At 72.5% G+C, this 53,521-nt stretch carries 50 protein-coding genes, 2 tRNA genes and 1 pseudogene; 31 read left to right on the forward strand and 22 right to left on the reverse strand.

Going from position 1 to position 53,521, the window contains the following annotated elements; all coding sequences use genetic code 11:
• Nucleotides 1-152: 152 nt before the first annotated feature.
• The 3 genes and pseudogenes from CR938_RS03680 to motA all read right to left on the reverse strand — a co-directional run bounded on the left by CR938_RS03680 (nucleotide 153) and on the right by motA (nucleotide 2,507).
• A complete protein-coding gene (locus CR938_RS03680; RefSeq protein ID WP_162123719.1) occupies nucleotides 153-644 on the reverse strand; it encodes an LEA/WHy family protein in 492 nt (163 codons plus the stop codon).
• 199 nt (nucleotides 645-843) lie between these two features.
• Nucleotides 844-1,644, reverse strand: a pseudogene (gene motB, locus CR938_RS14935) (flagellar motor protein MotB); the annotation flags it as partial.
• A gap of 8 nt (nucleotides 1,645-1,652) precedes the next feature.
• Nucleotides 1,653-2,507, reverse strand: coding sequence for a flagellar motor stator protein MotA (gene motA / locus CR938_RS03690; RefSeq protein WP_162123720.1), 855 nt, complete (start codon nucleotides 2,505-2,507; stop codon nucleotides 1,653-1,655).
• Nucleotides 2,508-2,642: 135 nt separating this feature from the next.
• Between motA and CR938_RS03695 the strand changes: the two genes are divergently transcribed.
• On the forward strand, nucleotides 2,643-2,987 hold the full coding sequence (locus CR938_RS03695; protein WP_162123721.1) for a RidA family protein: 345 nt from the start codon (nucleotides 2,643-2,645) through the stop codon (nucleotides 2,985-2,987).
• 7 nt (nucleotides 2,988-2,994) lie between these two features.
• Nucleotides 2,995-3,579: a 2'-5' RNA ligase family protein gene (locus tag CR938_RS03700; protein WP_162123722.1), complete on the forward strand. Its 585-nt coding sequence runs from the start codon at nucleotides 2,995-2,997 to the stop codon at nucleotides 3,577-3,579.
• A gap of 3 nt (nucleotides 3,580-3,582) precedes the next feature.
• Here the strand turns inward: CR938_RS03700 and CR938_RS03705 are convergent, their stop codons facing one another.
• Together CR938_RS03705 and CR938_RS03710 are read right to left on the reverse strand one after the other, a co-directional pair.
• Nucleotides 3,583-4,833: a TIGR03862 family flavoprotein gene (locus tag CR938_RS03705; protein ID WP_162123723.1), complete on the reverse strand. Its 1,251-nt coding sequence runs from the start codon at nucleotides 4,831-4,833 to the stop codon at nucleotides 3,583-3,585.
• A gap of 5 nt (nucleotides 4,834-4,838) precedes the next feature.
• Entirely contained in the window at nucleotides 4,839-5,282 is a 444-nt protein-coding gene (locus CR938_RS03710; protein WP_162123724.1) for an FKBP-type peptidyl-prolyl cis-trans isomerase, read from the reverse strand.
• Nucleotides 5,283-5,357: 75 nt separating this feature from the next.
• Here CR938_RS03710 and CR938_RS03715 point away from each other — a divergent pair, with 75 nt between their 5' ends.
• The 3 genes from CR938_RS03715 to CR938_RS03725 all read left to right on the forward strand — a co-directional run bounded on the left by CR938_RS03715 (nucleotide 5,358) and on the right by CR938_RS03725 (nucleotide 6,088).
• Nucleotides 5,358-5,723 carry a DUF6164 family protein gene (locus CR938_RS03715; RefSeq protein ID WP_162123725.1) on the forward strand — a complete coding sequence of 122 codons (366 nt, stop codon included), beginning with the start codon at nucleotides 5,358-5,360 and terminating at the stop codon, nucleotides 5,721-5,723.
• 174 nt (nucleotides 5,724-5,897) lie between these two features.
• A tRNA-Ala gene (locus tag CR938_RS03720) sits at nucleotides 5,898-5,973 on the forward strand.
• 39 nt (nucleotides 5,974-6,012) lie between these two features.
• Nucleotides 6,013-6,088, forward strand: a tRNA-Glu gene (locus CR938_RS03725).
• A gap of 135 nt (nucleotides 6,089-6,223) precedes the next feature.
• On the opposite strand, the gene CR938_RS03730 is transcribed toward CR938_RS03725, so the two are convergent.
• The 5 genes from CR938_RS03730 to CR938_RS03750 form a co-directional block, all read right to left on the reverse strand.
• Entirely contained in the window at nucleotides 6,224-8,788 is a 2,565-nt protein-coding gene (locus CR938_RS03730) for a heavy metal translocating P-type ATPase (protein ID WP_170296516.1), read from the reverse strand.
• Between the two features lie 120 nt (nucleotides 8,789-8,908).
• Nucleotides 8,909-9,307, reverse strand: a complete 399-nt coding sequence (locus CR938_RS03735) for a heavy metal-responsive transcriptional regulator (RefSeq protein ID WP_162123726.1) — start codon at nucleotides 9,305-9,307, stop codon at nucleotides 8,909-8,911.
• Between the two features lie 276 nt (nucleotides 9,308-9,583).
• Nucleotides 9,584-10,312, reverse strand: coding sequence for an ABC transporter ATP-binding protein (locus CR938_RS03740; protein ID WP_162123727.1), 729 nt, complete (start codon nucleotides 10,310-10,312; stop codon nucleotides 9,584-9,586).
• On the reverse strand, nucleotides 10,305-11,504 hold the full coding sequence (locus CR938_RS03745; RefSeq protein WP_162123728.1) for an ABC transporter permease: 1,200 nt from the start codon (nucleotides 11,502-11,504) through the stop codon (nucleotides 10,305-10,307). Before CR938_RS03745 ends, CR938_RS03740 begins: the two co-directional genes overlap by 8 nt.
• Before the next feature lie 3 nt (nucleotides 11,505-11,507).
• On the reverse strand, nucleotides 11,508-12,752 hold the full coding sequence (locus tag CR938_RS03750; protein WP_162123729.1) for an efflux RND transporter periplasmic adaptor subunit: 1,245 nt from the start codon (nucleotides 12,750-12,752) through the stop codon (nucleotides 11,508-11,510).
• 638 nt (nucleotides 12,753-13,390) lie between these two features.
• On the opposite strand from CR938_RS03750, the gene CR938_RS03755 reads away from it, so the two are divergent.
• Both CR938_RS03755 and CR938_RS03760 read left to right on the forward strand, forming a co-directional pair.
• Nucleotides 13,391-13,663, forward strand: coding sequence for a hybrid sensor histidine kinase/response regulator (locus tag CR938_RS03755; RefSeq protein ID WP_162123730.1), 273 nt, complete (start codon nucleotides 13,391-13,393; stop codon nucleotides 13,661-13,663).
• Between the two features lie 168 nt (nucleotides 13,664-13,831).
• Nucleotides 13,832-14,509: a murein L,D-transpeptidase gene (locus CR938_RS03760; RefSeq protein ID WP_162123764.1), complete on the forward strand. Its 678-nt coding sequence runs from the start codon at nucleotides 13,832-13,834 to the stop codon at nucleotides 14,507-14,509.
• A 495-nt stretch (nucleotides 14,510-15,004) separates the two neighbouring features.
• On the opposite strand, the gene CR938_RS03765 is transcribed toward CR938_RS03760, so the two are convergent.
• From CR938_RS03765 to CR938_RS03785, 5 genes are all read right to left on the reverse strand, one after another.
• The gene (locus tag CR938_RS03765; protein ID WP_162123731.1) at nucleotides 15,005-15,238 is read right to left on the reverse strand and encodes a hypothetical protein; all 234 of its coding nucleotides are present in this window, start codon (nucleotides 15,236-15,238) and stop codon (nucleotides 15,005-15,007) included.
• A gap of 418 nt (nucleotides 15,239-15,656) precedes the next feature.
• Nucleotides 15,657-16,046 carry a fluoride efflux transporter CrcB gene (gene crcB, locus CR938_RS03770; RefSeq protein WP_211365167.1) on the reverse strand — a complete coding sequence of 130 codons (390 nt, stop codon included), beginning with the start codon at nucleotides 16,044-16,046 and terminating at the stop codon, nucleotides 15,657-15,659.
• Nucleotides 16,043-17,431 carry a replication-associated recombination protein A gene (locus tag CR938_RS03775; protein ID WP_162123732.1) on the reverse strand — a complete coding sequence of 463 codons (1,389 nt, stop codon included), beginning with the start codon at nucleotides 17,429-17,431 and terminating at the stop codon, nucleotides 16,043-16,045. The genes crcB and CR938_RS03775 overlap by 4 nt, the downstream gene beginning before the upstream one ends.
• Before the next feature lie 45 nt (nucleotides 17,432-17,476).
• A complete protein-coding gene (gene lolA, locus CR938_RS03780; protein ID WP_162123733.1) occupies nucleotides 17,477-18,109 on the reverse strand; it encodes an outer membrane lipoprotein periplasmic chaperone LolA in 633 nt (210 codons plus the stop codon).
• Between the two features lie 99 nt (nucleotides 18,110-18,208).
• Nucleotides 18,209-20,545, reverse strand: coding sequence for a DNA translocase FtsK (locus CR938_RS03785; protein ID WP_162123734.1), 2,337 nt, complete (start codon nucleotides 20,543-20,545; stop codon nucleotides 18,209-18,211).
• A gap of 204 nt (nucleotides 20,546-20,749) precedes the next feature.
• On the opposite strand from CR938_RS03785, the gene trxB reads away from it, so the two are divergent.
• The 4 genes from trxB to infA all read left to right on the forward strand — a co-directional run bounded on the left by trxB (nucleotide 20,750) and on the right by infA (nucleotide 23,939).
• Nucleotides 20,750-21,706 (forward strand): thioredoxin-disulfide reductase, encoded by a 957-nt coding sequence (trxB, locus tag CR938_RS03790; RefSeq protein WP_162123735.1) that lies wholly within the window; start codon nucleotides 20,750-20,752, stop codon nucleotides 21,704-21,706.
• 43 nt (nucleotides 21,707-21,749) lie between these two features.
• Nucleotides 21,750-22,883 (forward strand): GNAT family N-acetyltransferase, encoded by a 1,134-nt coding sequence (locus CR938_RS03795; protein ID WP_162123736.1) that lies wholly within the window; start codon nucleotides 21,750-21,752, stop codon nucleotides 22,881-22,883.
• Between the two features lie 9 nt (nucleotides 22,884-22,892).
• A complete protein-coding gene (aat, locus tag CR938_RS03800; RefSeq protein ID WP_162123737.1) occupies nucleotides 22,893-23,636 on the forward strand; it encodes a leucyl/phenylalanyl-tRNA--protein transferase in 744 nt (247 codons plus the stop codon).
• A gap of 84 nt (nucleotides 23,637-23,720) precedes the next feature.
• Nucleotides 23,721-23,939 (forward strand): translation initiation factor IF-1, encoded by a 219-nt coding sequence (infA, locus tag CR938_RS03805; protein WP_162123738.1) that lies wholly within the window; start codon nucleotides 23,721-23,723, stop codon nucleotides 23,937-23,939.
• A 733-nt stretch (nucleotides 23,940-24,672) separates the two neighbouring features.
• On the opposite strand, the gene clpA is transcribed toward infA, so the two are convergent.
• Complete coding sequence (gene clpA / locus CR938_RS03815) at nucleotides 24,673-26,958, reverse strand: ATP-dependent Clp protease ATP-binding subunit ClpA (protein WP_162123740.1); 2,286 nt, start codon at nucleotides 26,956-26,958, stop codon at nucleotides 24,673-24,675.
• 109 nt (nucleotides 26,959-27,067) lie between these two features.
• Entirely contained in the window at nucleotides 27,068-27,388 is a 321-nt protein-coding gene (gene clpS / locus CR938_RS03820) for an ATP-dependent Clp protease adapter ClpS (protein WP_162123741.1), read from the reverse strand.
• 75 nt (nucleotides 27,389-27,463) lie between these two features.
• Here clpS and CR938_RS03825 point away from each other — a divergent pair, with 75 nt between their 5' ends.
• From CR938_RS03825 to CR938_RS03850, 6 genes are all read left to right on the forward strand, one after another.
• Nucleotides 27,464-27,958: a hypothetical protein gene (locus CR938_RS03825; protein ID WP_162123742.1), complete on the forward strand. Its 495-nt coding sequence runs from the start codon at nucleotides 27,464-27,466 to the stop codon at nucleotides 27,956-27,958.
• Nucleotides 27,959-27,960: 2 nt separating this feature from the next.
• On the forward strand, nucleotides 27,961-28,416 hold the full coding sequence (locus CR938_RS03830) for an NUDIX hydrolase (protein ID WP_211365168.1): 456 nt from the start codon (nucleotides 27,961-27,963) through the stop codon (nucleotides 28,414-28,416).
• Nucleotides 28,413-29,540, forward strand: coding sequence for a tRNA 2-thiouridine(34) synthase MnmA (gene mnmA, locus CR938_RS03835; RefSeq protein ID WP_162123743.1), 1,128 nt, complete (start codon nucleotides 28,413-28,415; stop codon nucleotides 29,538-29,540). Before CR938_RS03830 ends, mnmA begins: the two co-directional genes overlap by 4 nt.
• Nucleotides 29,541-29,549: 9 nt before the next feature.
• Complete coding sequence (gene hflD, locus CR938_RS03840) at nucleotides 29,550-30,164, forward strand: high frequency lysogenization protein HflD (protein ID WP_162123744.1); 615 nt, start codon at nucleotides 29,550-29,552, stop codon at nucleotides 30,162-30,164.
• Nucleotides 30,165-30,259: 95 nt separating this feature from the next.
• On the forward strand, nucleotides 30,260-31,447 hold the full coding sequence (locus CR938_RS03845; protein ID WP_162123745.1) for a methyl-accepting chemotaxis protein: 1,188 nt from the start codon (nucleotides 30,260-30,262) through the stop codon (nucleotides 31,445-31,447).
• Nucleotides 31,448-31,616: 169 nt separating this feature from the next.
• Nucleotides 31,617-31,850 carry a hypothetical protein gene (locus tag CR938_RS03850; RefSeq protein WP_162123746.1) on the forward strand — a complete coding sequence of 78 codons (234 nt, stop codon included), beginning with the start codon at nucleotides 31,617-31,619 and terminating at the stop codon, nucleotides 31,848-31,850.
• 285 nt (nucleotides 31,851-32,135) lie between these two features.
• Here CR938_RS03850 and CR938_RS03855 read toward each other — a convergent pair whose 3' ends face one another.
• Nucleotides 32,136-34,934 carry an EAL domain-containing protein gene (locus CR938_RS03855; RefSeq protein WP_162123747.1) on the reverse strand — a complete coding sequence of 933 codons (2,799 nt, stop codon included), beginning with the start codon at nucleotides 34,932-34,934 and terminating at the stop codon, nucleotides 32,136-32,138.
• Nucleotides 34,935-35,157: 223 nt separating this feature from the next.
• Between CR938_RS03855 and CR938_RS03860 the strand changes: the two genes are divergently transcribed.
• Nucleotides 35,158-37,155, forward strand: a complete 1,998-nt coding sequence (locus tag CR938_RS03860) for a sensor histidine kinase (protein WP_162123748.1) — start codon at nucleotides 35,158-35,160, stop codon at nucleotides 37,153-37,155.
• The gene (locus CR938_RS03865; protein WP_343038566.1) at nucleotides 37,152-38,870 is read left to right on the forward strand and encodes an EAL domain-containing protein; all 1,719 of its coding nucleotides are present in this window, start codon (nucleotides 37,152-37,154) and stop codon (nucleotides 38,868-38,870) included. The genes CR938_RS03860 and CR938_RS03865 overlap by 4 nt, the downstream gene beginning before the upstream one ends.
• A 16-nt stretch (nucleotides 38,871-38,886) precedes the next feature.
• Here the strand turns inward: CR938_RS03865 and CR938_RS03870 are convergent, their stop codons facing one another.
• The 4 genes from CR938_RS03870 to flgA form a co-directional block, all read right to left on the reverse strand.
• Complete coding sequence (locus CR938_RS03870; RefSeq protein ID WP_162123767.1) at nucleotides 38,887-40,041, reverse strand: ATP-binding protein; 1,155 nt, start codon at nucleotides 40,039-40,041, stop codon at nucleotides 38,887-38,889.
• Between the two features lie 123 nt (nucleotides 40,042-40,164).
• On the reverse strand, nucleotides 40,165-40,509 hold the full coding sequence (locus CR938_RS03875; protein WP_425502418.1) for a flagellar protein FlgN: 345 nt from the start codon (nucleotides 40,507-40,509) through the stop codon (nucleotides 40,165-40,167).
• Nucleotides 40,510-40,513: 4 nt separating this feature from the next.
• Nucleotides 40,514-40,816 carry a flagellar biosynthesis anti-sigma factor FlgM gene (flgM, locus tag CR938_RS03880; protein ID WP_162123750.1) on the reverse strand — a complete coding sequence of 101 codons (303 nt, stop codon included), beginning with the start codon at nucleotides 40,814-40,816 and terminating at the stop codon, nucleotides 40,514-40,516.
• 88 nt (nucleotides 40,817-40,904) lie between these two features.
• Nucleotides 40,905-41,555: a flagellar basal body P-ring formation chaperone FlgA gene (gene flgA / locus CR938_RS03885; protein WP_246190959.1), complete on the reverse strand. Its 651-nt coding sequence runs from the start codon at nucleotides 41,553-41,555 to the stop codon at nucleotides 40,905-40,907.
• 96 nt (nucleotides 41,556-41,651) lie between these two features.
• Here flgA and CR938_RS03890 point away from each other — a divergent pair, with 96 nt between their 5' ends.
• The 12 genes from CR938_RS03890 (at nucleotide 41,652) to flgL (ending at nucleotide 53,333) form a co-directional block, all read left to right on the forward strand.
• Nucleotides 41,652-42,608, forward strand: coding sequence for a chemotaxis protein (locus CR938_RS03890; RefSeq protein WP_162123751.1), 957 nt, complete (start codon nucleotides 41,652-41,654; stop codon nucleotides 42,606-42,608).
• Nucleotides 42,609-42,729: 121 nt separating this feature from the next.
• Entirely contained in the window at nucleotides 42,730-43,137 is a 408-nt protein-coding gene (flgB, locus tag CR938_RS03895; RefSeq protein ID WP_162123752.1) for a flagellar basal body rod protein FlgB, read from the forward strand.
• Between the two features lie 3 nt (nucleotides 43,138-43,140).
• On the forward strand, nucleotides 43,141-43,548 hold the full coding sequence (gene flgC, locus CR938_RS03900; RefSeq protein ID WP_162123753.1) for a flagellar basal body rod protein FlgC: 408 nt from the start codon (nucleotides 43,141-43,143) through the stop codon (nucleotides 43,546-43,548).
• Between the two features lie 11 nt (nucleotides 43,549-43,559).
• Nucleotides 43,560-44,234: a flagellar hook capping FlgD N-terminal domain-containing protein gene (locus CR938_RS03905; protein ID WP_162123754.1), complete on the forward strand. Its 675-nt coding sequence runs from the start codon at nucleotides 43,560-43,562 to the stop codon at nucleotides 44,232-44,234.
• Between the two features lie 35 nt (nucleotides 44,235-44,269).
• Nucleotides 44,270-45,493: a flagellar hook protein FlgE gene (gene flgE / locus CR938_RS03910; RefSeq protein WP_162123755.1), complete on the forward strand. Its 1,224-nt coding sequence runs from the start codon at nucleotides 44,270-44,272 to the stop codon at nucleotides 45,491-45,493.
• A gap of 49 nt (nucleotides 45,494-45,542) precedes the next feature.
• Nucleotides 45,543-46,292, forward strand: coding sequence for a flagellar basal body rod protein FlgF (locus CR938_RS03915; RefSeq protein WP_162123756.1), 750 nt, complete (start codon nucleotides 45,543-45,545; stop codon nucleotides 46,290-46,292).
• A 222-nt stretch (nucleotides 46,293-46,514) separates the two neighbouring features.
• Nucleotides 46,515-47,300 carry a flagellar basal-body rod protein FlgG gene (gene flgG, locus CR938_RS03920; RefSeq protein WP_162123757.1) on the forward strand — a complete coding sequence of 262 codons (786 nt, stop codon included), beginning with the start codon at nucleotides 46,515-46,517 and terminating at the stop codon, nucleotides 47,298-47,300.
• A 19-nt stretch (nucleotides 47,301-47,319) separates the two neighbouring features.
• Nucleotides 47,320-47,994 carry a flagellar basal body L-ring protein FlgH gene (gene flgH, locus CR938_RS03925; protein ID WP_162123758.1) on the forward strand — a complete coding sequence of 225 codons (675 nt, stop codon included), beginning with the start codon at nucleotides 47,320-47,322 and terminating at the stop codon, nucleotides 47,992-47,994.
• 10 nt (nucleotides 47,995-48,004) lie between these two features.
• The gene (locus CR938_RS03930) at nucleotides 48,005-49,117 is read left to right on the forward strand and encodes a flagellar basal body P-ring protein FlgI (RefSeq protein ID WP_162123759.1); all 1,113 of its coding nucleotides are present in this window, start codon (nucleotides 48,005-48,007) and stop codon (nucleotides 49,115-49,117) included.
• Nucleotides 49,117-50,244, forward strand: a complete 1,128-nt coding sequence (flgJ, locus tag CR938_RS03935; protein WP_162123760.1) for a flagellar assembly peptidoglycan hydrolase FlgJ — start codon at nucleotides 49,117-49,119, stop codon at nucleotides 50,242-50,244. Before CR938_RS03930 ends, flgJ begins: the two co-directional genes overlap by 1 nt.
• Before the next feature lie 3 nt (nucleotides 50,245-50,247).
• The gene (flgK, locus tag CR938_RS03940) at nucleotides 50,248-52,134 is read left to right on the forward strand and encodes a flagellar hook-associated protein FlgK (RefSeq protein ID WP_162123761.1); all 1,887 of its coding nucleotides are present in this window, start codon (nucleotides 50,248-50,250) and stop codon (nucleotides 52,132-52,134) included.
• On the forward strand, nucleotides 52,131-53,333 hold the full coding sequence (gene flgL, locus CR938_RS03945) for a flagellar hook-associated protein FlgL (protein WP_162123762.1): 1,203 nt from the start codon (nucleotides 52,131-52,133) through the stop codon (nucleotides 53,331-53,333). The genes flgK and flgL overlap by 4 nt, the downstream gene beginning before the upstream one ends.
• Nucleotides 53,334-53,521 lie beyond the last annotated feature (188 nt).

Raw genomic sequence — 53,521 nt, forward strand, 5'->3', positions numbered from 1 at the left:
GGCGGGGGGGGGGGCGCGGGGAGCGGCGGCATGGCCTGCTGCGCCAGGGCCGCAGGCGCCGCCAGCGCCAGCATCGCAACCAGGATCCGGTTCAACATGGTGGCCTCCCGTGGATGTGCGCCTGGGGACGCCCGGTGCGAAGGTCCGGAAATTCAGGGGCGCGCGGGTCCGGTGGGCAGGGTCACCTGGCCGCTGCCGGTGAAGCGCCGGGTGCCGAACAGGCCACCCTCGAGCTTCCCGCGCACGGTGTAATCCAGCCGTGAGCGATCCGATTGCGGAAGCCGCGCGACCAGGCGGGCCACGTCCAGCATCGAGACGCTGACCGGGATGGTGAGCACCGCCTCGCCGTAGCGCGGCACCTGCCCGGCGGCGTCGCTGACGCCGCTGGCCACCGGCAAACCGTTCAGTTCCAGCGCCAGCGCCGCGCCGTCGTACACGAGCGGCCGGTCGTCGGGGTTCCGGATGCGCAGCCTCACCGCCATGCGCAGCTCCAGGCCCTCGCCGGGGAGCGGTTCGATGCCGGCCACGTCGACCTGCAACGGATCGCGCCGGGACAGGCTGGCGCAACCGGCCAGCAGGATCGCAGACAGCAGCAACAGTGCGATATGCGCGTATTGGCGGAAGGCCCGGGCAGGATGGCGCATGGCGGTGCGGCGTGGTGGCGACCGGCCGAGTCTGGCCGGGGCCGCCACGCGCGGACAAGTGCGCCCGGCCGGGCCGTTCAGCCGCCGACGCGGCCTCGCCCCGGCCTGCCGCCGCCGCGGCCACCGGGGTGTCCGTGCCCTCCAGGCTGCGGTTGAGCACCACGATGCTGATGCGGCGGTTCACCGGCGCGCGTGGATCGGCGCGGTCCAGCGGCACCGAGGCGGCCAGCCCGACCACGCGCGCGACCCGGTCCTCGCCCAGGCCGCCTTCCAGCAGCGCGCGGCGGGCGGCGTTGGCGCGGTCGGCCGACAGCTCCCAGTTCCCGTAGCCGCGCGGGGCGTGGTACGGCACCTCGTCGGTATGGCCGGCCAGGGCGATGCGGTGCGGGGTGTCGGCCAGCAGTCGGCCCAGCTCGTGCAGCACCTCCAGCGCGTATCCCTTCAGGTGCGCGCTGCCCAGGTCGAACATCGGACGGTTGAGCCGGTCCACGATCTGCACGCGCAGGCCCTCCGGCGTCAGGTCGATCAGCAGCTGGTCCCTGAACGGCGCCAGCGCCTGGCTCTTCTCCAGGGCGGCCTCCAGTTCACGGCGCAGTGCCTCGAGGCGGCGGCGGTCCACGGCCTGCGCGGCCCGGCGCGCAGCCTGCGGATCCACCGGCGCGCGCACCTGGCCCAGCTCCGCGGTCTGCGGACCGATCGCCGACGGCACCGGGCTGGCGCTGGCGGCCGGCACCATCCGCTCCGCGGCGCCGCCGGGTCCCAGGGTGCTGGCCGCAGGCACCTGTGCCCTGCCGACCACCGCGCTGGGATTCTTGAAGTACTCCGACACCGCCGCCCGCTCTTCCCTGGAGGCGATGCCGATCAGCCACATCACCAGGAAGAAGGCCATCATCGCGGTGACGAAGTCCGCGTAGGCGACCTTCCAGGCGCCGCCGTGGCCGCGGCCGGCGCGCGGCCGGCGCGGGCGGCGCAGGATGATGGGCGGCTTTTCCCTGGCCATGGCCCTGCTCAGCGGCCCCGGCGCAGGTGCGCCTTGAGGTCGGCGAAGGGCGGGCGCACGTCCGAGAACAGCGCCTTGCGCGCGAATTCCACCGCCACGCTGGGCGGGTAGCCGCGCAGGCTGGACACCAGCGCCATCTTCACGATCTCCAGCGCCTGCGCCTCCTCGTTGGCGTGGTGCTGCATGGAGTGGGCCAGCGGGCCGACGAAGCCGTAGCCGAGCAGGATGCCGAGGAAGGTGCCGACCAGGGCGCCGGCCACGTGGCGGCCGATCTCGGCCACCTCGCCGCCGATGGAGGCCATGGTGATGACGATGCCCAGCACCGCGGCGACGATGCCGAAGCCGGGCAGCGAGTCGGCCAGCACCTGCAGCGCATGCGCCGGCTCGGAGGCCTCCTGGCGGTGGGTCTCCACCTCCACCTTCAGCAGCTGCTCCAGCTCGTGCGGCTCGAGGTTGCCGCCGACCATCAGGCGCAGGCAGTCGGTGGTGAACTCCATCAGCCGCTCGTTGGCCAGCAGGCGCGGGTAGCGGCCGAAGATCTCGCTCGAATGCGGATCGTCCACGTCCTTCTCGATGGAGATCATGCCCTCCCGGCGCGCCTTCATCAGCACGTCGTAGAGCAGGGACAGGATGTCCACGTAGTCGTCGCGGCGGTAGCGCGGGCCCTTGAGCAGGCCGGGGATGCCGGCCAGCACGGCCTTCGCCACCTTGGCCGGATTGGCCACCAGGAAGGCGCCGAACGCCGCGCCGCCGATGATCAGCAGTTCGTAGGGCTGCCACAGTGCGGCCAGCTGCCCGTGGGCCAGCACGTAGCCGCCGAACACGCTGAGCAGGACGACCACGAAGCCGAGGAGGATGAGCATGGGAAATCCCGGCAGGTACCGCTGCCGGTATCGGCCGGGCAGGGGGGGGGAAGTTGAGCGGGCCAGCGCCGCCGGCCCGGCGCGGGCGCGGTGTATCCTGCGCGCCCGCAATCCCACCGCACCAGGGAGTCGTCCATGATCCAGCGTTTCGATGTCGGTCCGCGCCTGTCCGAGATGGCCGTCCACAACGGCGTGGCCTACCTGGCCGGCCAGGTGCCGGAGGACGGCAGCCTGGACATCGTCGGCCAGACCCGCGAGGTGCTGCAGGCCATCGACGCGCTGCTGGCCCGTGCCGGCACCGACAAGAGCCGGATCCTGCAGGCCATCGTCTACCTGGCCGACATGGCCGACTTCCAGGGCATGAACCAGGCCTGGGACGAGTGGGTGGCGCCGGGCGATGCGCCGCCGCGCGCCACCGTGGAGGCGCGCCTGGCGCGGCCGGAGTGGAAGGTCGAGATCGTGGTCACCGCCGCGGTCTGAGCCGGCCATGTCCGCCTCCGGCGACCTGTTCGGCGCACCGCCGCCACGCCGCCACAGCCTGTTCTTCGCGCTGCTGCCGGACGCGGCCACGGTCGCGGCCCTGCGCGCGGCGCGGCAGGCGCTGGAGGCGGAGCTGCCGCCGCAGCGCGGCCGCGGCGTGCCCGACGGCAAGCTGCACCTGACCCTGCACTGGCTGGGCGAGTGGTCGCAGCCGCCACAGGCCACGGTGGACGCCGCGCGCGAGGCGGCCGCCGCGGTGCGGGTGCCACGCTTTTCCGTCACCCTGGACACGGCCGACTGCTTCGGCCGTTGCGAGGCGGTGTGGGTGCTGCGCGGCGCGGCCAGCCCGCCGCTGCTGGCGCTGCACGGCACGCTGGCCACGGAACTGGCACAGCGGCGCGTCCGCCTGTCGCCCGGTTCGGGTTTCGCCCCGCACGTGACCCTGCGCCGCCGCGCCAGCGTGCGCATCGTGCCGCGGCCGCTGCCGCCCGTGCACTGGCCGGTCGGGGATTTCGCCCTGCTGGAGAGCGTGCGCGGCCCCGGCAGCGCCGGGTACCGCCTGCTCGGGCGCTGGCCGCTGCAGGCGGGCTGAGGCTCAGCGCCGCTGCAGCCAGCGCGCCGCGGCCAGGCCGGCGCGGCGCCCGCTGGCGAAGCACGCGGTCAGCAGGTAGCCACCGGTGGGCGCTTCCCAGTCCAGCATCTCGCCTGCACAGAACACGCCCGGCACGGTGGACAGCATCAGGTCGGTGTCCATCGCCTCCAGGCGCACGCCGCCGCCGCTGCTGATGGCCTCCTCGATGGGGCGCGGGCGCCTGAGCACCAGCGGCAGGCGCTTGAGCGTGGCGGCCACGCGTACCATGTCGGCCAGGGCCGCGGCGTCGAGCACCCCGCGCAGCAGCGCCGCCTTCACCCCGCCCACGCCGGCATGGCGGCGCAGGTGCTCGCTGAGGCTGCGGCCGTTGCGCGGGCGCGCCAGGTCGCGCCGCAGGCGGTCGAGGTCGCGACCGGGGACCAGGTCCAGCCACAGCGTGGCCTGGCCGTCGTGGGCGATGGCCTCGCGCAGCGGCACCGACAGCGCGTAGACCAGGCTGCCCTCGATGCCGGTGGCGGTGGCCACGCACTCGCCCTGCAATGCCTGTTCGCGGCCTTCGGCATCGCGCCAGTGCGCCACCCCCGGCTTGAGCGGGGCGCCGGCATGGCGTTCGGCGAAATGCGCGCTCCAGCCGATGTCGAAGCCGCAGTTGCCCGGCACCAGCGGCGCCACGTCCACGCCGCGCTCCCGCAGCACCGGCACCCAGGCTCCGTCCGAACCCAGTTGCGGCCAGCTGCCGCCGCCCAGGGCCAGCACCGTGGCGCCGGCATGCAGGCTGCGCTCGCCGGCGGGCGTGGCGAAGCGCAGTGCGCCGGCCTCGTCCCAGCCCAGCCAGCGGTGCTGCACATGGAAGCGCACGCCCTGTTCCTTCAGCCGCCGCACCCAGCCGCGCAGCAGCGGCGCGGCCTTGCGGTCCAGCGGAAACACGCGCCGCGAGCTGCCCACGTAGGTGTCCACGCCCAGCCCGCGTGCCCAGTCGCGCAACGCCTCGGGACCGAACCCGTGCAGCCAGGCGACGACGGCGTCGGCGCGCGCGCCATAGCGGCCGATGAAGTCCGGCAGCGGCTCGGCATGGGTGAGGTTCAGCCCGCCCTTGCCGGCGATCAGGAACTTGCGTCCGACCGAGCCCTTGGCCTCGAACAGCTCCACCTCACAGCCGGCCGCGCGCGCCACCTCGGCGGCCATCAGTCCGGCCGGACCGCCGCCGACGATGGCCAGCCCGGGCAGGCGGACTGGGGATGGGGCCTCCTGCATCGTCGTCAGTCCTTGCGCCGGACCCCGAGCAGTTCCACCTCGAACACCAGTGAGGCGTTGGGCGGGATCACGCGGCCCGCGCCGCGGCGACCGTAGGCCAGGTCGGCGGGAATCAGCAGGGTGCGCCGGCCGCCCACGCGCATGCCGGCCACACCCTCGTCCCAGCCGCGGATCACGCGGCCGGCGCCGAGCACGAAGCTGAAGGGCTGGCCGCGCTCGCGCGAACTGTCGAACCGGCGGCCGCGCCGGTCGGGCGCATGCTCGTCGTACAGCCAGCCGGTGTAGTGCACGGTGACCTCGTCGCCGGGACGTGCCTCCGCACCGGTGCCGGCATGGGTGTCGATGCGCTGCAGTTCGGCGATCGCGCCGCCGCGCGGGATACCGGGATCGGCGCTGCACGCGCCCAGCAGGGCGGCCAGCAGCAGGCAGGCAAGGACGGGACGGCGCATCGCGCGGGCTCGCAGGTGGTGGCGGGGCGCAAAGCGTACCCGATGCGGCGCGGCGCCACTGGCTATGATGCGTGCATGGCCAAGCTGATCTTCCGTCTTCGCAACGTGCCCGAGGAGGAGGCCGCGGAAGTGCGCGCGCTCCTGGACGAGCTGGGCGTGGACTGGTATGAGACCCGCCCGGGCCCGTTCGGCCTGTCCGCCGGCGGATTGTGGCTGCGCGATGCCGGTGACTTCCCGCGCGCACGCGCTCGCCTGGATGCCTACCAGGCACGGTTGCGCGAGCGCGTGCGCGCCGAGCGCGAGGCGGCGCTGCGCGAGGGCAGGGCGGAGACCTTCGCCACCCAGTTGCACGCGCGTCCCGTGGCAGTGCTGGCCTCGCTGTTGGCCATGCTGCTGGTGCTCGGGCTGACGCTGGCGCTGCCGTGGCTGTTGTTGCGCTGAGACTCTTGCGCGGCGGATGCGGGAGCCTTCATAATTTCCCTGCCGCGGCGCTCCGGCGCCGCACCATCCCGTCGAAGATGTGTCGGCAGGTTGGCTTCCTCCCCGGAAAGGAAATCCTTCAACGGGGGCTTGCGAAAGCCGAAGCTTCCGCCTACAATTTTCTTCCTCGGCAGTGGGGCCATAGCTCAGCTGGGAGAGCGCTTGCATGGCATGCAAGAGGTCGCCGGTTCGATCCCGGCTGGCTCCACCAACTTTCCCGCCGGACGGTGGGGGTTGAAACAAGGTTCCAGTCCCCATCGTCTAGAGGCCTAGGACACTACCCTTTCACGGTAGCGACCGGGGTTCGAATCCCCGTGGGGACGCCATCACGGGCGGCCGCCTTTCCAGGCGGCCGTTTTCCTTTGCGTTTTCCGCATGCGCCGCGTGCCGGTTTTCCGTGGCCGGAAGAAAAACCGGCGCCGCCTGCACGGCGCCGGCATTCCGCAACGCAGGGGACGCGCTCAGTCGCCGCGCCGGCCGTCGCCGGCAAAACGCAGGCGCAGTGCGTTGCCGATCACCGACACCGAGCTGAGGCTCATTGCCGCCGCGGCCAGCATGGGCGAGAGCAGCAGGCCGGTGAACGGATACAGCACGCCGGCGGCCACCGGCACGCCGATGCCGTTGTAGAGCAGGGCGAAGGTCAGGTTCTGGCGCATGTTGCGCACCGCCGCGCGCGAGATCTCCAGCGCCTGGGCGATGCCGCGCAGGTCGCCGCGCACCAGGGTCACCTGCGCCGAGGACATGGCCACGTCGGTGCCGGTGCCCATGGCGATGCCGATGTCGGCCGCGGCCAGCGCGGGCGCGTCGTTGATGCCGTCGCCGGCCATGGCCACGCGCCGGCCTTCCCCGCGCAGGCGCTGCACCAGCGCCACTTTGGCGTCGGGCGTCATGCTGCCGTGGACCTCGTCCAGGCCCAGCTGCCGGCCCACCGCCTCGGCCGTGGCCTGGGCGTCGCCGCTGGCCATGATCACCCGCAGGCCGGCGTGGTGCAGGCGGCGCAGCGCTTCCGGCGTGCTGGGCTTGATAGCGTCGGCCACGGCCAGCAGGCCGGCCAGGCGGCCGTCCACCGCCAGCATCACCACGCTGGCGCCTTCCCCGCGCAACGCGGCGGCTTTCGCCTCCAGCGCCGCGGTGTCCACGCCGCCGCGCGCCATCAGCGCGGGTGAACCGAGCAGCAGCGCGTGGCCGCCGGCGCGGCCACGGATGCCGCTGCCGGCGGTGGACTCGAACTCTTCCACCGCCACCAGCGCCAAGCCGCGGCGGCGCGCCTCGGCGGCGATCGCCTGACCCACCGGATGTTCGCTGCGGCTGTCCAGGCTGGCGGCCAGGCGCAGCACCTCGCCGGCATCGCCGCCGTCCACGGCCAGCACCTCGCGGAACACGGGGCGGCCCTCGGTCAGCGTGCCCGTCTTGTCCACCACGACGGTGTCCACCTCGCGCAAGCGCTCGATCGCCTCGGCGTCGCGGAACAGCACGCCGGCCTGGGCGGCGCGGCCGCTGGCCACCATCACCGACATCGGCGTGGCCAGGCCCAGCGCGCAGGGGCAGGCGATGATCAGCACCGACACCGCCGCCAGCACCGCGTGCGTCCACGCCGGCTCCGGGCCGAACAGGCCCCAGGCCAGGAAGGTGAGCACGGCCACGCCGATCACGCCCAGCACGAACCAGAACGCGACCCGGTCGGCCAGCCGCTGCATCGGCGCGCGCGAGCGCTGCGCCTGCGCCACCAGCTGCACGATCCGCGCCAGCACGGTCTGATCGCCGACGCGGGTGGCCTGGATCACCAGCGCGCCGTTGCCGTTGAGGGTGCCGCCGACCACGGCATCGCCCACGGCCTTGGCCACCGGCAGCGGTTCGCCGGTGAGCATGGACTCGTCCACGTGCGATCGGCCCTCCAGCACCGTGCCGTCCACCGGCACTTTCTCGCCGGGGCGCACGCGCAGGCGGTCGCCGACGGCGACGCTGGCCAGCGGCACGTCCTCCTCGCCCCCGTCTTCGCGCAGCCGGCGCGCGGTGGCCGGGGCCAGTTCCAGCAGGGCGCGGATGGCCGAGGAGGTGCGCGCGCGCGCCTTCAGCTCCAGCACCTGGCCCAGCAGTGTCAGGGAGACGATGGTGGCCGCGGCCTCGAAGTAGACGCCCACCCGGCCGTGCTCGTGGAAGCCGGCCGGGAACAGCTGCGGCGCCACCGTGGCGGCCACGGAGTAGCCGAATGCCGCCAGCACGCCGGTGCCGATCAGGGTCCACATGTTGGGGTGGCCGCCGCGGATGGAGCCGGCCCAGCGTTGCAGGAACGGCCAGCCGGCCCACAGCACCACCGGCGCTGACAGCACCAGCTCCGCCCAGCTGCGCGCCGCCGGCGCCAGCGCCGGCAGCAGCCGGTGGCCCCACATCGCCAGCACCATGGTCGCGGCGGTCAGCGGCAGGCTGGTCCAGAAGCGGCGGCGGAAATCGGTCAGCTCCGGGTTCTCGCCCTCGTCCAGGCTGGGCAGCATCGGCTCCAGGGCCATGCCGCACACCGGGCAGGTGCCGGGGCCCTCGCGCACGACCTCGGGATCCATCGGGCAGGTGTAGAGCGTGCCGGGCGGGGCCGGCACCTCCGCGGGCGCGGCGGCCGGATCCAGCCAGCGGCGCGGATCGGCCAGGAAGCGTTCGCGGCAGCGGGCCGCGCAGAAGTACCAGGTGCGGCCGTCGTATTCGGCGTGGTGCGGGGTGCGGGCCGGGTCCACGCGCATGCCGCAGACCGGGTCGGTCGCCGGTTCCGCGGCGGGGTCGTCCTGGCGGGCGTGGCGGCTGCCGCAGCAGGCCTTGGCCGGTGCCGGGCTGCAGCAGTCGCCATGCGCCACGGACGCGGCCCCGGCGGCGTCGCCGCGGCGCTCGTCCTGCGCCGCGGGCATGCGGCCGTCCTCGTGGCCGCCGCAGCAGCCGTCCAGGGTGGACGCCGCGGCTTCCTCCGGCCGGCCGCAGCGGCAGCCGGCCTGCGGTGCGGGATCGGCGTGATGGTGGCCGGCATGGACCGGCAGCGGCATCGGGGGCTGGGTGCCGCCACGGCATCCACTGTCAGGTGTGCTGCCGGTGGCCGTTCCGCTCCGGCCGCCGCAGCAGCCGGATGCGGCCGCGGGCAGGGGAAGGGGGCTTGCCGCAACCGCTCATTCGTTCTCTCCTTCCAGGGCCGCCATGATCGGGCAACGGGCCAGCTCGCCGTGGCCCGGACAGGCCTGGACCAGCTGCTGCAGCGCGTCGCGCACCCGCGCCAGTTCCTCGATCCGCTGCTGGATGGCCGCGATCTTCCCCTGCGCGGCCTGCCGCACCTGGGCCATGTCCGCGCCGCGCGCGGCGCCGAGCTGCAGCAGGCCGGCGATGTCCTCCAGCGAGAAGCCCAGCCGCTTGGCCCGGCGCACGAAGCGCAGGCGACGCAGGTCTTCCCCGTCGTACTGGCGGTAGCCGTTGGCGGCGCGCCGTGGCTCGGGCAGCAGGCCCTGGCGCTCGTAGTAGCGGATGGTGTCGATCGGCACGCCGGACTGGCGCGCGAGCTGGCCGATGTTCATGGCGGCAACGCTTCCACTCCACGGGAGGCTGCATTGTCCACCCTGGAGTCAGGTCCAGGGTCAAGGATCCGCCGGCGGAGGCCGCATGAACCGTTCCGGCGCCGTCTCACGGACGGGGACCAGGCCGCCGCTACACTTGGTCCGATGGAACTGTCCGAGAAACTGGCGGTGCTGGCCGACGCGGCCAAGTACGACGCCTCCTGCGCCTCCAGCGGCGGTCCGCGCCGCGACGCGCCGCGCGGCGGCATCGGCTCCACGGGTGGGCATGAGGCGCGGTCAGGCCGGGGGCCGTTGGCCGGGCTGCTGCCGCGGATGGCGCTCGTCTGCGACGATCGCCCCGTCCACGAGGGTGATGGTGCGGTCGCAGGTCTCCGACAGGCGCGGGTCGTGGGTGACCACCAGCACGGCGCAGCCGAATTCCTCGTTGAAGCGGCGCAGCAGGGCGAACACCTCGGCCGCGGTCTTCGTGTCCAGGTTGCCGGTGGGCTCGTCGGCCAGCAGCAGGGCGGGGCGGGTGACCAGGGCGCGGGCGATGGCCACACGCTGCTGCTGGCCGCCGGACAGTTCGCCGGGCTTGCGGTCGGCCAGCCTCTCCAGGCCCACCTGGCGCAGCAGGTCGCGGGCGGTGTCCACGATCTCCGGCGTGGGCTTGCCGTGGGCCACCATCCACGGCATCAGCACGTTCTCCAGCGCGGTGAACGCGCCGATCAGGTGGTGGAACTGGAACACGAAGCCGATGTGGCGGCCACGCAGGGCGGTGCGCGCCTCGTCGTCCATGGCCCGGGTCGGCTGGCCGCGCAGGTACAGCTCGCCGGCGGTGGGGGAGTCCAGCAGGCCGATCAGGTTCAGCAGGGTGCTCTTGCCCGAGCCGGAGGGACCGACCAGGGCGGCGAAGTCGGAGGCCTCCAGGCGCAGGTCCAGGCCGTGCAGCACCTCGACCTCGTTCGGCTGGCCGACGTTGTAGGACTTGCGCAGCCCCTCCAGGCGCAGCACTTCCTCAGCCACGGATCGCCTCCACCGGGTCCAGGCGCGCCGCGCGCGAGGCGGGCACCCAGGCCGCCCCCGCGCCGGCGACGGTGGCCAGCGCCATCGCCGCCGGGATCAGCCCCGGCGGCAGCGGGATGATGAACAGCCTGGGGCCGAAGGTGTTGAACGCCGCCCCCAGGCCCAGTCCGGCCAGTGCGCCGATGGCCGAGCCGGCCAGGCCCAGCACCGCGCCCTGGACCAGGAACACCCGGCGCATCTGCGCCCGGCGCGTGCCCATCGCGCGCAGGATGCCGATCTCGCGGGTGCGCTGGGTCACGCTCACCGCCAGCACACTGGCGATGCCCAGGGCCACGGACATGGCGACGAAGAAGCTGATCATGCGCGTGGACATGTTCTGCGAGGCCAGCGCGTTCATCAGCTGGGCGTTGGTCTCCATCCAGCTCTCGGCCTGCAGGCCGGTCAGGCCGCGCACGCGCGCGGCGATGCGGTCGGCGCCGAACAGGTCCTCCACGGTCAGGTCGATCACGGTCACGCCGCCGGGCAGGGCCAGCAGCGACTGTGCCTGCTTCAGGTCCACGTACACGTAGCGCGAATCCAGCTCGCGCACGCCCAGCTCGAAGATGCCGGCCACGTTGACCACGGCCTCGCGGCCGCTGCCGCTGTCCAGGCGCAGCTTGCCGCCCAGGCGCAGGCCCAGGTCCTCGGCCAGTTTGCGCCCGACCACGGCGTTGCCCGAGCCGATCTCCAGCCTGCCCTCGACCATGTTCCGGTCCAGCGGGATCACCCGCAGGTAGCGCGGCAGGTCCACGCCCACCAGCGCCACCGACTGCACGGCCGTGCCGCGGCGGCCGAACGCCGGGCCGGACACCACCGGCGAGACCGCGGTGACGCCGGGCACGCGCTCGAGCACGTCGCGCACCGCCAGCCAGTTGTCGATCGGCCGCAGCGCCTGCGGGCGCGGGTCCTCCAGCACCAGCTGCAGCACGCCCTCCGGCACCGGGGCCACGCGGTTGACCTCGCGCGGCGCTTCCACGCGCACGTGCGACTGGGTGCCCAGGGTGCGCTCGATGATGTTCTGCTGCAGGCCGGAGATCAGCGCGGTGACGAACACGATCACCGCCACGCCCACGGCGATGCCCACCAGAATCAGCAGGCTCTGCGCGCGCCCCTGCCGCAGGAAGCGCATGGCGAGGGTGGTCTCGATCCACATCGCTCAGTCGAGCCTGACCGGCAGCTCGCCGGCGGTGGCATTGCCGGTGTCCGGCGCCGGCTGGCGGGTGACGCGCACCCGCGTGCCGTCCTCCGGCAGCGCGTCCGCGGCCAGGGCGCCGGCGGCCAGCACCCGGTCGCCGGCCTGCAGGCTCTCGACCACTTCGGTGGCGGCCAGACCGCGCAGGCCCAGGCGCACCGGCACGCGCTGCACGCGGCCGTCGCGCACGCGCAGCACCTGGGCCCGGTCGGAGCCGGCGTCGGCCCCGAGCAGGGCATCGTTGGGCACCACCAGCGCGCGCTCGCGCCGACCGGTGCGGATGGTGGCGGTGACCGTCATGTCCTCGCGCAGGAAGTCAGCCTGCGGGTCGTAGCGCAGGCGCACGTCCACGGTGCCCCGCGCCGGGTCGATCGCCGGGGCGATGTGGTGCACGGTGGCGGGGAAGGGGCGGCCGGGCCAGGCGTCGGCGATGCAGGTGGCCTCCTGGCCCGGCGCCAGCAGCGACAGGTTCTTCTCGTCCAGCGCCACCAGGATCTCGCCGGGCGCATCGCGGGCGATCTCCAGCAGCACCTGCCCCGGGGTGACGGTGTCGCCCGTTTCCACGCCGCGGGTCAGCACGGTGCCGGCCACGGTGGCGCGGACCACCGCGCGTTCCAGCGCGGCCTCGGCCGCGCGCAGGCGCTCGAGCGCCTGCGCTTCGCGCGCGCCGCCGGCGGCCAGGGCCCGGGCGGCCACCTGCGCCTGCTCGACCGCCGCGCGCGCGGCGACCACGGCCTGTTCGGCCTGCTCCACGCTCTCGCGCGCCACCAGCTGGCGCTGGCCCAGTTCGCGGCGGCGGGCCAGCTCGCGCTCGGCCTGGGCCAGGTCGGCACGGGCCTGGCGCAGCCGCGCCTCGGCGTCCGGCCGCTCGGAGTCGCGCAGTGCCGCCAGCGCGGCCCTGGCCTCGTCGCGCTGGGCCTCCAGGTCGCGGGCGCGCAGCACCACCAGCACGTCGCCGGGCTGCACCCGGTCGCCGTCCATCACCCGGCGCTCCAGCACCAGGCCGGCGATCTCGGCACCCACCTGCACGCGCGAGAGCGAGGCCACACGGCCGGTGGCCACCACCGACTGGACCATGGGGCCGGCCGCCACCTCGTAGCCGGGCAGGGCGGGGCCACGCAGGCGGGACACACCCCAGAGCAGCACCAGCAGCCCGGCCGCCGCCGCGGCCCTCCATGCCCATTTGCGCCGACCCGAGCGGTTGCCCATGAAGCACCTGTTCCGAAAAACCGGCATCTTCCCGCATGCCGCGTGAGGCCGACAATGCGGGGTTCCCCGGCCCGGGCGCCGCCCCCGTTGCCGGCGCGGGCCGGGCAGGGCAGGACGGAGGGGATGCGGTGACACGGACGGCTGCCTGCCGTTGCTGCCGCCGGTGCCGCGGCTCCGGCGCGGCAGGCCCACAGGTGTGTGCAGGACGGGAGCATGGCCTGCCCGGCGCCGTTGACAGCGTCGCCCGCCTGCCGGCGATGGGGACGCCGGAACGCGAGAGCCAGGCATGGCCTGCATCGGTGCATCGGTGGCCAGACGTTCGGCAGACCGGCCAACGGCCGGGAGCAGGTCATGGCCAGGGCGGGGGCAGGCAACGCTGCACCGGCTGGGCGCCACCTGTGATGCATGCATCACGCCTGCGCGGGCGACGCAGGTCGTGCGCGCGAAGCGGCCGTGCGTGTGCGGCGCCTGCGAGGCATCCTGTGGCGTGTGTCCGCGGCGGAGTGGGGCATGGATCGCATTTGTGGATGTCCTCCTTCACGCTTCTTCTACGTATCCAAACGCACCCTGAAAGTCTCTTCGTTGCGTACACGAAAACGCCGATATATTCCGGGGTCCCAACAAGGGAGGAAATGGAAATGTCTCTGACCAAGCTGAACCTGGTGAGTGCGCGTGTTCTCGGCGTGGCGGTCGTGGTGGCCTCGCTGGGTCTTGGTGGCTGCGCCACCTACAGCGACGAGTTCGCGACGATCAACTCGCGCCTGGACCAGCTCGACGCGCGCGTGCAGAACGCGGCCCAGAGCGCCGAGTCGGCCAACCAGTCCGCGCAGCAGGCCAACCGCCGCCTGGACCAGATCGAAAGCCGCGTGCAGCAGCTGGAGCAGGCGCCGCGCCGCCAGCCGCGCGGCTGAGCGTTCGCGGCACGCGACCAGGAAGGTCCGACCCGGAACCCGGTGGCCGGCAGGGCCACCGGGATGCCGGGTACATGATCGTCGTCTGCAAGGTGGTTCCAGAGGAGTCGTACCATCAGCCGTCCAATCGAGTGCATGAAGCCGATGCTCCGGGTTGCGTCCAGCGCGCTGGCGCTGGTGCTGGTGTTCGCGGGCCCCGCCCAGGCTCACGCGGATGACGCCGCCACGCCGCCGGTGGCCGTCATCGACGAGCTTCCGGAAGGCCAGGAGGTCTCCGACACGGTGATCGAGCTGGCCGGCTGGGTGGTCGCCACCCGCGACAGCGAGGGCTATCCCTTCGCGATCATGGACAAGGCCGCCGCCCAGATCCTGGTCTTCAGCGGCGACGGACGGCTCCGCGGCGCGGCGCCCGCGCTGTTCGGCTCGGCGGTCGGTGACCACACGGCGCCCGGCATCGCCGGCCTGGCATTGCGCGAGATCCCCGGGCGTGACCGCACCACGCCGGCCGGCCGTTTCATCGGCGGCTTCGGTCCATCCCTGGATGCCGGGCGCGTGCTCTGGGTGGACTACGACTCGGCGGTCTCGATCCATCCCGTGGCCACCGGCGTTCCGGCCGAGAAGCGCGTCGAACGGCTGGCCTCGCCGACGCCGGACGACAACCGCATCACCCACGGCTGCATCAACGTCTCACCGACGTTCTACGAGCGCGTGATCACCCCGATCTTCGAACGGGGCGGGGTCTTCTACATCCTGCCGGAGACCAGGCCGCTGGCCGAGGTCTTCCCGGAGTTCGTGCAGAACCGCGAAACGGCGCGGCGCAACGGCACCCGCTCGGCGCGGCGCTGAGCCACCGCCGCCACCGGACCCGGTCCGGGCCCGCGTTCGCCAGGCCGCAGGGAGCCGTCCTGGGGGTCCGCCGGGCCGGCGGGGCCCTCCATGCGAGGACGTTCCGGAAAGGGCCGGGATACCGGGCCCGGAATGGCGCCCGTGTCCCGCGGTGCGGCGGGAACTGGCCGGACAGGCCGTTCGGGTCCGGATCGGACGGAACCGCGGCGGCGGCGGGTGCACAGCAGCGGTGGCCGTGGTCGGGCGGAGCCGAAGCCCGGCGCAGCACGATGCGGTGGCTGCGGGTCCTGCCGCATCGGCGGCGGCAGGCATCCGCCGGCGGGAGAGCCGCTGCCGGCGGCCCGTGATTCTCCAGGACGCGGGTGCGGTACTGGAGGCACCGGGGAATCAGGGCGAGCCGGGGACCGGCCCGGGCTCTCGCCGGCCGCGCCCGAAATTGCGCATAATGTACATTATGTCAATGGTGGAGTATGGGAGAGCGCCGGGCCGGCTGGCTCAGGACCGCCAGGATTCGGCCCCGCTCTGGAACCGCTCGAGCGCCTGGTGCAGTGCCTCCGGGGACATCGCCGGTGGCGCGTAGACCGCGATGGTCGGTGCATCGTCCGCGTCGCAGGCCAGACGCCGGCGCTGGTACGTGAAGTCCGTACCCTGATGGATCACGGTGAAGGTTTCCGGCACGGCATGGCAGGCCTGTTCCCGGCCGTGCAGCGGGCCGCCGATGAAGCGCATTACGGGCATGGCCGGCTCCCTGGGTTCGCACGCCCAGCCTGGGGCCTGTGGCGTGATGCGGATGCGGTCGTTTCCGCCATGTCTTCTTCGGCCGCGCCCGCCGTACCGGCGACCGCGCCCGGCCGCCTGGCGTGCGGCCAGGTCAGGCGGGATCGGCCCGTGGTCCTGGGATCGGCTCCGGGTCCGGGTGCCGCCACGAGTCTAAATTCCCTGTGTAAATCAGTGACTTGAGCGTTGTTCCTGATGCTGTATGCCGTCCGCCTTCACGCCACGGGCGGTCGAACCCGGGTGACCGGTGTCAATGGCCGGCATGGCCGGAATTCCGCCTCCACGCCCCGCGATCAGATGCGGCCGTGATCTGAAAATTTATATTTAAAATCAGCATCTTGCGCGAAATACCTAATGCCTTTTCTGGCGCTCAGCCGCGCAGCAGCCGGAACGTGTACAGCCCCAGCGCGGTCATGCCCAGGGAGCCGAACAGGTGCAGGACCACGCCCAGCACCGCGTGGCCGTACTGGTGGCGGGACAGCTGCTGGACGACCTCGGCCGAGAAGGTGGAGAACGTGGTCAGGCCGCCCAGCAGGCCGGTGGCCAGGAACAGGCGCCATTCCGGGGCCAGGCCAGGGCGGTCGGCCAGCCAGGCCAGGACCAGGCCGATGGCGTAGCCGCCGGCCAGGTTGGCGGCCAAGGTGCCCAGCGGCACCGGGCTGCGGACCGGGTTGAGCCAGGCCGACAGGCCCCAGCGCAGCCAGGCGCCGATGGCCGCGCCGGTGCCCACGGCGAGGAAGCCCTTCAGCATCGCGCTCATCCTGCCTGCCCCTGCCTGCCCCGGCCGCGGGCGGCGCGCGCCTGCGCCCGCGCCCCGCGCAGCCGGTCCAGCTTTTCCTTGAGGCGGATCTCCAGGCCGCGCTCGACAGGCTGGTAGTACACGCGCTCCCCCATGCTGTCGGGGAAGCAGGTCTGGTCCAGGGCCACGCCGCCTTCCACGTCGTGGTCGTACTGGTAGCCCTTGTTGTAGCCCAGCTGCTTCATCAGCTTCGTGGGCGCGTTGCGCAGGTGCATGGGCACCTCGGCGGTGCCGTACTGGCGCACGTCGGCGCGGGCCTGGTTCCAGGCCATGTAGGCGGCGTTGGACTTGGCCGTGCTGGCCAGGTAGATCGCCACCTGGGCCAGGGCCAGGTCGCCCTCCGGGCTGCCCAGGCGTTCGTAGGTGTCCCAGGCGTCCACCGCCATCTGCAGGGCGCGCGGGTCGGCCAGGCCGATGTCCTCCACCGCCATGCGGGTCAGGCGCCGGGCCAGGTAGATGGGGTCGCAGCCGCCATCGAGCATGCGCGCCAGCCAGTACACCGCCGCGTCCGGGTTGGAGCTGCGGATGGACTTGTGCAGGGCCGAGATCTGGTCGTAGAACTGCTCGCCGCCCTTGTCGAAGCGCCGGGTGCGGTCGGCCAGCACCTGCAGCAGGGTCTGCTCGGTGATCCGGCCGCCCTCGTCCGCGGCCAGTTCGGCGGCGATTTCCAGCAGGGTCAGGGCGCGGCGCACGTCGCCGTCGGCCGCGTGCGCGATCTCGCGCAGGGCCGATTCCTCCACCTCGATGCCCTGCCCGCCCAGGCCGCGCTCGGCGTCCTCCAGGGCCCGCCGCAGGGCGGCGGTGATGTCCTCGGCCGAGACCGCCTCCAGGACGTGCACGCGGCAACGCGAGAGCAGCGCCGAGTTGAGCTCGAACGAGGGGTTCTCGGTGGTGGCACCGACGAAGACTATGGTGCCGCGCTCGATGTGCGGCAGGAAGGCGTCCTGCTGGGCCTTGTTGAAGCGGTGCACCTCGTCCACGAACAGGACGGTGCGGCGGCCCCCGGCGAAGCGCTCGGCAGCCTCGGCCAGCACCTGGCGCACGTCCGGCAGGCCGGACAGCACCGCGGAGATGGCGCGGAAATCGGCGTTGGCGTACTGCGCCAGCAGCAGGGCCAGGGTGGTCTTGCCGCAGCCTGGCGGGCCCCACAGGATCATCGAGTGCACCCTGCCCGCCTCCACCGCGCGGCGCAGGGCCGAGCCGGGGGCCAGCAGGCGGCGCTGGCCCACCATCTCGTCCAGGCTGCGCGGCCGCATGCGCTCGGCCAGCGGACGCAGCGCGTCCTGCGGCGCGGTTTCGGCGAAAGGCAGGGCGGCGGCGGCGGCGGGGCGGCGGGTACGGCTCATCCNCCCCTCGTAGCGCCTGCGGCGGGTGTTCCGCGCAGGCGGGCGTCACTGGCCGACCACGTCCACGTCCTTGCCGGGCTTGAACTGGAAGGTGCCGGCGGCGAAGGCCGGGTTGCGGCGCCAGGCGCCGAAGCGGATCTCGGTCTTCTGCCCGACCAGGTCCACGACCTCCATGCGGGCCAGGCCCTGGCCGTTGAAGCCCAGGCGCGCGACCTGGAAGTTGGCCTCGGCGTCCACCTTGGGCGTGAGCGTCATCCACTGCAGGCCGTCGCTGGGCGTGGCGTCCTCGCTGACGTCGAACTGGCGCTCCAGGCGCGCCGGCTCGAACAGCGCCACCAGCGGGCTGTTGCGCTCCTCCTCGCCCTGCGGCTTGACCGTGGCCTGCTGCAGGTCCGGCTCGTAGATCCAGACCTTCTCGCCGTCGGCCACCACCAGCTGGACGAAGGGCGTGGTGTATTCCCAGCGGAACAGGCGCGGCGCGGACACGGCGACCTTGCCGGCGCTGCTCTCCTTGCGGCGGCCGTTGGCGTCGTACACCTGCTGGGTGAACTCGCCCTCCAGCCCCTTCAAGCCGCGGGTGAACCGGGCCAGCTCGTCGCGCGCGCCGGCCAGTGCATTGCCGGACAGCAGCGCCAGGCCGAGAGCCAGGCAGGAAACGGTGCGCAGTACTCGGGACATGGGTTCGTCGTCGTTCGGATGGGATGCCGCAAGAGTGTGCCCTTGCCTGCCTGAACAGGCGGCACGCGCGCGGCGGCGGGCGGTGACCCCCCGCCCCGGTCAGTCGCGCGGGGGCGGCGGCGCCAGCACGGTGCGGTCGCCGTTGTGCTCCGGTGGGCTGACCACGCCGGCGGCCTCCATGGCCTCGATCAGGCGCGCGGCGCGGTTGTAGCCGATCTTCAGCCGGCGCTGCACGCCGGAGATGGAGGCGCGGCGGGTCTCGGTGACGATGCGCACGGCCTCGTCGTACAGCGGGTCGGTCTCGTCGCCGCCGGCCGCCTCCGGCAGGCCGTTGGCGCCGACCACCACGCCGTCGCCCAGGGTCTGCACCTCGTCCAGCACGCCCTCGACGTACTCGGCCTTGCCGCCGGCCTTGAGGTGCTCGACCACGCGGTGGACCTCGTCGTCGCTGACGAAGGCGCCGTGCACGCGCTCGGGCATCGCCGTGCCCGGCGGCAGGTAGAGCATGTCGCCGTGGCCCAGCAGGGTCTCGGCGCCGGACTGGTCCAGGATGGTGCGCGAGTCGATCTTGCTCGACACCTGGAAGGCGATGCGGGTCGGGATGTTGGCCTTGATCAGGCCGGTGATCACGTCCACCGACGGGCGCTGCGTGGCCAGGATCAGGTGGATGCCGGCCGCGCGCGCCTTCTGCGCCAGGCGGGCGATCAGCTCCTCCACCTTCTTGCCGACGATCATCATCATGTCGGCGAATTCGTCGATGATGATGACGATGAACGGCAGCGGCTCCAGCGGGCGCGGCGCCTCGCCCAGCTCCGGGTTGGGCTTGAACAGCGGGTCCATCAGCGGCTGGCCCGCGTCGATGGCGTCCTTGATCTTCTTGTTGAAGCCGGCCAGGTTGCGCACGCCCACCGCGCTCATCAGCTTGTAGCGGCGCTCCATCTCCGCCACGCACCAGCGCAGGCCGTTGGCGGCCTCCTTCATGTCGGTGACCACCGGCGCCAGCAGATGCGGGATGTCCTGGTAGACGCTCAGCTCGAGCATCTTCGGGTCGATCATCAGCATCCGCAGGTCCTTGGGCGTGGCCTTGTACAGCAGGCTCAGGACCATGGCGTTGACCGCCACCGACTTGCCCGAGCCGGTGGTACCGGCCACCAGCAGGTGCGGCATGCGCGCCAGGTCGGCCACGGTCGGCCGGCCGGCGATGTCCTTGCCCAGGGCCAGGGTCAGGACCGAGGGCGACTTGTCGTATTCCTTCGAGCGCAGCAGCTCGGACAGGAAGATCATCTCCCGGGTGGTGTTGGGGATCTCCAGACCGATCACCGACTTGCCCGGGATCACGTCCACCACGCGCACCGACTTGACCGACAGGCCGCGGGCGATGTCCTTGTCCAGCGAGCTGATCTGGCTGACCTTCACGCCCGGCGCCGGCTCCAGCTCGAAGCGGGTGATCACCGGGCCCGGGTAGGCGCCGACCACCTGCACGTCGATGCGGAAGTCCTTGAGCTTGAACTCGATCTGCCGCGACAGGGCCTCCAGGGTCTCCTCGGAGTAGCCCTTGGCCTGCGGCCTGGGCTCGTCCAGCAGGGACAGCGGCGGCAGGCCATCGGGCGTGCTGGCCGCGCCCTGGAACAGCGGGATCTGGGTCTCGCGCTTGGCGCGCTCGCTCTTCTCCACCACCGGCGGCGCGGGCGGCGCGATCTTCACCGGCTCGCGGCGGGCCTGCTTCTCGGCCTCGGTGCGGCGCACCTCCTCGCGCTCCTCGCGCATACTGCGCGCACGGTGCCACTGCTCGGCCTGCTGGGTCTTGCGCCGCAGCAGCTCCGGCAGGGCCAGCACGCCGGCGCCGATCTTCTCCATCACCCGGAACCAGGAAAGCCCGGTGGCCAGGGTGATGGACACCAGCAGCAGCACGGTCAGGAACAGGTTGGCGCCGAGCACGCCGAAGCCGGTGGTCAGCGACTTGCCGACCAGCTGGCCGATCACGCCGCCGGCGTCGGCCACGTCGACGCGGAACAGGCGGGTGTGCAGCAGGCCGGTGGCGGCGATCAGGAAGCCGACGATGCCCACCAGGCGCAGCGCCGGCCCCAGGTCGTCCTCCTCGCCCAGGCCGAACAGTGCGATCCAGGCCACCCCGCCGAGCATGAACGGCAGCAGGAACGAGGCGTAGCCGAACAGCTGGCGCAGCACGTCGGCCATCAGCGCGCCGAACCAGCCGCCGATGTTGTGGATCTGCCCGGTGATGCTGCCGCTGTGCGACCAGCCCGGGTCGGCGGGCGAATAGCTGCTCAGGCTGGCCAGCATGTACAGCAGCAGCGGGACGATGGCGATCAGGGCCAGGTCGCGCCACAGCCGCTGGCGGCGCGGATTGGGCGTGCGCTCCGGGCGCGTGGCCCCGCCACGGGTGGACTTGCTGCGTTCCGTCAGTGCCTTGGCCACGTCGTTCCGGGATCTTGAATCGTTCGCAGGAATGCGCTCTTACGCATTGATCTTAAATGCTTATGTCCCACGCTGCATAGCGCGGCGCGATGCCCGTGCCCCCCGCCGCGGGGCGTGGCCCGGACCGGCTCGCCTTGATTCGCCACCGGGCGGCCGCCACTCTATGCGGCTCCGCATCATTCCCCGCTCCCGAAGCGACTATACATGACCGCCACCAAGCACTCGCGCCTGCTCATCCTCGGTTCCGGCCCCGCCGGCTGGACCGCCGCCGTCTACGCCGCCCGCGCCAACCTCAAGCCGGTGCTGATCACCGGCCTGCAGCAGGGCGGACAGCTGATGACGACCACCGAGGTGGACAACTGGCCGGGTGACGCCCAGGGCGTGATGGGCCCTGAGCTGATGGCGCGCATGCAGGCCCATGCCGAGCGCTTCGCCACCGAGGTCGTGTTCGACCACATCCACACCGCCGACCTGTCCAGGCGCCCGTTCACCCTGGTCGGCGACAGCGGCACCTACACCTGCGACGCCCTGATCATCGCCACCGGCGCCACCGCCAGGTACCTGGGCATCCCCTCCGAGGAGAAGTACAAGGGCCGCGGCGTGTCCGCCTGCGCCACCTGCGACGGCTTCTTCTACAAGGACCAGGACGTGGTGGTGGTCGGCGGCGGCAACACCGCGGTCGAGGAGGCGCTGTACCTGTCCAACATCGCCCGCAAGGTGTACCTGGTCCACCGCCGCGACACCCTGCGCGCGGAGAAGATCATGCAGGACAAGCTGTTCGCCAAGGTCCAGGCCGGCACCATCGAGCCGGTGTGGAACCACACCATCGACGAGGTGCTGGGCGACGACGCCGGGGTGACCGGCGTGCGGGTCCGGTCCACGGTGGACGGCAGCACCCGTGAGATCCCGGTGCACGGCATGTTCGTGGCCATCGGCCACACGCCCAACACCGGCCTGTTCGAGGGCCAGCTGGCCATGAACAACGGTTACATCGAAATCCGCTCGGGCCTGGGTGGCAACGCCACCGCCACCTCGGTGGAGGGCGTGTTCGCCGCCGGCGACGTGGCCGACCAGCACTACCGCCAGGCGATCACCTCGGCCGGCTTCGGCTGCATGGCCGCGCTGGACGCCGAGCGCTACCTGGACAGCCAAGGGCTCTGATGGCCGCTGCCCGCCGCCGCGTTCCGGCGGGCGGGAGGGCCGCGTGAGCCTGCACGCCCGCGAGCTGCCATCGCTGGCGGAGGTGGCGCCGGCGGACTGGGACCGGCTGCACGACGGCCGCAATCCGTTCCTGTTCCATGCCTTCCTCGCGGGGCTGGAGCGCTGCGGCTGCCTGCGTCCCGGCTGGGGCTGGACCCCGCGCCACCTTACCCTGTGGGACGGCGACCGTCTGGTCGCCGCCGCCCCCGGTTACCTCAAGGGCAATTCCCACGGCGAGTTCGTGTTCGACCACGCCTGGGCGCACGCCTATGCCCGGCACGGCCTGGACTACTACCCCAAGTGGCTGTTCGCCGTGCCCTACTCCCCGGTCACCGGGCCGCGCCTGCTGGCCCGGGACGAGGCCGCGCGGCGGGCGCTGCTGGAGGCCATCGGCGAGCGCGCCGACGCGGCCGGCCTGCCCTCGGCGCACGTCAACTTCCACACCGCGCACGAGGACGTGCTGTTCGACGACGGCCCGTGGCTGGCCCGCTGCGACGTGCAGTACCACTGGCACAACCGCGACGGCTGGGTGGACTTCGACGGCTTCCTGGCCGCCATGGACCACAAGCACCGCAAGAACATCCGCCAGGAGCGGGCGAAGGTGCGGCGGGCCGGGGTGCGCTTCCTCTGGCGCCCCGGCGACGAAGCCGGTCCGGCGGAGCTGGATGCGATGTTCGGCTTCTACCTGCGGACCTTCCACGACTACGGCAACGCGCCGGCGCTGACCCGCGGGTTCTTCGCGCACCTGGCTTCAACAATGCCGCGCAACCTATTGATAATACTTGCGATGGTGGGCGACGAACCGGTGGCCGGGGCGCTCTGCCTGCGTGGCGGCGACACCCTGTACGGGCGTTACTGGGGGGCGGCCGTGGAGCTGCCGGGCCTGCACTTCGAGACCTGCTACTACCAGGGCATCGAATACTGCCTGCGCGAGGGACTGGCGCGCTTCGAGCCCGGCGCGCAGGGCGAGCACAAGCTGGCGCGCGGCTTCCTGCCGGCCTTCGTGCGCAGCCGCCACCGCATCGCCCACCCCGCCTTCCGCGAGGCGCTGCGGCAGTGGTGCGCCGAGGAGGCGGCCTCGGTGCGCCGTTACGCCGAGGCGCTGGCCGCGCACTCGCCGTTCCGGGACGCCGCCTGAGGTCCGGCCATGGCCGCCCGTCCCCGCCTCCCCTACCTGCTCGGCGACGACCCGGAGGCCCCGTTCCCGCCGCCCGGGCATGCGCTGGACGCCCCGGACGGGCTGCTGGCCATCGGCGGCGACCTGTCGCCACCGCGCCTGCTCAATGCCTACCGCCAGGGCATCTTCCCCTGGTACTCGGACGGCCAGCCGATCCTGTGGTGGAGCCCGGACCCGCGCGCGGTGTTCCGCACCGACCGGGTGCACCTGTCCAGCCGTTTCCGCCGCGGGCTGCGCCGCAGCCCCTGGGTGGTGACCGCCGACACCGCCTTCGACGCGGTCGTGGCCGCCTGCGCCAGCGTGCCCCGGCGCGGGCAGGACGGCACCTGGATCACTGCCGCGATGCGCCAGGCCTACGGCCGCCTGCACCGGCTGGGCCACGCCCATTCGGTGGAGGTCTGGGACGGCACGGAGCTGGCCGGGGGGCTGTACGGCGTGGCCGTGGGCCGGATGTTCTTCGGCGAGAGCATGTTCAGCGCCCGCTCCGGCGGCTCCAAGGTGGCGCTGGGGGCACTGGCCGCCTGGCTGCACCGGCAGGGCTGGCCGCTGCTGGACGCGCAGGTGGAGAACCCGCACCTGGTCACGCTGGGCGTGGAGCGCTGGCCGCGGCCGGCCTTCCTGGAGGCGGTGGCCGCCCTGGTACGGGGGCCGGGCATACCCGGGCCGTGGACGCAGGCCTTCGACCGGCAGCCCGCCGCGTCGCTGGCGGGTTGACGGCGGATTAACGTAAATTTTGCGCTGCCGGCCCGCGTGGCGTACACTCGCGGACTTTCCGCTGCAAGCGAATATCGGAACCGCATGTCGAAAGACGACACCATCGAGTTCGAAGGTACCGTCACCGAGACGCTGCCCAACACCACGTTCCGGGTGCGTCTGGAGAACGGGCACGAGATCATCGCCCACATCTCCGGCCGCATGCGCAAGAACTACATCCGCATCCTGACCGGCGACCGGGTCAAGGTGGAGATGACCCCGTACGACCTGACCAAGGGCCGGATCACCTACCGCATGAAGTGATCCCGCGTCGACGGTTTCGCGAAAAGGCGGCCCGCCGGGCCGCCTTTTTTGTGTCCGTTCCCTTCCACCCCGGCCACGCTTTTTGCGCGGATTGTCGCCGGGGATGGGTCGGCGGCCGCGCCCGACGTCGCAGGAAGAAGGTCACTGTCACCACAGGCAGGTCCGCGCCGCGCGCCGCGCCGCTAGCCTTTGCGCCCGTTCCCATCCCACCCTTCACGACGACTGCATGAAAACCAGGAATCTTTGCATCGCCCTCGTCCTCGCCGGTTTCGCCTTCGCCGCCGACGCGGCCGGGAAGGCCCCGCTTGCCCANTGCGTGGACCTGGGCGCGAACCAGGAGGTGGCGCGTTCCAAGGGCGGCCAGAGCCTGGTGCTGCGTGACGGCGATTCGCACTACCTGGTCACGCTGCGCGGCACCTGCGGCGCGCTGGCGATCACCCCGACCCTGACGGTGCTGGCCGAGGGCACCGAGAACCGCATCTGCCCCGAGGGCACCCTGGTGCGGACCCGCCGCGGCGACTGCCGCGTGCAGAAGGTCGAGACCATCGACGCCGGGGAGTTCGCCGCGCGCAAACGCCGCTACGCCCATTGACGGGAGGGGCATCCGCCGCCGCCGTCCGTCTTCCTCGTCGGGGCGGACGGCGGTGGCGGCGGCCTGCAGGTCCGTCCCGGAAAAAACCAGGCCCGCGATGCGTCGCGGGCCTGGTTTTTCTGCACTCCGGGAGGGGGCCGCCTACACGGTCGCCGGCAGCAGGCGCTCGGGCTCGGGCTGGCTCTCCACCACCAGCTCGCCGTCGCGCACGTCCACGTGGACCCGGCCACCGTCCACCAGCTTGCCGAACAGCAGCTCGTCGGCCAGCGGACGCTTGATCCGGTCCTGGATCAGGCGCGCCATGGGGCGGGCACCCATCAGCGGGTCGAAGCCGTGCTGGGCCAGCCACTCGCGCGCCGGCTGCGTGGCGGTCAGGGTCACGTGCTTCTCGTTCAGCTGCATCTCCAGCTCGATCAGGAACTTGTCCACCACGCGCAGGATGTGCTCCATGCCCAGCGGCTGGAACTGCACGATCGCGTCCAGGCGGTTGCGGAACTCCGGAGTGAAGGTGCGCCGGATCACCTCCATCGCGTCGGTGGAGTGGTCCTGGCGGGTGAAGCCGATCGAGCGCCGCGCGGCCTGGGTGGCGCCGGCGTTGGTGGTCATCACCAGGATCACGTTCTTGAAGTTCGCCTCGCGGCCGTTGGTGTCGGTCAGCACGCCGCGGTCCATCACCTGCAGCAGGATGTTGAAGATGTCCGGGTGCGCCTTCTCGATCTCGTCCAGCAGCAGCACGCAGTGCGGCGTCTTGACGATCTTCTCGGTCAGCAGGCCGCCCTGGTCGAAGCCGACGTAACCCGGGGGCGCGCCGATCAGGCGCGACACCGAGTGCGGCTCCATGTACTCGGACATGTCGAAGCGCACCAGCTCGATGCCCAGCTGCAGGGCCAGCTGCTTGGTGACCTCGGTCTTGCCCACGCCGGTGGGGCCGGCGAACAGGAAGCTGCCGATCGGCTTGTCCGGGTTGGCCAGGCCGCTGCGGGCCAGCTTGATCGCCGAGGCCAGGGTCTCGATGGCCTCGTCCTGGCCGAAGATCACCATCTTCAGGTTGCGCTCCAGGTGCTGGAGCACGTCGCGGTCGGTGGCGCTGACCTGCTTGGCCGGGATCCGCGCCATCTTGGCCACGATGGTCTCGATCTCCTCGATGTCGATGAGGGTCTTGCGCTGGCCTTCCGGCAGCAGGCGCTGGCGGGCGCCGGCCTCGTCGATCACGTCGATGGCCTTGTCCGGCAGCAGGCGGTCGCCGATGTGCTTGACCGACAGCTCCACCGCCGCCTGCAATGCCTCGTCGGCGTAGGTGACGCCGTGGTGGGCCTCGTACTTGGGCTTGAGGCCCTGCAGGATCTGGTAGGTCTCGCCCACCGTGGGCTCGACGATGTCGATCTTCTGGAAGCGGCGGGCCAGGGCGCGGTCCTTCTCGAAGATGCCGCGGTACTCCTGGAACGTGGTCGAGCCGATGCAGCGCAGCTCGCCCGAGGCCAGGGCCGGCTTGATCAGGTTGGACGCGTCCATGGTGCCGCCCGAGGCCGAGCCGGCACCGATGATGGTGTGGATCTCGTCGATGAACAGGATCGCGCCGGGGATCTTGCGGATCGCCGCCAGCACGCCCTTCAGGCGCTTCTCGAAGTCGCCGCGGTACTTGGTCCCGGCCACCAGCGCGCCCAGGTCCAGGGAGTAGATGACCGCGTCGGCCAGCACCTCCGGCACCTCGCCGTCGACGATGCGCTTGGCCAGGCCCTCGGCGATGGCGGTCTTGCCCACGCCGGCCTCGCCCACGTACAGCGGGTTGTTCTTGCGCCGGCGGCACAGGACCTGGATCGTGCGCTCGATCTCGTCGGCGCGGCCGACCAGCGGGTCGATCTTGCCCTGCCGGGCCAGCTCGTTCAGGTTCGTCGCGTACTCGGACAGGGCGTCGCCCCTGCCCTCGCCTTCGCCTTCACCGCCCTCGGCCTTGCCCTCGCCCTCGCCGGGCGCGACCGGGCCGTGCTCGTCGCCGTACTTGGCGATGCCGTGGGACAGGTAGTTGACCACGTCCAGCCGGGTGACGTCCTGCTGGTTCAGGAAATAGACGGCGTGGGAGTCCTTTTCGCCGAAGATCGCCACCAGCACATTGGCGCCGGTGACCTCCTTCTTGCCGGAGGACTGCACGTGGTAGACCGCGCGCTGCAACACCCGCTGGAAGCCCAGGGTCGGCTGGGTGTCGCGGGCGTCGTCGTCGGCCAGGCGCGAGACGGACGCCTCGATGGCCTGCTCCAGCTCGCCGCGGAGGCGCTCCAGGTCGGCGCCGCAGGCGCGCAGCACGGCCTGGGCCGAGGCGTTGTCGAGCAGGGCCAGCAGCAGGTGCTCGACCGTCATGAACTCATGACGGGCCTCGCGGGCTCGCTTGTAGCACTGGCCGATGGTCTGTTCGAGGTCTTTGCTGAACATGGCGGGCTCCGACGGGGTCGCCCCCACAATATGCGGCCGACCGTCAAGATTTCCACAACGCCGGTGGTCCGCAGCGTTCAGCCGGCAGCAGGTGGCGGCCCGCCGCGGGTCAGGCGCGCTCCATGGTGCACAGCAGCGGATGCTGGTTCATCCGCGAGAACTCGTTGACCTGGGCGACCTTGGTCTCGGCGACCTCCCGGGTGTAGACCCCGCACACGCCGCGGCCGCGCGTGTGGACGTGCAGCATGATCTGGGTGGCCTTTTCCAGGTCCATGCCGAAGAACTGCTGCAGCACCGCCACCACGAAATCCATGGGGGTGTAGTCGTCGTTGAGCAGGACGACCTGGTACATCGGCGGCGGGGCCAGTTCCGGCTTGCCGGGTTCGACCAGGGTGCCGTGTTCGTGCTCGTGACGGGGGTTCTGGGCCATGTGCAAATTATACGGATGGACGGCCGGGTGGGAGCTGCCGGACAATGACCGGCTGCCGTTCCACAGGAGCCTTCCATGCGCTTTTCCCGTGCCGCCTCCGCCGCGCTGCTCGGCGGCCTCCTGCTCGCTTCCGCCGCCACCGCCGCCGCGGAGGCCCTGCCCGATCCGAGCGTGGGCCGCAAGCTGAAGGAGGCCGGCTACAAGTACCAGGTGGACGACGACGGCGACTACCGGCTGATCCTGGAGCTGGACGACGGCCGCACCCAGCTGGTGTTCGTGCGCTCGCCGGTGGAGACCTTCGGCAGCCACCGTGTGCGCGAGATCTGGTCGCCGGCGTACATGGCCGGCGGCGACGCCTTCCCCGCGCTGGTCGCCAACCGCCTGCTGGAGGCCTCGGCCGACCTGAAGCTGGGTTCCTGGGTCAAGCAGGGCCGCCACGCCATGCTGGTGGTGAAGATCGACGCCAACGCCCCGGCCGCCGCCCTGGACGAGGCGGTCTCCGCCGCGGCCGTCGTCGCCGACAGCATGGAGATGGAGCTGGCCGACGACCCGGACGCGGACGAGTTCTGACCATGGCCGCAGGCCCGGACTGGCACCCGCACGTGACCGTGGCCAGCGTGGTCGCCCGCGACGGGCGGCTGCTGCTGGTCGAGGAGCGGGTGGACGGGAAGCTGGTGCTGAACCAGCCGGCCGGCCACCTGGAGCCGGGCGAGAGCCTGGCCGGGGCGGCCGTGCGCGAGGCACTGGAGGAGACCGGCTGGCACATCCGGCTGGAGGCCTTCATCGGCGCCTACCAGTGGACCACCCCGGGCGACGAGCATTACCTGCGCTTCGCCTTCGCCGGGGTGCCGGTGGAGCATGAGCCGGAGCGGCCGCTGGACGCCGGCATCGAGCGGGCGGTCTGGCTGGCCCCGGCCGAGCTGCGTGCCCAGGCCGCGCGCCACCGCAGCCCCCTGGTGTGGAAGGTGGCCGCCGACTGGCTGGCCGGGCGGCGCCATCCGCTGGACCTGGTGAAATGGCTGGGATGAGCGCCCCGCGCACCGTCGTCGGCGTCTCCGGTGGCGTGGACTCCTCGGTCGCCGCCCTGCTCCTGGTCCGGACCGGGGAGCCGGTGGCCGGCCTGTTCATGCAGAACTGGGACGACGACGGCAGCGGCGAGTGCCGCGCCGAGGAGGACCGCCGCGATGCGGTGGCCGTGTGCGGGCGGCTGGGCATCCCTTTCCACTTCCGCAACTTCTCCAGGGAATACTGGGCCGGGGTGTTCGAGCATTTCCTGGCCGAGTACGCCGCCGGGCGCACCCCGAACCCGGACGTGCTGTGCAACCGCGAGGTCAAGTTCAAGCACTTCCTGGCCGCCGCCCGCGAGCTGGGCGCCGAGCGGATCGCCACCGGCCACTACGCCCGGGTCGCCTTCGAGGGCGGCCGCTGGCGCCTGCTGCGCGGCGCCGACCGCGACAAGGACCAGAGCTACTTCCTGCACCAGCTGGGCCAGGAGCAGCTGGCCGCCACGGTGTTCCCGATCGGCCACCTGCCCAAGGCCGAGGTGCGCAGGATCGCCCGCGAGGCCGGTCTGCCGACCCACGCCAAGAAGGATTCCACCGGCATCTGCTTCATCGGCGAGCGCGACTTCCGCCAGTTCCTGGGCCGCTACCTGCCGGCGCAGCCGGGCGAGATCCGCGACCCGCAGGGCGTGCGCATCGGCACCCATCCGGGCGTCTTCTATTTCACCCTGGGACAGCGCGAAGGCCTGAACATCGGCGGCGTGCGCGGCCGTCCCGCGGCGCCCTGGTACGTGGTCGGCAAGGACGTGGCCGCCAACATCCTGTACGTGGACCAGGACCGCGACAGCCCCTGGCTGATGTCGCGCGAGGTCCGCACCGAGGCCATGCACTGGATCGAGGGCGCGCCGCCCGCGGCGGAGTTCGCCTGCACCGCGCAGATCCGCTACCGGCAGGAGGAGCAGGCCTGCCGGGTGCGTGTCCAGGACGACGGCACGCTGCGGGTGCGCTTCGACCGGCCGCAGCGGGCGGCCACGCCCGGCCAGTCGCTGGTGCTGTACGACGGTCCGGCCTGCCTGGGCGGCGCGGTGATCGCCGCCACCGACGCGCCCGTGCCGGGGCGGAGCGGGCCGGCGGAGCGGACGGTCCGCTAGAATGCGCGCATGACCCATACCGTCGACGACCGCGTGCTGGCGCTGGCCGGCATGGCCCAGGCGCTGCACCAGGTGCGCCGCATCGCCGAGACCGGCCACAGCGAGACCGCCTCCGCCCGTCCGGTGCTGGACAGCGTGTTCCGCATCGACGCCGATTCCACCGCCGATGTCTACGGCGGTGCCGCCGGCGTGGCCCCGGGCCTGCGCCTGCTGGGCGACTACCTGGCCAATCGCGGCAACGACCCGCTGCTGCCGCGCCTGGCCCTGGCCACCATGCAGCTGGAGCGCCGTTTCGCCCAGGCCCGCCAGACCCAGGACGCAGTGGCCGCCGGCCTGGCCCGGATCGCCCCGCGCGCGGCCGAGCTGGGCAGCACCCATCCGGACGTGCTGGCGGCGCTGGGCGGCCTGTACGCGGAGACGATCAGCCAGCTGCGCCCGCGGATCATGGTCCAGGGCAACCCGCACTACCTCGGCCAGGCCGGGGTGGTCTCGGAGATCCGTGCCCTGCTGCTGGCGGCGGTGCGTTCGGCCCGGCTCTGGCGCCAGGTCGGCGGCAGCCAGTGGCAGTTCCTGTTCGGCCGCCGGCAGCTGGCCGAGGCGATCGGGCGCCAGCTGCGGCGCTGAAACTGCGCGGTGCGTCGCGTCCCGCGCGGGCGCGGCGAGCTAAAGCAACGCGGGGTGGTGCCGATACTGCCAGCGTGGTTTCCCAGAGATCGCCCATGGACCCCCGCTTGCTGATTCGCATGGCCGCACCGCTGGTGCTGACCGTTCTCGCCCCCATCGCCGTCGGCTTCGACTGGCCGGCACCGATGCGCTGGGCGGTCCTGACCACCCTGGTCCTTAGCTGGTTCGCCTTCGCGGCCTGGCTCCTGTTCCGCGGCGTGCCGGCCCGGGAGCAGTCGCCGGAGCAGCTGCGCATCGTGCGCGAGCAGCAGATGCTGCTGGGCGAGCTGCGCTCGTTCGTGGACAAGGAGATCGAGGGCTCGCGCCACGAGATCGACCGCGCCCGCGAACTGATCCGCCAGGCCGTCGCCGGCCTGGGTGGCAGCTTCGACGCGATGAACCGCAAGTCGCGCCAGCAGAGCCAGGCCATGGCCAGGATCATCGCCGACCAGGATGGCAACGGCATCGACGTGGCCCGCTTCGCCCAGCACGCCAGCTCGCGCATGGAGCAGCTGGTGGAGGCGCTGGAGCAGGTCGCCGGCCAGAGCACGACCACCGTGCAGCACATCGACCAGATGGCCCAGCACCTGGACGGCATCTTCGCCCTGCTGGAGGACGTGAAGTCCATCGCCGACCAGACCAACCTGCTGGCGCTGAACGCGGCCATCGAGGCCGCCCGCGCCGGCGAGGCCGGCCGCGGCTTCGCCGTGGTGGCCGACGAGGTGCGCAACCTGTCGGAGCGCTCGACCACCTTCAACGAGCAGATCCGCAAGCTGGCGCACAGCTCCAAGGACGCCATCGCCAAGGTGCGCGAGACGGTCTCGCAGATGGCCTCGCGCGACCTGGACCGCTCCCGCGAGGCGCGCGCCGAGGCGGCCGCCATGCTGCAGCACGTGGCCGCCATCAACAGCTCGCTGACCGAGGGCATGCGCGAGATCTCCGAGTGCGGCAAGGCCATCGACAACAGCGTGGCCGAGGCGGTGCGCGCCCTGCAGTTCGAGGACATCGCCACCCAGGCGCTCGGCGGGGCCCACGTCCACCTGGACCGCCTGGACGCGATCAACCGCGAGGCGATCACGCTGCAGGAGATGCTCCAGCGCAGCAACGGTGCCGACGAGGAGATGCTGCGTGCCCTGCACCATCTGGGCCAGCGCCTGCGCGAGCTGCGTGCCGAGTGGGAGCAGCCGCCGCACAAGCCGGTGACCCAGCAGAGCATGAGTGCCGGCACGGTGGAGCTGTTCTGAGCCCAGTGCGCGCCATGGCCCGCGCCACCTCCAGATCCTGAACCCTTGCGGGGCCCCGGCACGTGCCGGGGCCCCGCCTGTTGTCCGCAACCGGCACCCGGCCGTGGAACCCTTCCCCCGCCCACCCATCGCGGAAGCGCCCTGCCCCGACGCCCCGGCGCGCCGGGGCATGCCCCCGGTCCTGCGCCGGCTCGAGGCCCTGGCGGTGCAGGAACTGGCCGACGCCGCGGCGCAGGTGCCCGCCCCGGCCGCCCTGGATCTGGTCCTGGCCTGCATCGGCTGGGACCTGGGCGTGGGCGGCGGCGACGCTGCCCCGGCTTCCGCTCCCAACCCGGCCGCCGCCCCCGGTGGGCCGTCTCCGGCCGGTACCGGCCCGGCTTCCCTCCCGCCGCGCGCGCGCTGACTCCCCGCGCTCCCTGCCCTGCGGACCGCAGCCGGCCCGTGCGGCCAGGCCCCGCCCGCGCCGGGGCGCCTTCGTCCGCCACGCGCCTGCGACGCCGGGCTCCAGCCGCTCCGGCTCGCATCATCCGGATGAGGTGCGGCCCCGTCCCGCGGAACGCGCGCCGCCCGGCCGTGCACGCCGGCGGAGCCCGCACGGCATGGTGCCGGGGCATGTGGTCCGTCCCTCGGAAAGGAAGGCCGCCGTGGCGGCCGGGGGCTGAGGCGGCTTCCCTGCCCGGCCGCGGGCTCAGCCCGGCTGGCGCGACAGCCGGCCGGCCGTGGCGGCGCCAGCGCGCGCATGGCGCTCCTGGGCCATGCGCAGCCACTGCGCCATCTCGCGCGGCGGCAGCGGCCGGGTGTGGACGTAGCCCTGCACCTCGTCGCAGCCCCAGGCCGCCAGCTGGGCCTGCTCCTCGTGGGTCTCCACGCCTTCGGCCACCACCCGCATGCCCAGGGCGTGGCCCAGGTGGATGATGGCCTGGGTGACCTCGCTGGCGTTGGTGTCGCGCAGCATGTCGGCGACGAAGCCGCGGTCGATCTTCAGGCGCTTGACCGGGAAGCGGTTGAGGTAGTGCAGGTTGGAGAAGCCGGTGCCGAAGTCGTCCACCGCCAGCTGGATGCCGTGGCGCTCGAACACCTGGAAGCACTGGCGAAGGTTCTCGCTGTCCAGGATCAGCGCCGACTCGGTCAGCTCCAGCTCCAGGCGGCTGGGGGGCCAGCCGGCGCGCTGGCACAGGGCCACCACCCGGTCGGCGAAGCCGCGGTCGCGCAGCTGCACGCCGGAGACGTTGACCGCGATGCGGCCGAACTCCAGGCCGGCCGCGTGCCAGGCCACGGCCTGGCGGCAGGCCTCGCTGATTACCCACTCGCCCAGGCGCATGATCTCGCCGCTGTCCTCGGCGATGGGGATGAACTCGGCCGGATGGCACGGCCCGGCCGGCCAGTGCCAGCGGATCAGCGCCTCGATGCCCGGCGGCTGCCAGCCGTCCAGGCTCACCTGTGGCTGGTAGACCAGGCTGAACTCGTCACGGTCCAGGGCGCCGCGCAGGCCGCACTCGATCTCCAGCCGGCGCTGGGTCTGGCGGCGGATCTGCTCGTTGTGCAGCTGCCAGGTGTTGCGGCTGGTGGCACGGGCCACGCGCAGCGCAGCGTGGGCCGCGCGTATGAGCGGGTCGAAGGCGTCGCCGTCGCGGCCCAGCAGGGCGATGCCCACGCTGGCGCCCACCTTCAGGCTTTCGCCGCCGAACATCAGCGGCTCGGACAGCGCGGCGATCAGGCGCTGCGCCGAGGCCTCGGCCTCGGCCGCGTCCACATGCGGGCCGCGCAGCACCACCAGGAACTCATCGCCGCCCAGACGGCCGAACAGGTCGCCGCCGCGCAGGGTGTGGTGCATGCGCCCGGCGGCGGCCTTGAGCATGGCGTCGCCGGCGGAGTGGCCGAAGGAATCGTTGATGGTCTTGAAGCCGTCCAGGTCCACCAGCAGCAGGGCCAGCCCGGGGCACGGGCTGCCGCGCTCGGCGACAATGGCCTCGCTGGCCTGCTCGCGCAGCAGGAAGCGGTTGGGCAGGCCGGTCAGCAGGTCGTAGTGCGAGAGCAGCTCGATGCGCTCGCTGGACTCGCGCTCGCGGGTGATGTCGCGGTACAGGGCGACGATGCGCGGCGGCAGGCCCGGGCGGGCATCGCGCTCCAGCAGCACCTCCACCCAGGCGCGCTGGCCGTTCTGCTGGTAGAAGCACAGCTCCAGCTGCTCGCGCGGCCCGCCGTCGGCCAGGCGCACCAGTGCGGCCTCGAAGGCCTCGCGCGACTCGGGCGTGTACAGGGCCAGGGCGTCATCCAGCAGCAGCGGGCCCGGCGGCAGGCCGTGGATGCGGAAGCACTCGTCCGTCCACTGCACCCGGCGCGTGCCCGGCTCGATCTCGCAGCCGCCGATCCGGCCCAGCGCGGACACCCGGTCCAGCAGCTCGGTGCGCCAGCGCAGCAGCGCGTCGGCACGGCGCTGCGCGGTCACGTCCTGGACCTGGCCGACCACACGGACGATGCGGCCGTCCTCGTCCAGCTGCGGGCGCGCCCACACCTGCAGGTGCAGCGGCATGCCCTGCACGTCCTGCAGCTCCATGTCGAAGCTGACCGAATGGCCCTCGCGCCGCATCTTCTGCCAGGCGCGGCGCAGTGCGGCCGCGGCCGGCCGCGGCAGCCGCCGCAGCCAGGCGCGGCCGGAGTCGCGCCAGCGCGGGGCCTGGGCGGTCAGGCGGTACAGGTCGCGCGGCCACCAGCCGGTGTCGCTGCGCGGGTCCCAGGACCAGGGCACCATGCCGGCCACGCGCTGCACTTCCTCCAGCAGCGCCTGCTGCTTGCGCAACCGTTCCTCCAGCTGCTTCTGCTCGTCGATGGCGGTGTGGGTGCCGATCATGCGCAGCGGGCGGCCGTCGGCCGACCAGGCCACCACCCGGCCGCTGTCGCGCACCCAGCGCCAGCTGCCGTCGCAGCGGCGCAGCCGGTATTCGCAGTTGTAGGTGTCGGTCAGGCCTTCCAGGTGCGCCTGCACCGCGTCGCGCACACGGTCCAGGTCGTCCGGGTGGACCAGGGACAGGGCCACCTCCAGGCCGCCCTCGGCCACGTCACCGGTGGTGTAGCCGAGCATGGCCAGCCAGCCCTCCGAGCGGAAGAAGCGGTTGGCGCCAATGTCCCAGTCCCACAGGCCGTGGCGGGCGCTGTCCATGGCCACCTGCCAGCGGCTGGCGCCATGCGGGTCGGGGATGCTCAGCGTGTAGGCCAGCACGCCGCCGGCCGGGTCGCGCACCGCGCGCAGCCAGCCGTCCAGGCGGCCGTCGGGGCCGGGGATGCTGCACGCCACCGTCGGCACCGTGCCGTCGGCCAGCGCCTGGCGCAGGTCCTGCAGCAGCGCGGCGTACTGCCCGGCCACCCTGGCCAGGCCCATGGCCTGCGCCGAGGGATTGGCCAGCAGTACCCGGCCGTCGCGGTCCAGGACCAGCAGCGCGCTGGTGATCGGATGTTGCAACAGGCTGGTTACGGCACCTGCATCCACGCCCCGGGACTCCGTGATCATGCGCCCCGGCCTGGGGCTACGCTGGCTTTTAACGGCCGTCCCCGGCCAGGATTGAGGCCCGGCGCACGGGCCGCCGCCGCGCTATGCTTTCCGGCGGCCGTCCACGCCAGGGGAATCGATGCACGAGCCCAGCCAAGGCGCTCCCGGCTCCGCGCCCGCGGACAACGGGGCAGGCGCCCGCCCACCCTCCTCCACACGTGCTATGGCGTGGCGCATCCCGCTGCTCTACCTGCTGTTCGGCACCGCCTGGGTGCTGGCCAGCGACCGCGTGGTCGCCCTGCTGGGAGCCGGCGACGCCCAGACGATGGCCCGCTTCCAGGCCTGGAAGGGCGGCCTGTTCATGGGTGTCACCGCGCTGCTGCTGTACCTGCTGCTGCGGGTGGTGGTCGCGCGCCAGCTGGAGTCCGAGCGGCGCACCCGCGAGTCGGAGGCCCGTTACCGGCTGCTGTTCGACGACAACCCCAACCCGATGTGGACCTACGAGGTCGACACGCTGCGCATCGTGGACGCCAATCAGGCCGCCAGCGGGTTCCTGGGCTGGTCGCGCGGCGAGCTGCGCGGCATGGACATGGCGGTGCTGTGGCCGCCGGAACACCACGGGCTGTTCCTCGAGGCGGTGCGGTCCGCGCGCGACAACCCCGGCCAGCCGCAGACCACGACGGTGCGCCTGCGCCTCAACGACGGGCGGGTGCGCGACGTGGAGCTGCGCAGCACCGAGGTCGCCGGCGGCGCGCAGCGCGTGCGCCTGGTGGTGCTGACCGACCGCACCGCGGAGATGGATTCGCAGCGCGCCCGCGAGGAGGCTCTGGCGCGTCTGCAGGAGGCCCAGCGCCTGGCCCGGCTGGGCTCCTGGGAGGTGGATACGGTCACCCTGCAGGGCCGCTTCTGCCCGATCATGCTCGGGCTGGTGGGACAGGCGCCCGATGCCCGCCCGCGCGGCCTCGGCGAGGTGCTGGTGGCCGCCGACGCCGACAGCCAGGCACGCCTGGAGCGGCTGCTGGCGGACACCGCCGCCGGGCGCGACCGCGAGCTGGATGTGCTGCTGCCCTTCACCGGCCCCGGCGGCCAGGAGCGGCTGCTGCGCGTGCGCGCGCGGCGCGTCGAGGAGGACGGCCGGGTGCTGCTGCGCGGCACCGCCCAGGACGTGACCGAGGAGCAGCACACCCGCCAGCTGCTGGACGAGCGCGAGCAGCAGTTCCGCGAGCTGGTGCGGATCCTGCCGGACGGGGTGATGATCCTGTCCGGCGGGCACGTGTTCTACGCCAACCCCGCCTGCGGCGGCCTGTTCGGGCGGCAGCCGGAGGCGCTGCTGGGCGAGCCGCTGTCGGCGCTGGTCGCTCCGGAGGATCTGGAACCGCTGCGTGCCTGGCTGGAGGGCGAGGCCGAACCGCCGGGCGGGGCGGCACACATGCGCCGCGCCGACGGCACCCTGTTCCCGGCCAGCCTGTCCAGGGCCGCGGCACGCTACGGCGGCAAGGCCTGCACCCTGCTGCTGGTGCGCGACCTGAGCGAGCCGGAACGCATGCGCGACGCCTTGGCGGCCGGCAACCGCGAGCTGCAGGCCATGGCCCGGCGCCTGTTCACCGCCCAGGAGGACGAGCGCCGCGCCATCTCGCGCGAGCTGCACGACGACGTCGGCCAGGCCATCACCGCCATGAAGCTGTCGGCGCACGCGGCCATGGCCGAGGACGACGACGGTCGCCGCCGGGAAAGCCTGGAGGACATCAGCGCCACCGCCGCCGCCACCCTGGACAAGCTGCGCAACCTGTCCATGCTGCTGCGCCCGCCGCAGCTGGACGCGCTGGGCCTGGAGGCGGCGCTGCGCTGGCACGCCGGTGTGCTGTTCCGCAACCTGCCGGTGCTGCTGGAGGCCGACATCCAGCCGCTGCCGCGGCGGCCCGAGCGCGAGGTCGAGCAGGCCTGCTTCCGCATCGCCCAGGAAGCGTTGACCAACGCGGTGCGCCACGCCGGGGCCAGCCGCATCGCCCTGTCCCTGCGCGACGACGACGGTCGTGGGCTGCTGCTGCAGGTGGAGGACGACGGCTGCGGCTTCCAGGCCGGTCCGGCGCGCGGGCTGGGCCTGGTGATCATGCGCGAGCGCGCGCAAAGCGCCGGCGGCCAGGTGTCGATCGAGTCGCGGCCGGGCCACGGCACCCGCGTGTGCCTGCGCCTGCCCTACCCCCTGCAGGCGGCGGCATGAACCTCGGCGGCATGGATCCCGGCACCCCCGCCTCGCCCGGGCGCCTCGGCGCCGGCAACCCGGCCCTGCGCGAGATGGTCGCGGCCGCGTGCGACGGCGGCCCGCCGCTGGTGCTGGTGCACTTGGACATCGACCACTTCGCCTCGGTCAACGAGAACATGAGCGTGGCCGTCGGCGACCAGGCCCTGGAGCTGGTGGCGCAGCGCCTGGACGCGCGCCTGCAGGGCCGCGGCCGGGTCTGGCGGCACGGCAGCGACGAGTTCGTGGCCGCGATCCAGCAGCCCCCCGGCACCAGCGCCGAGGCCCTGGCCGAGGAGCTGCTGCGCGAGATCGAACTGCCGCTCAGCGTCCTGCCCTACACCCTGTTCCTGACCGCCAAGGCCGGCATCAGCCTGTGCCCGCAGCACTCGCGCGATCCCAGCCGTCTGCTGGACATGGCCGAGATCGCCGTGCAGCAGGCCGGCCACGGTGATGACCGCATCCAGTTCTATGGCGGCCACGGCCTGGAGGCGGTGCACAACGAGAGCATCATCGCCCGCCAGATCATCGACGCCATCCCCAACGGCGAGCTGCGCCTGCGCTTCCAGCCGGAGGTCAGCGCCCGCGACGGCCGGGTGGTCGGCATGGAGGCGCTGCTGCGCTGGCAGTCGCCCACCCTCGGCCTGCTGGTGCCCGAACGCTTCATGCCCACCGCCGAGCGGCTGGGCGTGATCGTGCAGATCGGGGCCTGGGTGCTGGAGAACGCCATCGCCCAGCTGCGCGCCTGGCGCGACGCCGGCTTCGACGACATCTTCCTGGCGGTCAACATCTCCACCGTGCAGCTGCTGCGCCCGCGCTTCGCCGACGAGGTGCTGGGGATGCTGCGCCAGGCGCAGATCCCGCCCGAATGCCTGGTGCTGGAGATCAGCGAGAGCGCCCTGGCGGCCAACATCACCCCGGTCTACGAGGGCCTGTCGGCGCTGCGCCGCGAGGGCGTGGGACTGGTCCTGGACAACTTCGGCACCGGCGACTCCAGCTTCAGTGCCCTGGTCCGCTACCCGGTGGACATGCTCAAGATCGACCGCGGCTTCATCCGCAGCGCGCCGGCCGGCGAGCGCGAGACGGCGATCGTGCGCGCGATCATCGCCATGGGCCGCCAGCTCAACATGAAGGTGATCGCCAACGGCGTGGAGAGCGAGGCCCAGCTGGGCTACCTGCGGCGCAGCGACTGCGACGTGTTCCAGGGCTACCTGTTCGGCGAGCCGATGGCCGCCGACGCCGCCACCCTGGTGCTGCGCCGGCGCTACCTGCGCCCGGAGCTGTTCGCCGCCACCAAGCAGGACCAGACCCTGCTGCTGGTGGACGACGAGGAGAACGTGCTGCGCTCGCTGGTGCGCCTGTTCCGCCGCGACGGCTACCGGATCCTGGCCGCGGGCAACGTGCGCGACGCCTTCGACCTGCTGGCCACCAACGACGTGCAAGTGATCCTGTCCGACCAGCGCATGAGCGACATGAGCGGCACCGAGTTCCTGGGCCGGGTGAAGATGCTCTACCCGGACACGGTGCGCATGGTCCTGTCCGGCTACACCGACCTGGCCACGGTCACCGACGCGATCAACCGCGGCGCGATCTACCGCTTCCTGACCAAGCCCTGGAACGACGACGAGCTGCGCGAGCACATCCGCCAGGCCTTCCGCACCCACCAAGAGCAGCGCCAGGCCCGGCGTGGCGACTGAGCCGGGCGCCCGGCGCTCAGGTCACGGCCTCGGCCGGCGGCTGGCGCACCGGCAGGACGATGCGGAAGGTCGAGCCCTCGCCCACCTTGCTCTCCACGTCGATGCGGCCGTGGTGCTTGGCCACGATGCCGTAGGAGATGGACAGGCCCAGGCCGGTGCCCTTGCCCACCGGCTTGGTGGTGAAGAACGGGTCGAAGATCCGCTGCACCACGTCAGGCGGGATGCCCGGGCCGCTGTCGGAGATCTCGATCCAGACGTGGTCGTCCTCGTGACCGGTGCGCACACGGATCACGCCGCGCTCGCCGATGGCCTGGCCGGCGTTGATCAGGATGTTGAGGAACACCTGGTTGAGCTGGGACGGCAGGCACTCCACCAGCGGCAGCTCGCCGTACTCCTTCTCCAGTGTGGTGTTGTATTTGAGCTCGTTCCAGATGATGTTGAGCGTGGACTCCAGGCCGGCGTGGATGTCGGCCAGCTTCCACGACTCGTCGCGCTCGGAACGCGAGAAGTCCTTCAGGTCGCGCACGATCCGGGTGACCCGCTCGATGCCCTCGCGCGACTCGGTCATCAGCTGCGGCAGGTCGCGGATGATGAAGTCGATGTCCAGGCGCGCGCGGGTCTGGTCGATCTCCGGGATCATGGTCCGCGGGTCCGGGGAGCGCAGCGCCCGCTCGTAGGCGTCGATCAGGGCGAACAGGCTGTGCAGGTACTCCTGCAGGCTGCCGAGGTTGGAATGGACGTAGCCGATCGGGTTGTTGATCTCGTGGGCCACGCCGGCGGCCAGCTGGCCGATCGAGGCCAGCTTCTCGGCCTGCAGCAGCTTCTCCTGCGCCGCGGTCAGGCGCACGTTCAGCTCGGCGTGGCGGCGCAGCAGCTCCTGCTCGTAGGCGCGGATCTGCCGCAGGTCCTGCATCAGCACCAGGAAGCAGCCGCCCTGCTCGGCGCTGTGGTAGACGTGGACCAGCAGCATGCGCTGGTCGGCGAAGGACAGGTGGCCGCTCCAGTGGCCCTGCTCGCGGGCCACGGCCAGTGCGTCGCGCGGCACCAGGCCGTCCAGCGACAGGCCCGAATCCAGGTCGCGCGGGTAGCAGTCGCGGCACAGGGTGCGCGCGGCATCGTTGGCGTATAGGAGCCGGCCGTCGGCCTGGTAGACCAGCACACCCTCGCGCATCAGGCGGCCGAAGTCGCGGAGGAGCTGCGGGGAAGGCGCGATGCCTTCGGCGGTTTGGATCGTCACTGCGCCGGACCGTCGGTAATGCCAGCCACCGATTCTAGCGCGCCGGGACGCCCCTCCTCAGGCGACCGCGAGGTTGCGGGTGGCCCGCACCTGCTGGGCCTGGCCGTGGGCGTCGTACTCGGGCGCGCTCTCGGCGCGGCCCAGGTGGCGCAGGGCCCAGTTGACCTCGCGGCGGCGGCGCGCCAGCAGCGCGCCGTTGCTGCGGTTGGCCTCGGCCAGCTCGGCCAGGCGCTCGGCGCGGCCACCGGGCACCGCGGCCTCCAGCTCGCGCAGTGCGGCCAGCTTCTCCTGGGTGGAGCGGATCAGCAGCTCCACGTCGTGGTTGAGCAGGGCGCGGCGCTCCTCGGCCAGTGCGGCGGCCAGGCGGTCCAGCGCGGCGTCACTGACGTCCAGGGTGCTCATGTGCTCAGCCCAGCAGGCGGTCCAGTTCCAGCATGCGGTCGGCGATCACCGCCGGGTCGATGCGGTAGGTGCCCGACGCGAGCGCTTCCTTGACCGCGGCCACGCGGGCGGCGTCCACGGCCGGGGCCGTGGCCAGCTCCCGCTGCAGTGCCTGCAGGCCGGCGGCCTCGCCGGTCAGGCGCAGGCTGTCGCCGGCCTGGGTGGCCTCGATGGATTCGGAACGTCCGGTTCCGGCAGAAGCGACACGGCCGCCCACCGGGCCGGTACGCACCGGGGTCAGCAGGGTGCCTTCGATCTTCTGGGTCATGGCGACGGGTCCTTTACGGGTACGCGGTGGGTATCGGCGGGTCGCTGGGGAACTTTAGGGCCGGATCACGGAATCGTGCCAAGGGGCGTCAGCGGCCGACCAGGACCTCGCCGCCCGGCCCCACTCGGCCCTGCACCACCTTGCGCGTGGACAGGTTCTCCACGGCCACGCGCTCGTCGGCCCCGGCGTCGCCCAGGGCGCGCCCGGCCACCCGGACCTCGACCCCACCGGCGCGCGAGACCAGGGCCACGGTGTCGCCGCGGCGCACCAGCCGCGGCGCGGCCAGGTCGCCCGGCGCCAGCACCGTCCCGGCCGGCAGGGTGCGCCGGGCGATGCGGCCGGCGGCCTGGGCCGGATCGGACAGCGCGGCCCCGGCGATACGGGCGGCGTCGCGCTGCTCGGTGGCCAGGGCCTCGGCCGGCACCGTCTCGCCGGCGGCCACGCCGCGGGCCAGCACCACCACGGTCTGGCTGCGCCGCTGCCGCACCGGCACGTACAGCCGCCAGCCGTCCGGGCAGGCCACCTCGACCGTGCCGGCGGTGGCCTGGCGGGCCTGCAGCGGCTGCGGACAGGCCGGCATGCGCAGGGCCGGGTCCACGCTGGCCTCGCCCTGCCCGCCCGGCACCGCCGACAGCGCGGCGGCGGTGATCGAGTCCACCGGCTGGAAGCCGGCGGCGGCCAACGCCCCCGTCATCGGCAGGGCGAGCAGGAACATGAGCGTGCGGCGTGGCTGGAGCATCGGCGCGGATCTCGCACGTGGATTGCAGGGCTCCCATGCAAGCTGCGTGCCATTCTGGCGGCTCAAGCGGCGGTGCGCCGCGCCGATACCGGCGGCATGGCGCACAACCTGCTCAACCGAATCGACCAGCGTACCCGGCTGGCCGGCCACAACCGGCTGGCGCTGCTGCTCTTCCGCCTGGGCGGCCGTCAGCTTTTTGGCGTCAACGTGTTCAAGGTGCAGGAGGTGCTGCGGCGTCCGCCCCTGTTCCAGCTGCCCGGCCTGCCGCCGCAGTTCGCCGGCGCGGCCGACGTGCGCGGGCGCTCGGTGCCGGTGCTCGACCTGGGCCTGGCCATCGGCCACCCGGAGCGGCTGGCCGACGACGATGCCGCCACCCAGTACCTGGTGGTGACCGAGTTCAACCGTTCGGTGCAGGGCTTCCTGGTCAGCGACGTGGAGCGCATCGTCAACATCGCGGTGGAGGACATCCACCCGCCGCCGGACCTGGGCGCGGAAAGCACCTACCTGACCGCGGTGACCCGCTTCCAGGGCGAGCTGATCCAGGTGATCGACGTGGAGAGCGTGCTGGCCGACATCACCCAGGCCCGCATGGACGCCACCCTGGAGCCGGAGATGGCCCTGCCGCCCAGCGCGCCGCAGATGCAGGTGCTGGTGGTGGACGACTCGCGCGTGGCCCGCCAGCAGATCCGCAGCGTGCTCGACCAGCTGGGCGTGGGCGTGACCCTGCTGTCGGACGGCAAGCAGGCGCTGGACCACCTGTTGCAGGTGCACGCCAGCGGCGAGGATCCCGTGGCCCGCTATGCGATGGTCATCTCCGACATCGAGATGCCGGCCATGGACGGCTACACCCTGACGACGGAAATCCGGCGCCACCCGGCCCTGGCCGGCCTGTACGTGCTGCTGCACACCTCCCTGTCGGGTGTGTTCAACAACGCCATGGTGGAGAAGGTCGGGGCCAACGCCTTCGTCGCCAAGTACAGCCCGCACGAGCTGGCCGAGCACATCCTGGCGCGCCTGAACGAGGTGGCTAGGGCCTCCGCCGCGCCGGCCTGAGCCGGCACCGGGGCGGCCGCCGCCCGGCCCGCCTCCCTTCCCGGGGGGGCGCCGCGCCCCCGGGCGCACCTTCTGGCACGCCGCTTGCCTGTGATCGGGCGACGGTCTGCCAGGAGGCGCCATGTTCAATCCGATCACGTCCTACTTCGGGGTCCACGCCGACGCCCTGCCCCTGCGCGAGCAGCGGATGAAGCTGATCGCCAGCAACCTGGCCAACGCCGACACCCCGGGCTACCAGGCCCAGGACCTGGACTTCAACGCCGCGCTCGAGGCCGCGCGCCGGGCCCGCGAGGGCCAGCCCGGCGGCCCGCTCCTGCGCACCCACGAACGCCACCTGGGCGACGCGATCGACCCGCGCGGCTCGTTCCTGGTCGCCCGCCCCTCCAGCCAGCCGAGCCTGGACGGCAACACCGTGGATCCGGACGCCGAGCGCGCCGCCTACGGCCGCGCCGCGCTGGAGTACCGCGCCTCGCTGAGCTTCCTCGAGTCCAAGGTGCGCACCCTGCTCACCGCCATCACCGGACAGTAAGCCATGAGCAGCCTGCCGATCTTCGACGTCGCCGGTTCCGCACTGCAGGCGCAGTCCGTGCGCCTGAACACCATCGCCTCCAACCTGGCCAACGCCGACGCGGTGGCCGGCTCGCCCGAGGCGGTCTACAAGCCGCTGGAGCCGCTGTTCCAGGCCCGGACCAATCCTGACGATCCCAGCCTCACCGGCGTGCGGGTGCGCGAGATCGTGCAGAGCGACGCGCCGCCGGTGCGCCGCTACGAACCCGGCCACCCGCTGGCCGACGCCGAAGGCTACGTGTACGCCCCCGCGGTGGACCCGGTGGCGCAGATGGTCAACCTGATCTCCGCCTCGCGCAGCTACCAGGCCGGCGTGGAGGTCATCAACACGGCCAAGGAGCTCGCCCTGGCCACCCTGTCCATGGGCCGCTGAGGAGGCCGCGCATGAGCACCATCGCCGGTGACATCTATTCCAGCCTGGGCCTGGGCGGCGGCGGCGCCGCCGCCACCCGCGACCGGAAGGGCGACGCGCTGGGCCAGGCCGACTTCCTGCTGCTGATGACCGAGCAGCTCAAGCACCAGGACCCGCTCAACCCGATGGAGAACAGCGCCTTCCTCGGCCAGCTGGCGCAGTTCTCCACCGTGCAGGGTATCCAGGAGCTCAACAGCCAGGTGCAGAACTTCTCCAGCGCGCTGGCCAGCGACCAGATCCTGCGCGGCGCGGCGCTGGTGGGCCACACCGTGCTGGTGCCGTCGGGCAAGGTCGCGCTGCCGGAGGACGGCGGCGCCACCGGCGCGGTCGCCGCCCCGGGCGCCGGCACCGTGCTGTTCGAGGTCACCGACGCCAACGGCCAGAAGGTGCGCGAGTTCAGCGTGGAGGCCGCGCGCGCCGGCGAGGTCGCCTTCGCCTGGGACGGCACCGACGCGGCCGGCGGCCGCCTGCCCGCCGGCGCCTACGGCATCAAGGCCACCTGGCTGGACAACTCCGGCAAGGCCGAGGTGCTGGACACCTACGTGCACGGCCGGGTCGAAAGCGTGACCGTCGGTTCCGACGGCCTGTACCTCAACCTGCCCGGGCTGGGCACCGCCCCGCTCGACTACGTGCTCCGCGTCGGCTGAGCACCCCAAGACATCCGTTTCCGCAGGAGTTCGCCATGGGCTTCAACACCTCGCTGTCCGGCATCAACGCGGCCAACGCCGACCTGAACGTCACGGCCAACAACATCGCCAACGTCAACACCACCGGCTTCAAGGAGTCGCGGGCCGAATTCGCCGACATCTTCTCGTACACGTCCTGGGGCCTGTCGCGCAACGCGATCGGCGCCGGCGTGCGCCTGACCAACGTGGCCCAGCAGTTCTCACAGGGCAACATCGAGCCGACCGGCCGCTCGCTGGACATGGCCATCGACGGCGAGGGCTTCTTCACCGTCAAGAAGGACGGCATGACCCTGTACACCCGCGCCGGCAACTTCCAGACCGACAACCAGGGCTTCGTCATCACCCCGGACGGCGCGCGCCTGCAGGTGTTCGCTCCGCGCAACAACGGCGAGGGCTTCGACGCCGGACGCCTGGTCGACCTGCAGCTGCTGACCACCGACAGCCCGCCGCGCCAGACCACGAAGGTCGACCTGATGTTCACCCTGCCGGGCAACGCCGCGCAGCCGCCGGTGGCGCCGTTCGACCCCACCGACGCCAACACCTACAACGAGTCCACCGGCGGCGTGACGGTGTACGACTCGCTGGGCGTGAGCCACATCCAGACCTCGTACTTCGTCAAGAGCGCCAATCCGAACGAGTGGCAGGTCTACAACTTCGTCGACGGCGTGCAGGTCGGCACCCCCACCACCCTGCAGTTCTCCGACAGCGGCGCGCTGCTGAGCCCGGCCGACGGCCGCATCACCCTGGACCCGTTCACCCCGTCCACCGGTGCCGGCGTGCTCAACATGACCCTGGACCTGTCCGGCTCGACCCAGTACGGCGAGCGCTTCGGCCTGCGCAGCGTGCTGCAGGACGGCTACGCCAGCGGCAAGCTCAACGAGATCAGCATCTCCAGCGACGGCGTGGTGTTCGCGCGCTACTCCAACGGTGCCGACGTGGCGCTGGGCCAGGTGGCGCTGACCACCTTCGTCAACCCGCAGGGCCTGCAGCCGCAGGGCAACAACATGTGGGGCGAGACCTACGCCTCCGGCACCCCGCGCACCGGTGCCCCGGCCTCGGCCGACTTCGGGCAGATCCAGTCCGGCGCGCTGGAAAGCTCCACCGTGGACCTGACCGAGCAGCTGGTGAACATGATCGTCGCGCAGCGCAACTTCCAGGCCAACGCGCAGATGATCTCGACCCAGGACCAGGTCACCCAGACGGTCATCAACATCCGCTGACGCAGTCCCGGGCGGCCGCGGCGCCGCCCCCTGAACCGAGGCACCGACGATGGACAAGGCCCTCTACATCGCCATGACCGGCGCCAGCGCCACGCTGCAGGCGCAGGGCACCCTGTCGCACAACCTGGCCAACGCCGACACGGTGGGCTTCAAGGAGGTCCTGGCCAACACCGAGTCCTACCCGGTGCGCGGCCGCGGCTACGCCTCGCGCGTGGCGGCCATGCACGTGGACCAGGGCTTCGACGACAGCGTCGGCGCGCAGCGGGTCACCGGCAATCCGCTGGACGTGTCGCTGCATCCGGACCGCTGGCTGGCGGTGCAGGCGCCGGACGGCCGCGAGGCCTACACCCGCGCCGGCAACCTGTCGCTGACCCCCAACGGCCAGCTGGTCACCGCCGGCGGCAGGCCGGTGCTGGACCAGCGGGGCAATCCCATCGCCCTGCCTCCGCACCAGGCGCTGGAGATCGGCAACGACGGCACCATCTCGATCGTGCCGCTCGGCCAGGGCGCCGACACCCTCGCCGAGGTCGGCCGCCTGCGCGTGGTCGAGGCCCCGCGCGAGCGCCTGCAGCGCGGCCTGGACGGGCTGATGCGCAACGGCGACCCGGCGCAACCGCTGCCCCAGGCCGCCGGCACCGTGCTGACCACCGGCGTGCTGGAGGACAGCAACGTGGACGCCGCCGGCGCGCTGGTGCAGATGATCCAGCTGCAGCGCCAGTTCGAGATGCAGGTCAAGGTGATCCAGCGCGGCGACGACAACGCCCAGGCCGCCAACACCCTGCTGCGCCTGGGCGGCTGAGCCGCCGGCGTCAAGCAACCGTCGCCCGCGCCCGCCCCTGGCGGGCGTGCCCGCATCCGGGGGCCGCCAGGCGCCGCCGTGGCCGTGCCCGGGCCGTCCGCGCCCGCCGCGGCGCCGGAATGCCGCCGCCGCGCGGCAGGCGCGACCCGGTCTTGACGGCACGCGACTGGCACGGCTCGTGCATGAGGACCGGCGTACATCCGTCTACCGAGGCAGAGCACCATGAATCAGGCATTGTGGGTCGCCAAGACAGGTCTGGATGCGCAGCAGACGCGCATGTCGGTGGTCGCCAACAACCTGGCCAACACCAACACCACCGGCTTCAAGCGCGACCGCGCCAACTTCGAGGACCTGCTGTACCAGCAGATCCGCCAGCCCGGCGGTGCCACGTCCGCGCAGACGCAGCTGCCCTCCGGCCTGCAGCTGGGTACCGGCGTGCGGGTGGTGTCCACCTCCAAGGACTTCCAGCAGGGCAACCCGCAGCAGACCGGGCGCGCCCTGGACGTGATGATCAACGGCCGCGGCTTCTTCGAGGTGCTGTTGCCGGACGGCACGCCGGCCTACACCCGCGACGGCAGCTTCCAGATCAACGCCCAGGGCGAGCTGGTCACCAGCAGCGGCTACCCGGTACAGCCGGGCATCCAGATTCCCGAAGGCGCGCAGTCGGTGACCATCGGCAACGACGGCACCGTCACCGTGCAGATGGCCGGCGAGGCACAGGCCCTGGAGGTGGGCGCGCTGACCCTGGTGGACTTCGTCAATCCGGCCGGCCTGCAGGCGCGCGGCCAGAACCTGTACGTGGAGACCACCGCCTCCGGCCCGGCGCAGAACGGCACCCCCGGCCTCAACGGCCTGGGCCTGCTCGAGCAGGGGGCGCTGGAAGGTTCCAACGTCAACGTGGTCGAGGAGCTGGTGAGCATGATCGAGACCCAGCGTGCCTACGAGATGAACGCCAAGGCCATCTCCACCACCGACTCGATGCTCGGCTACCTGAACAACAACGTCTGACGCAGCGCGGAGATCCAGCATGAAGCGCCTGGTCCAGGTTCCCGTACTCGCCCTGCTGCTGGGCGGCTGCGCCGTCGCCGGCGACGTGCGCCCCTACCCGCCGCTGGCGCCGGTGGTCCCGGTGGTGCCGGCACCGGCCGCGCCGGCGCCGGGCGCGATCTACGCCGGCGGCCCCGGCCTGTCGCTGTACGGCGACCGCATCGCCCGCGACGTCGGCGACCTGCTGACCATCACCCTGGTCGAGTCCACCACCGCGCAGACCAGCGCCACCACCCAGGTGTCCAAAAGCGGCGAGGTGAACGCGGGCGTGCCGTCGCTGTTCGGCGGTCCGGTGACCTGGAAGGGACGGCAGGTCCTTTCCGGCTCGGCCAGCGCCGAGCGCGACTTCGACGGCCAGGGCAAGAGCCAGCAGAGCAACCGCCTGCAGGGCAGCATCACCGTCACCGTGATCCAGCGCCTGCCCAACGGCAACCTCGTCGTGCAGGGCCAGAAGAACCTGCGCCTGAACCAGGGCGACGAGCTGGTGCAGGTGCAGGGCATCGTCCGCCCGGCCGACATCTCCCGCGACAACACCGTGCCTTCGAGCAAGGTCGCCGACGCGCGCATCGTCTACGGCGGCCGCGGCGCGCTGGCCCAGTCCAACGCCATGGGCTGGCTGGCGCGTTTCTTCAACTCCGGCCTGATGCCGTACTGAGGATCCGGACATGCGAGTTTCCCCCCTGCTCCTCCGCCTGGCCGCCGTGGCGCTGCTGCTGGCCGCCCTGCCCGCTCGCGCCGGGCGGATCAAGGACCTGGCCAGCGTCGGCGGCGTGCGCGGCAACGCCCTGGTCGGCTACGGCCTGGTGGTCGGCCTGGACAACAGCGGCGACCGCACCTCGCAGGCGCCGTTCACCGTGCAGAGCCTGAAGAACATGCTGGCCGAGCTGGGCGTGCAGGTGCCGCCCAACGTCAACCCGCAGCTGAAGAACGTGGCGGCGGTGGCCATCCATGCCGAGCTTCCCCCGTTCGCCAAGCCCGGCCAGACCATCGACGTGACCGTGTCCTCGATCGGCAACGCGGTCTCGCTGCGTGGCGGCTCGCTGCTGATGGCCCCGCTCAGGGGCGCCGACGGCCAGGTCTACGCCATCGCCCAGGGCAACCTGGTGGTGGGCGGCTTCGGCGCGCAGGGCCAGGACGGCTCGCGCGTGTCGGTGAACGTGCCCAGCGTGGGCCGCATCCCCAACGGTGCCACGGTCGAGCGCGCCCTGCCGGACGTGTTCGGCGCCAGCGGCGAGATCACCCTCAACCTGCACCGCAACGACTTCACCACCGTCGCGCGCATGGTCCAGGCGCTGGAGCAGGCCTTCGGCCCGGGCGTGGCGCGCGCCGTGGACGGAGTGACGGTGGCGGTGAAGGCCCCGGCCGACCCGGGTGCGCGGATCAATTTCCTGGCCCAGGTGGAGAACCTGGAGCTGTCCCCGGGCACGGCGCCGGCCAAGGTCATCGTCAACTCGCGCACCGGCACGGTGGTCATCGGCGCGCAGGTCCGGGTGATGCCGGCGGCGGTGTCGCACGGCGCCCTGACCGTGACCATCGGCGAGAACCGCCAGGTCAGCCAGCCCGGCGCCTTCGCCGGTGGCGCCACCGTGGTCACGCCCGCCTCCAGCATCGAGACCGCACAGGAGGGCAGCCGCATGTTCAAGTTCGAGGGGGGCACCACCCTGGACGAGATCGTGCGCGCGGTGAACGCGGTTGGCGCCGCCCCCGGCGACCTGATCGCCATCCTCGAGGCGCTGCGCCAGGCCGGCGCACTGCGCGCGGAGCTGGAAGTGATCTGATGCGCATCCAGGCCTCGCCCATCGAGCTGGCCGCCTCGCCGCGCCCCGACGCGGCGAGGATCGAGCATGCCGCGCGCCAGCTCGAGGCCCAGTTCGCGCAGCTGCTGATCAAGAGCATGCGCGACGCGAGCTTCGGCGATTCCCTGTTCCCCGGCGAGAACCAGACCTACCGCGACCTGTACGACCAGCAGCTGGCCACGGCGCTGACCCGTGGCAAGGGCCTGGGCCTGGCGCCGCTCATCGCCCGCCAGCTGTCGCGCCAGGCGGGCGTGGACGGCGGCGCGGAGGCGCCGGCGCTGGACACCCGGATCACCCCGGGCCGTGCCGCGGCCGCGCGCGCCTACGCCGAGCAGGCCCGGGCGCTGGGGGCTGTGCCCGCGGTGGAGCAGGCCCTGGACCTGATCGCCGGCCGCGATGGTGCGGCGGCGGAGGCCGGCTCGCCGCTGGACGCCCTGGTCGCGCGGCTGCTGGCCGACCGTGACGCCGCCGTGGATGCCACCGGCCCGGGTCCGGCCCTGGCCGCGGCCGCCGAGCAGGCCGCCGCGGAGTTCGCCCCGCGCAGCCCCGAGCGCTTCGTGGCCAGCATCTGGCACCACGCCCAGGCCGCGGCGCGCGAGCTGGGCGTGGACGCCCGCGCCCTGGGGGCGCAGGCCGCGCGGGAGACCGGCTGGGGCCGCAAGCAGATCGGCCGCGGCGACGGCCGCAGCAGCCACAACCTGTTCGGCATCAAGGCCACCGGCTGGAACGGGGACCGCGTCACCGCCGGCACCCACGAGTACGTCAACGGCCAGCGCCGCCGCGAGACCGCGCAGTTCCGCGCCTATGCCTCGCCTGCGGAGAGCTTCGCCGACTACGTCCGCCTGCTGAAGCAGAACCCGCGCTACCGCCAGGCCCTGCAGTCGGGCGGCGACGTCGGCCGCTTCGCCAGCGCCCTGCAGAAGGCCGGCTATGCGACCGATCCTTCCTATGCGGCCAAGATCACCGCCATCGCCAACGGCCCGACCATCGGCCGGGCGGTGCGGGCGATCGCCGGCATCGCCGCGCGCATGGAGGCCGACGCCTCCGGCGCCGGACGGATGCTGGCCAGTGCAGCCGGCGCCGGCGACGGCGCCGCCATCCGGAGATAAGCCATGTCCGTCCTGTCCACCGGCACCGGCGCCCTGATCGCGTTCCAGCGCGCCCTGGCCACGGTCAGCCACAACGTGGCCAACGTCAACACCGAGGGCTACAGCCGCCAGCAGGCGGTGTTCGCCACCCGCACGCCGACCCACTACGGCTACGGCTACGTGGGCAACGGCGTGACCATCGCCGACGTGCGGCGCATGGCCGACGAGCTGGCCACCACGCGCCTGCTCGACGCCGGCGGCGAACTGGCGCGGCTGGAGCAGCTGTCGGGCCTGACCGCGCGCCTGGACAGTCTGTTCTCCGACCAGGCCACCAACCTGACCGGCATGTGGTCGAACTTCTTCGACGCGGTCTCGGCCCTGTCCGCCAACGCCGCCGGCACCGCCGAACGCGAGGATCTGCTGGCACGCGGCAACGCGCTGGTGGCACGCTTCCGGCAGCTGGATGGCCAGCTGCAGGCGCTGGACCACGAGGTCAACAACGGCCTGGTCGCCGGCGCCCAGGAGATCAACCGCCTGGCCGCGGAGATCGCCAACCTCAATGCCGCGGTCGGATCGGACGCCAGCCGTGCCGCGCCCGACCTGCTCGACCGGCGCGACCGGCTGGTGGCCGAGCTGGTCGGCTACACCGGCGGCACCGCCGTCGTCCAGGACGGCGGCATGATCAATGTGTACGCCGCCGGAGGCGTGGCACTGGTGGTGGGCACCCAGGCCTCCACCGTCACCACCACCGCCGATCCCTACCAGCCCGAGCGGCTGCAGCTGGCCCTGCTCGGCCAGGGCGGCACCCTCATCCGCCTGGACCAGAAGACCCTGGGCGGCCGCATGGGCGGCTTTGTCGAGTTCCGCAACACTGTCCTGGACCCGGCCATGGCCGAGCTGGGGCGCCTGGCGGTGGCCCTGGCGACCGCGTTCAACGAGGGCCACGCCGCCGGCATGGACCTGTACGGCGACCTGGGCGGGGACTTCTTCTCGCTGGCCGCGCCGCGGGTGCTGCCGCGCGCCGACAACGCCAGCGGCGCCACACTCAGCGCGCAGGTGGCGGACGTGTCCCAGCTCACCGGGCAGAACCTGGTCATCCACTTCGACGGCACCGCTTGGCAGGCCCATCGCGCCGACACCGGCGTGGCCGTGCCGTTGAGCGGCACCGGCACCGCCGCCGATCCGCTGCGCGTGGACGGCATGGCCCTGGTCGTGTCCACCACGCCGCCGCCGGCGGCCGGCGACCGCTTCCTGCTGCAGCCCACCGCGGGTGCGGCCGGCGGCCTGGGCCTGGCGATCAACGACCCGTCGCGGATCGCCGCGGCGCTGCCGGTCACGGCCGCCGCCGACCTGGACAACATCGGCGGCGGCAGGCCGGCGGACCTGCGCGTGGTCGATGCCTCGCATCCGGCCCTGCTGGCGCCCGCGGTGATCGAATTCCTCGACTCCGGCCAGTACACCATCGACGGCGCGGGCCCCTATCCCTTCACGCCCGGGCAGACGATCAGCGCCAACGGCTGGAGCCTGGTGCTGGACGGCATCCCCGCCGCCGGCGACCGCTTCGAGGTGCGGCCCGCCCAGCCGCGCTCGGGCGACAATGGCAACGCCGCCCGCCTGGCCAACCTGGACGACGCGCGTATCCTGTCGGGCGGCACCATCACCCTCAACGGCGCGCTCGGCGGCCTGACCACCTCGGTCGGCTCGGCCGCGCGCCAGGCGCAGTACGCGGCCGACGCTCAGCAGGCCATCTACGATGACGCACTGGTGGCGCGCGAGTCGGTGGCCGGCGTCAACCTCGACGAGGAGGCGTCCAACATGCTCCGGCTGCAGCAGGCCTACCAGGCCGCGGCGCAGATCATCGCCACGGCCGACACCATGTTCCAGTCCATCCTGAGCGCCGTCCGCCGATGACCACCCGCATTTCCACCAGTTCGATGTTCGACCTGGCCCTGGCCAGCATGCTGGCGCGGCAGAAGCAGCTGGCCGCGCTGCAGCAGCAGGTGGCCACGGGGCAGAAGATCGTCACCGCCAAGGACGACCCGGTGGCCGCCGGCGCGGCCGTGGGCCTGGACCGCGCCCTGGCCGAGCTCGAGCGCCTGGGCCAGAACGCCAACACCGTAGGCAACCGGCTCGGCCTGCAGGAGAACGCGCTCGCCCTGGCCGGCGACGACCTGATCCGCATCAACGAGCTGGCCGTGCAGGCCGCCTCCGACACGCTCTCGGACGAGGACCGCCGCTCCATCGCCGCCGAGATGCGCACGCTGCTGGACAACCTGCTGAGCCTGGCCAACAGCACCGATGGCACCGGGCGCTACCTGTTCGGCGGCACCGCCGACGACGTGGCACCGTTCTCCCGCGTCGCCGGCGGCGTGGCCTACAACGGCGACCAGATGCAGCGCAGCGTCGAGGTGGCGCCGGGTCTGTTCGTGAAGGACACGCTGCCCGGAAGCGAGGTGTTCATGCGCATCCGCACTGGCGACGGCCGGGTGGACGCGGGCATGGCCGCCTCCAACACCGGCACCGCGGTTCTGGAGGACTTCGGCCGCACTTCCGCAGGCGGCTGGAACGGCGAGCGCTTCACCTTGCGCTTCACCGCGGGCAACGGCTACGAGGTGCTCGAGCAGGGCGGCGCCGTGGTCGCCAGCGGCACCTGGCAGCCGAAGCAGGACATCGAGTTCGGAGGTCTGCGGGTGGCGGTCAGCGGCCAGCCCGACGACGGCGACGAGCTGGAGATCGGCCCCGCCGGCACGCGCGACGTGTTCGCGACCGTGCAGGCGCTGATCGACGCGCTGGAAGCCGACGTGGTGACGCCGGCCGACCAGGCGGCGCGCCGCAACGCGATCCAGGCCGGGATGCGCGACGTGGCACGTGCCGCCGAGCGCTTCATCGATGCGCGCGCCTCCGGCGGCGCACAGCTTGCGCTGGTGGACGACGCACGCGAACTGCGCGAGGCCAATTCGGTCACAATCAAGACCACGCTGTCGGGCATGCGCGACCTGGACTACGCCGACGCCATCACCCGCTTCCAGCTCGAGAGCACGGCGCTGCAGGCCGCCCAGCTCGTGTACACGCGCATGCAGGGCCTTTCGCTGTTCGACCTGCTGCGCTGAGCAGGCCGCAGGGCCGGTCCGGGTCGGAACGACGGCGCGGGAAACCGCGCCGTTTTTTTTTGCCTCTTTTCAATTTCGAGTGGGTAAGCTGGACCTGAGCAGGTACGGGATCGGGTATGACTGACAAGCTGTTTGAGGCTGCCTTGGGGGTCTCTCCGCCGTGGCAGGTGACGGGCGCGGACTTCGAT

Source organism: Pseudoxanthomonas taiwanensis, from assembly GCF_010093135.1.
GTDB classification, from domain to species: Bacteria; Pseudomonadota; Gammaproteobacteria; order Xanthomonadales; family Xanthomonadaceae; genus Pseudoxanthomonas; species Pseudoxanthomonas taiwanensis.

Coding starts and splice junctions, on each gene's coding strand:
- CR938_RS03830 (WP_211365168.1), top strand. CDS start 27,961: ATGGCCGCAGGCCCGGACTGGCACCCGCACGTGACCGTGGCCAGCGTG.
- flgE (WP_162123755.1), top strand. CDS start 44,270: ATGGGCTTCAACACCTCGCTGTCCGGCATCAACGCGGCCAACGCCGAC.
- trxB (WP_162123735.1), top strand. CDS start 20,750: ATGACCGCCACCAAGCACTCGCGCCTGCTCATCCTCGGTTCCGGCCCC.
- flgJ (WP_162123760.1), top strand. CDS start 49,117: ATGCGCATCCAGGCCTCGCCCATCGAGCTGGCCGCCTCGCCGCGCCCC.
- CR938_RS03705 (WP_162123723.1), bottom strand. CDS start 4,833: ATGCAGGAGGCCCCATCCCCAGTCCGCCTGCCCGGGCTGGCCATCGTC.
- crcB (WP_211365167.1), bottom strand. CDS start 16,046: ATGAGCGCGATGCTGAAGGGCTTCCTCGCCGTGGGCACCGGCGCGGCC.
- flgL (WP_162123762.1), top strand. CDS start 52,131: ATGACCACCCGCATTTCCACCAGTTCGATGTTCGACCTGGCCCTGGCC.
- CR938_RS03870 (WP_162123767.1), bottom strand. CDS start 40,041: ATGCGCGAGGGTGTGCTGGTCTACCAGGCCGACGGCCGGCTCCTATAC.
- CR938_RS03865 (WP_343038566.1), top strand. CDS start 37,152: ATGAACCTCGGCGGCATGGATCCCGGCACCCCCGCCTCGCCCGGGCGC.
- flgH (WP_162123758.1), top strand. CDS start 47,320: ATGAAGCGCCTGGTCCAGGTTCCCGTACTCGCCCTGCTGCTGGGCGGC.
- CR938_RS03845 (WP_162123745.1), top strand. CDS start 30,260: ATGGACCCCCGCTTGCTGATTCGCATGGCCGCACCGCTGGTGCTGACC.
- aat (WP_162123737.1), top strand. CDS start 22,893: ATGGCCGCCCGTCCCCGCCTCCCCTACCTGCTCGGCGACGACCCGGAG.
- CR938_RS03755 (WP_162123730.1), top strand. CDS start 13,391: ATGTCTCTGACCAAGCTGAACCTGGTGAGTGCGCGTGTTCTCGGCGTG.
- CR938_RS03775 (WP_162123732.1), bottom strand. CDS start 17,431: ATGAGCCGTACCCGCCGCCCCGCCGCCGCCGCCGCCCTGCCTTTCGCC.
- CR938_RS03730 (WP_170296516.1), bottom strand. CDS start 8,788: ATGCCGCTGCCGGTCCATGCCGGCCACCATCACGCCGATCCCGCACCG.
- CR938_RS03850 (WP_162123746.1), top strand. CDS start 31,617: ATGCCCCCGGTCCTGCGCCGGCTCGAGGCCCTGGCGGTGCAGGAACTG.
- CR938_RS03765 (WP_162123731.1), bottom strand. CDS start 15,238: ATGCGCTTCATCGGCGGCCCGCTGCACGGCCGGGAACAGGCCTGCCAT.
- flgG (WP_162123757.1), top strand. CDS start 46,515: ATGAATCAGGCATTGTGGGTCGCCAAGACAGGTCTGGATGCGCAGCAG.
- motA (WP_162123720.1), bottom strand. CDS start 2,507: ATGCTCATCCTCCTCGGCTTCGTGGTCGTCCTGCTCAGCGTGTTCGGC.
- lolA (WP_162123733.1), bottom strand. CDS start 18,109: ATGTCCCGAGTACTGCGCACCGTTTCCTGCCTGGCTCTCGGCCTGGCG.
- CR938_RS03695 (WP_162123721.1), top strand. CDS start 2,643: ATGATCCAGCGTTTCGATGTCGGTCCGCGCCTGTCCGAGATGGCCGTC.
- CR938_RS03710 (WP_162123724.1), bottom strand. CDS start 5,282: ATGCGCCGTCCCGTCCTTGCCTGCCTGCTGCTGGCCGCCCTGCTGGGC.
- clpS (WP_162123741.1), bottom strand. CDS start 27,388: ATGGCCCAGAACCCCCGTCACGAGCACGAACACGGCACCCTGGTCGAA.
- CR938_RS03905 (WP_162123754.1), top strand. CDS start 43,560: ATGAGCACCATCGCCGGTGACATCTATTCCAGCCTGGGCCTGGGCGGC.
- clpA (WP_162123740.1), bottom strand. CDS start 26,958: ATGTTCAGCAAAGACCTCGAACAGACCATCGGCCAGTGCTACAAGCGA.
- flgA (WP_246190959.1), bottom strand. CDS start 41,555: ATGCTCCAGCCACGCCGCACGCTCATGTTCCTGCTCGCCCTGCCGATG.
- CR938_RS03680 (WP_162123719.1), bottom strand. CDS start 644: ATGCGCCATCCTGCCCGGGCCTTCCGCCAATACGCGCATATCGCACTG.
- CR938_RS03825 (WP_162123742.1), top strand. CDS start 27,464: ATGCGCTTTTCCCGTGCCGCCTCCGCCGCGCTGCTCGGCGGCCTCCTG.
- CR938_RS03930 (WP_162123759.1), top strand. CDS start 48,005: ATGCGAGTTTCCCCCCTGCTCCTCCGCCTGGCCGCCGTGGCGCTGCTG.
- CR938_RS03875 (WP_425502418.1), bottom strand. CDS start 40,509: ATGAGCACCCTGGACGTCAGTGACGCCGCGCTGGACCGCCTGGCCGCC.
- infA (WP_162123738.1), top strand. CDS start 23,721: ATGTCGAAAGACGACACCATCGAGTTCGAAGGTACCGTCACCGAGACG.
- hflD (WP_162123744.1), top strand. CDS start 29,550: ATGACCCATACCGTCGACGACCGCGTGCTGGCGCTGGCCGGCATGGCC.
- CR938_RS03715 (WP_162123725.1), top strand. CDS start 5,358: ATGGCCAAGCTGATCTTCCGTCTTCGCAACGTGCCCGAGGAGGAGGCC.
- CR938_RS03745 (WP_162123728.1), bottom strand. CDS start 11,504: ATGTGGATCGAGACCACCCTCGCCATGCGCTTCCTGCGGCAGGGGCGC.
- flgB (WP_162123752.1), top strand. CDS start 42,730: ATGTTCAATCCGATCACGTCCTACTTCGGGGTCCACGCCGACGCCCTG.
- CR938_RS03735 (WP_162123726.1), bottom strand. CDS start 9,307: ATGAACATCGGCCAGCTCGCGCGCCAGTCCGGCGTGCCGATCGACACC.
- flgC (WP_162123753.1), top strand. CDS start 43,141: ATGAGCAGCCTGCCGATCTTCGACGTCGCCGGTTCCGCACTGCAGGCG.
- CR938_RS03915 (WP_162123756.1), top strand. CDS start 45,543: ATGGACAAGGCCCTCTACATCGCCATGACCGGCGCCAGCGCCACGCTG.
- flgM (WP_162123750.1), bottom strand. CDS start 40,816: ATGACCCAGAAGATCGAAGGCACCCTGCTGACCCCGGTGCGTACCGGC.
- CR938_RS03890 (WP_162123751.1), top strand. CDS start 41,652: ATGGCGCACAACCTGCTCAACCGAATCGACCAGCGTACCCGGCTGGCC.
- mnmA (WP_162123743.1), top strand. CDS start 28,413: ATGAGCGCCCCGCGCACCGTCGTCGGCGTCTCCGGTGGCGTGGACTCC.
- CR938_RS03750 (WP_162123729.1), bottom strand. CDS start 12,752: ATGGGCAACCGCTCGGGTCGGCGCAAATGGGCATGGAGGGCCGCGGCG.
- flgK (WP_162123761.1), top strand. CDS start 50,248: ATGTCCGTCCTGTCCACCGGCACCGGCGCCCTGATCGCGTTCCAGCGC.
- CR938_RS03860 (WP_162123748.1), top strand. CDS start 35,158: ATGGCGTGGCGCATCCCGCTGCTCTACCTGCTGTTCGGCACCGCCTGG.
- CR938_RS03700 (WP_162123722.1), top strand. CDS start 2,995: ATGTCCGCCTCCGGCGACCTGTTCGGCGCACCGCCGCCACGCCGCCAC.